The sequence below is a fragment of the Staphylococcus sp. AtDRG32 genome (genome assembly GCF_004365845.1).
Lineage (GTDB): Bacteria > Bacillota > Bacilli > Staphylococcales > Staphylococcaceae > Staphylococcus > Staphylococcus hominis.
This window is the reverse complement of the sequence record NZ_SODE01000001.1, coordinates 749,731-807,401: the sequence shown is the minus strand read 5'-3', so window position 1 is coordinate 807,401 and position 57,671 is coordinate 749,731. Positions and strand designations below refer to the sequence as shown.

The following is a 57,671-nucleotide window of genomic DNA, read 5'->3' as shown; positions in this document are numbered from 1 at the left end:
ATCTGATAAAATTATCTCTAATTATCATAAACTTTGGGGAAAAGAAGCCTCTATTTTTGATCAATATATGGCAAGAGTTTCAAGTGTTTTCTTAGAAACGTTCTTGTTCTATTCTGGTTTCTATTATCCACTTTATCTTGCGGGTCAAGGAAAAATGACAACTTCTGGTGAAATTATTAGAAAAATTTTACTTGATGAATCAATTCATGGAGTTTTTACCGGTTTAGATGCTCAAAGTTTACGTAATGAGCTATCAGAAAATGAAAAACAAAAAGCTGATAAAGAAATGTATAAGTTGTTAGAAGAACTATATAAAAATGAGGTATCGTATACACATATGTTATATGATGATATCGGTTTAACTGAAGATGTTTTAAATTATGTACAATATAATGGGAATAAAGCTTTATCAAACTTAGGATTTGAACCTTATTTTGAAGAAAAAGAGTTTAATCCTATTATTGAAAACGCATTAGATACATCAACAAAAAATCATGACTTTTTCTCAGTAAAAGGAGACGGCTATACATTAGCACTTAACGTGGAAGCTTTACAAGACGAAGATTTTATTTTTGAAGATTAGAATAATAACTAATTTTAGAAAAACTAATTGTAGAATCATCACTGCAATTAGTTTTTTTAATTTCTCTATAAAAAATAAAAGAATATTAGTATTACTATTGAAAAATTTATTATGACAATTTAATATATAGTTAAATGATAATCATTTTCAATGGAAATGGTATATATACTAAGGAGCATTACGAATGAAGTTTCTATTCAAAGGTTATACATTATTAATCATTTTAGTGATATTAAGTATACTTTCTTTATTTATTGGCGTAAGTCAATTATCAATAACTGATCTTTTTCATTTGTCAGATAATCAGAAAAATATTTTATTTTCTAGTCGTATTCCTAGAACTATAAGTATTCTTTTATCTGGAAGTTCTCTTGCTTTAGCAGGACTAGTTATGCAACAGATGATGCAAAATAAATTTGTAAGTCCTACTACAGCTGGAACAATGGAATGGGCAAAATTAGGAATATTACTTTCACTCATATTTTTCCCAAAAGGTCATATATTGATCAAATTGACTTTTGCAGTTGCATTAAGCCTAGGAGGAACATTTTTATTCGTTAAACTAATAAATTTTATAAAAGTGAAAGAAGTTATTTTTGTCCCGCTCTTAGGTATTATGATTGGTGGCATTGTTTCAAGTTTTACCACTTTTATAGCATTAAGAACGAATGCACTACAAAGTATTAATAATTGGTTGAATGGGAATTTTGCTGTTATTACAAGCGGCCGTTATGAAATTTTATATTTAGCTATTCCTTTATTAATTATCGCTTATATATTTGCCAATCACTTTACGATTGCTGGAATGGGCAAAGATTTTAGTCATAATTTAGGTGTTAAATATGAACAAATTATAAATATTGCGCTTTTAATCACTGCAACATTGACAGCATTAGTTGTCGTGACAGTTGGAACATTACCATTTTTAGGTTTAATTGTTCCTAATATTATTTCAATGTATAGAGGCGACCACTTGAAAAATGCATTACCTCATACATTAATGCTAGGTTCTATATTTGTATTGTTTTCCGATATTATTGGTAGATTAATTGTTTACCCTTATGAAATAAATATTGGTTTAACAATAGGAGTATTTGGAACGATTATTTTCTTAGTTTTATTGATGAAAGGTAGAAATAATTATGCAAATTAGTGCTAATAAAAAAATATTAATTCTCTTTCTTTTTACAATTTGCATGGCTGCTTTCTACTTACTAGTAGGTTTGGATTTTGAAATTTTTCAATATCAGTTTGAAAGTCGAATAAGAAAATTAGTTTTAATTTTACTTGTTGGTGGATCTATTAGTACGGCAGTTGTTATTTTCCAATCTATCACTGCGAATAGATTACTTACTCCTTCAATTATGGGATTAGACTCAGTCTATTTATTTATTAAAGTCTTGCCTGTGTTCTTATTAGGTACACAAGCCAGTGTAGTGACAAATACTTATTTGAATTTTCTTCTAACTCTCGTAGTGATGGTTCTTTTTTCTTTAGTATTATTTCAAGGCATGTTTAAATTAGGACATTTTTCGGTTTATTTTATTTTACTTGTTGGGGTAGTATTAGGAACATTTTTCCGTAGTATCACTGGATTTATTCAACTTATTATGAATCCAGATGACTTTTTAACCGTTCAAAGTGCGATGTTTGCAAGTTTTGACGCTTCTAATTCTAAACTTGTTCTTATTTCAAGTATACTTTTAATTATTTTAATTGTAATTGCTTTTATATTAAGACCTTATTTAGATGTGTTATTACTAGGGAAAGATCAGTCTATTAACTTAGGTGTATCATATGAAAAAATGACAAAACTTTTATTAATTTTAGTGGCTTTATTAGTATCAATATCTACTGCTTTAGTAGGTCCTGTTACATTTTTAGGATTATTAACAGTCAATTTAGCGCATGAATTCATGAAAACATATGAACATAAATATATTTTACCCGCAACGATTCTTATAAGTTGGATTAGTTTATTTATAGCTCAGTGGATTATAGAAAATATGTTTAAAGCTACCACTGAATTTAGTCTTATTATAGATTTAGTTGGAGGTATTTACTTCATATACTTACTTATTAAAAGGAGGAATGAAGATTGATTCAGATTAGAAATTTAGATAAAAAAATTCAGAGTAAATCTATTTTGAAAGATATAAATGTTGATATACAAAAGGGTAAGTTAACCTCTTTGATAGGTCCAAACGGTGCAGGAAAAAGTACACTTCTATCAGCAGTAAGTCGGTTATTTGAATATGAGAACGGTACAATTAATATTGAAAATAAATTAATTGATGATTATAAAAGCGATGAATTAGCAAAAAAGTTAAGTATTTTAAAACAAACAAATCATACTGATATGAATATCACTGTAGAACAGCTTGTAAATTTTGGACGTTTTCCTTATTCAAAAGGTCGAATGAAAAAAGAAGATCATGAGAAAGTGGCATATGCCATTGATTTACTACATCTAAGGGAAATCAAAGATAGAAATATAAAAACACTATCTGGAGGACAAAGACAACGTGCGTATATTGCTATGACAATTGCTCAAGATACAGAATACATTTTGTTAGATGAACCGTTAAATAATTTAGATATGAAACATTCAGTTCAAATTATGCAGACACTTCGAACATTGTGTCGCAATTTAAATAAAACGATTGTTATTGTACTCCACGATATTAATTTTGCATCTTGTTATTCAGATTACATTGTTGCACTAAAGAAAGGTGAAATTATTAAATCTGGCCCAAAAGATAGTGTGATTGAAACAAATGTGTTAAGTGATTTATATGAAATGGATGTTCATGTAGAAGAAATTAGAGGCCAACGTATTTGTTTATACTATGATGAGGTTATCTTTTAAAATGAGATAAATATTTTTATATTTAAAGGGGTGATGCTTAGAAAATATAAAAGTAAATACTTGAAAAATTGAGTGCCAAAGTTAACTTATAAAAGGAGAAATACATATGAAGAAAACAGTCTTATTTTTAGTCTTAACTTTAGCTTTAGTATTATCAGCGTGTAGTAATAATTCTGGTAATAAATCAAATAATGAAAATGATTCAAAAGATACAGTTTCAATTAAAAATAGCTTTTCAGCAAGTGGAAATGACGAAAGTAGTAATGAGGGTAAAAAAATTAGTAACACTGTGAAAGTGCCTAAAAATCCTAAGAACGCGGTTGTTCTAGATTATGGAGCACTAGATGTTTTAAAAGAAATGGGTGTAGCTGATAAAGTGAAAGGCTTACCAAAAGGTGAAAATAATGAATCTTTACCAAGTTTTCTAAGTGAATTTAAAAAGGATAAATATATTAATACTGGTAATTTAAAAGAAATAAATTTCAATAAAATAGCTGAAGCTAAACCGGATGTTATTTATATTTCAAGTAGAGCAGCTACTCAGAAAAATCTAGATGAGTTTAAAAAGGCAGCGCCTAAAGCTAAAGTTGTCTATGTAGGTGCAAGTGAAGATCATTATATTAAAGATATGAAAAAGAATACAGAAAATCTAGGTAAAATTTACAACAAAGAAGATAAAGCAAAAGATATGAATAAAAAATTAGATCAAAAAATTTCAGATATGAAAAAACAAACTAAGGATTTAGATAAATCTGTAATGTATCTTTTAGTTAATGAAGGAGAACTTTCTACATTCGGTCCAGGTGGAAGATTTGGTGATTTAGTATTTAATACGCTAGACTTTAAACCAGCGGATAAACACGTTAAAATAAGTCCACATGGTCAAAATATTAATAATGAATATATCAGTAATCATAATCCAGATATCATTTTAGCAATGGATCGTGGATCAGTTGTGGGTGGAAAATCGACAGCTAAACAAGTGTTAAAAAATGATGTTATTAAAGATGTAACAGCAGTTAAAAATAACAATGTTTATGAATTAGACCCTAAACTATGGTACTTTGCTTCAGGTTCAACAACAACAACAGTAAAACAAATTGATGAGTTAGAAAAAGTAATTGATAAAACTAAAAAATAAATCTAGGATACTAAGTTTAGAATGAATAAAAGAGTGGGACATACATCCTAGAAAAATAGCCAGTAAATGAGTTTATTATAAATTCATTTACTGGCTTCTTTATTTACAATACTTCGTATGGTTGGCTCGCTTTGTTAGGGGACAACTTTAGTCTGTAGCCGTTCCTTCAAGAGTCTCGTCAAAATACTTTGTTTTATATGTTATTCTATATATCATTTAAATTAAGTATTAAATTTCAAAATATAAATGATAGTGAAATTTACAACGTGAATTAAAATGTGCTTGGCAACTTGGACAAGTTTCAGTCATCATGTATTCATGAATAGAGAGTTCATTTTGACAAACTCCACAAAGTATCGCCTTTTTATGAAATTCTTCTGCTGACCAACGCTGAATGTTATGAGATTCATGTTCGTTATGGCATTGGTAACAAGGATAATACTTTTCACAACATTTAAATTTAATCGCTATAATGTCAAGCAATGTATGATAGTGAATACAACGTGTTTCATTGTCTACGAGAGAACCATAAACTTTTGGCATTGTTTCACATCTCCTTACATTGAGAATTTACTCTGACTTTGGATATTCGCCAATGATTCGAACTTCACGATGTAATTCAACATCAAATTTTTCTTTCACGACTTTTTGTACGTGATGAATTAAATTCTCGTAATCTGTTGCTGTACCATTATCGACATTTACCATAAATCCAGCATGTTTAGTTGAGACTTCTACGCCACCAATACGATGACCTTGAAGATTTGAATCTTGAATTAATTTTCCAGCAAAATGACCTGGAGGACGTTGGAATACACTACCGCATGACGGGTATTCAAGTGGTTGTTTAGATTCACGACGTTCTGTAAGATCATCCATTTTAGCTTGAATCTCGTTCAAGTTACCTGGTTCTAAAGTAAATGCTGCTTCAAGAACTACTAAATGTTGTTTTTGAACGACACTGTTTCTATAGTCTAAATGTAATTGTTCTTTAGTCAGTTGTATCAAATCGCCGTGTTCATTTACACATAAAGCATAATCGATGCAATCTTTAATTTCTCCTCCATAGGCGCCTGCATTCATATAAACAGCACCACCAACAGAACCAGGAATGCCACAAGCAAATTCTAAGCCGGTAAGAACGTGATCTCTTGCCGCTCTCGATACATCTATAATTGCTGCACCGCTTCCTGCTATAATTGCATCATCTGAGACATTAATATGATTAAGGGATAATAGACTAATCACAATACCTCTGATACCGCCTTCGCGAATAATAATATTTGAACCATTCCCTAAATATGTAACAGGCAATTGATGTTCTTGAGCATAACGTACGATAGTTTGTACTTGTTCATTTTCGATAGGTGAAAGGTAAAAATCTGCATTTCCACCAGTTTTCGTGTATGTATAACGTTTTAACGGTTCATTAACTTTAATAATATTGTCAGGTACTAAAGATTTTAAATCTTTTAAGATGTCTTCTTGTTCTAACATAAGTACATCCTTTCTTCTCTTCTATAATCTAAACTTTATTATAGCAACTTTACATATGTTTTGCTAAAAGAGTTTAAAACAATTTGTATATCATTAAAGTGTATGATACAAATTATCAAAAAATTTCTGTTTTTGGTTTTCGTAGTATCGGATTGTTGAATTTAAATTGATAAATTCATTTTTCTGATTAGAAAACATCTGTGCTACGTGTTTTTGTGTAGACAGTACGTGATCTATAGCTAAATATTGAGTGAATAAGGGCGTATCTATTTGAATAATGTGTAATCGTATTATTTGCTTAAGATTGATCATATTATCAAATTTTGCCATCATCACTTTCTTTTTATAAGGATGGTGTAATCGATAAAAGCCTACATAATTCAATCTCTTTTCATCAAGAGAGGTAATATCATGGAGATTATTGACTCCAACTAAAACATCTAAAATCGGTTCTGTGGGATAAGAAAAATGTTTTGTTCCCCCGATATGTTGTGTGAATTTTACTGGAGAATCTAACAAGTTAAATAACAGAGCTTTAGTGTCTTCATACAACTGATGATAATCATTGACGTTGGGACAATTTATAAATGATTGAACAGATGCATACATATGTAACTCCTTCAATTAAATAATGATACAAATTCTGAAATACTATAACATAATTTATTTTCAATATAAATAACTTTATGTATAATACGGGTGTTAGGAGTGCAAAAATGAAAAAATTAATAATACTTTCATTATGTTCACTATACTGTTTGATACTTTCTGGTTGTGGTCAGAATAATAACGAAGATTTAAATCGCTTCAAACAACACCTATCTAAAGTAGAGACCAAGCAAAAAAGCGTGGAAAAAGTGATGAATCAATTAGAGCTGAACCGTTTAAATGATATAAGTAAAACCGATACAACAGATAAAAATAAAAAGTCATTTGAACGACTACAGAAAAATATAAATCACCGTTTAGTGCCTGAGTTTAAAGAGTATGAAAAAGAAGCTAAACATCTTCCGGCTAAGACAAATAAAACTCGTCAATTAAAGAAAGATTATTTAAATCATGTGAGTAAGCAACATCAATCTATAAATGAAATTAAATCATTTGTAGATTTATATAATCAATCAGTTGTGGAAAATGAAAAAATTCTAAATTATACACATTCATTTGAAATAAATAGAGCACTAGTAGAAAAAGATATACGTAAAACAAATAATCAAGAAAATGCACATCTATTAAAATCTAAAATTGAAAACAATAATCGTAATTTACGAAAAACTGCTCAAAAATATTTAGAAAAGGATAATTATCCTACTTCAAAAGCAATTAATGAGCATATAAAACCACTGATACAAAAACAGATTAAAGATTTAAATCAGACTAATATTACAGATTCACATGTAAACAATGCTCGTAAAAATGCGATAGAAATGTACTATAATTTACTTAATTATTATGAGACACGTGAAACAACTATTAAGATTGAAGATCAACTTTCAAAAATTAATGTTGAGAAACTACCTAAAACGGGTAAAGATTTAAGTAAGGGAAATCACAACTTTAAAACAAAATTAGAAAAAGTATAGCAAAACGAATAAAACCTAAATTTAAATTTTTGGTTAACATTATATGATGAAATGTGTATAATTGTAGCCATTGAGAAGTTTAATTTAAAAAAAGGGACAAAGTTAAAAAATTTAGAGGTGAATAGAATGGCTATAAAGCTGAGTTCGATTGACCAGTTTGAACAAGTATTAGAAGAACATAACGATGTATTTGTATTAAAACATAGTGACACATGTCCAATTTCAGCTGCAGCATTTGATCAATTTAATAAGTTTTTATATGAAAGAGACATAGATGGATATTATCTAGTAGTTCAAGAAGAAAGAAAACTTTCTGATTATATTGCTGAAAAGACAAATGTGAAACATGAATCACCACAAGCTTTTTATTTTGTAGATGGAAAAGCTGTATGGAATGCAAGTCACAGTGATATTAATGTATCTACATTAGCACAAGCTGAAGAGTAAGAAAGATAAATATATCGATTTAAGAGTCTGGTACATTTTTTGTTACCAGCTCTTTATTATATCTACATTTTTATCACTTTAAATGACTTTTATATTTATAAAATGTAAAAAATGAAATATGCGATGAACCTATGTATAATGTGAAAGTGAAGTTATAACGTATGAATTTAAGAAAGATAGAAAGTGGCATGAGGTGAAAATAGAATGAAAATTTTAGTAGCCATGGATGAATTTAACGGTATTATTTCGAGTTATCAAGCGAATCGTTATGTGGAAGAGGCAATAGCAAGTCAAATTGATCATGCAGATATTGTACAGGTACCTTTATTTAACGGACGTCATGAATTATTAAATTCAGTATTTCTTTGGCACTCAGGTACAAAATATAAAGTGAATGTTCATGATGCCGATATGAATGAGATTGAAACGATATATGGACAAACTGAAGAAGGTACTGTAATTATTGAAAGTAATTTATTTTCAAAAGGTCATAAAGCAATTGAACAACGTACTAGTTTTGGGTTAGGAGAAGTTATTTTAGATGCATTAAACAAGGACACAGATCATATTATTATATCTTTAGGTGGTATGGATAGTTTTGATGGTGGCGTAGGGATGCTACAAGCTTTAGGAGCTAAATTTTATGATGATGAAAATAGAGAACTTGACGCACGAGAAGGCGCACAAATGATCAAGTTCATTCGTCATATTGACATTTCTGGACTGCCTAGTACATTGGAAAATGTCAGACTACAAGTGATGACGGATTTTTCTAGTAAGTTGTATGGAAAAAATAGTGAAATTATGAAATTAAGCTATAACCATCAAATTCCACACAAAAAAGCAGTGGAAATTGATAATTTAATTTGGTACTTAAATGAGATTATGAAAAATGAATTACATATTGCTTTAGGACCTATTGAACGTGGCGGAGCCGGTGGCGGTATAGCTGCGGTGTTGAAAGCATTATACAACACAGAAATTTTAACGAGTCATGAACTAGTAAATCAAATTACACATTTAGATGAGTTAGTATCTCAGGCAGATTTAATTATCTTTGGAGAGGGTTTAAAAGAAGAAGATCATATGCTTGAAACAACCACATTGACTATTGCGGAACTTACAGAAAAATATCACAAACCATCTATTGCAATTTGTGCGACTAATGATAAGTTTGATATATTTAATCATCATCGCGTAACAGCCATGTTTAACACATTTATTGAAATGCCGAAAACATACACAGATTTTAAAATGGGTCTTCAAATTAGACATTATACAGTTCAAGCTTTACGATTATTAAAAACTACAGCTAAGGGAATAAAATAAATAAAAAAGTTTAGTTCAAAGAATGAACTAAACTTTTTTTATTTATTATTTTTCATATTGTGTTACTTCTTGAGCAATACCAATAATCACTTGTACTGCTTTTTCCATTACATCGATAGAAGCATATTCAAATGGACCATGGAAGTTTCCACATCCTGTAAAAATATTAGGTGTAGGTAAACCTTTAAATGAAAGCTGAGAACCATCAGTACCACCACGTATAGGCGCAGTATTTGGTTTTATCTCTAAATCTGCAAATACTTTTTTAGGAATATCAATAATATACGGATGTGGCTTAATTTGTTCAGCCATATTGTAGTATTGGTCTTCGATATCTACTTTTACTGGATAACCTTCATAATGAATATTAATATCATCACGAATTTCTAAAAGTTTTTTCTTTTTAAGTTCAAAAGATTTTCTATCGTGATCTCTTATAATATATTGTAAAGAAGCTTTTTCAACTGTTCCTTCTATTTTCATTAAATGATAGAATCCTTCATAACCTTCTGTACGTTCTGGTACTTCATTAGCAGGTAGTAGACTATGGAATTGATGTACTAATCCAATAGCATTAACCATTACGTTTTTTGCAGAACCAGGATGAACGTTTACACCATGGGCAGTGATTGTTGCTTCTGCTGCATTAAAACTTTCGAATTGTAATTCTCCAAACTCACTGCCATCCATAGTATAGGCAAAATCGGCATTAAAGCGTTCCACATTAAACTTGTGAGGACCACGACCTATTTCTTCATCAGGTGTAAAAGCTATACGTATGCGACCATGTTTAATTTCTGGATGGGTCTGCAAGTATTTTACTGCTTCCATAATTTCTACAACACCTGCTTTATCATCGGCACCGAGTAAAGATGTACCATCTGTAATCATTAGAGTGTGACCTTCTAATTTTTTAAGTTCTGGAAATACATCTTGACTTAATACTCGATTTGTTTGACCTAATTTAATAGGTTGACCATTATAATCTTCTATAATCTGAGGATTAACATTTGTCGCATTAAAATCTGGTGAGGTATCTACATGTGCTAAGAAACCGACCGTAGGAACTTCTTTTTCTATGTTACTTTCTAAAGTGGCAAACAGATAACCATTATTATCCAATTCTGTTTCTAATCCAAAGTCTTGCAGTTCTTTTTGTAATAAATGTAATAAATCCCATTGTTTTTCAGTAGAAGGCGTCGATTTCGATTCGGGATTTGATTGTGTATCTATTTTTACATATCTTGATAATCTATCTATAATCTGTACTTTCATAACGAAACATCCCCTTAGACTCTATTGTTCATATTGTAAGATTTTCTATACGTTTTTCCTTTGATTTTACCATAAAATTGCTTAATACGTGTGTAAATATAGTAGAGAATTTCTGCTACCAATATCCCAAAAGCAATTGAACCAGAAATTAATGTGACCTCTAGAAATGTATTCACAGCATGAGTATAGTCATTAGATACTAAAAATCGTGTTGCTTCATATGCTGTACCACCAGGAACAAGAGGGATTATACCTGGCACAATGAAGATAATCACGGGTCTTTTATAGCGTCGACTCATCACATGACTTAATAAACCAAGAATTAAACTACCTAAAAAAGCAGCGCCAACTTTTCCTAAATCCATATCTACGGTATATTGATAAATTGTCCAAGCTAAGGCGCCGACAAATCCACAAGCAAGCAAAAGTCGTTTAGGAGCATTAAATATAATAGAAAAAAGTACCGTCGAAATAAAACTGATAACAAAATGAAATAGATAAAATAACATACATAAACAGCCTTTCTTAAAGAATTAATAAAACAATCGCTACGCCTGCACCAATAGCGAATGATGTTAGTGCAGCTTCTACACCACGAGACATTCCAGCAAGTAGCTCGCCAGCCATTAAATCTCTAATAGCGTTACAAATTAAAATTCCAGGCACTAAGGGCATAACACTAGAAATTGTTATAATATTTTGATTTGTAGCAATGCCTAGTTTAGTAAATGTAACAGCAATTGTAATGACTACTGCTGATGCTACAAATTCAGAAAAGAATTTAATTTGAATGAAACGCTGGACAAAGCTAAAAGTTAAGAACGCAGCGCCGCCAGCTAAAATAGCAATCCAGCAATCAGAAACAACACCGCCAAACATGAGTAAGAAAAAGCCACATGCAATTGCCGCAGCAAAAAAATTCAATAAAAAAGAATATTGTAATGAAGCTTTACTTAAATGAATCAGTTCTGATTTAGCTTCATCAATGGTTAGCTCATTTTTAGCAATCTTTCTAGAAAGACTATTTGTAAGAGCAATTTTTTCTAAATCTGTAGTACGATCTCTAATTCTTATAAGCCTTGTATTTGTTCGATCATTAAGTGAGAAAATAATAGCGGTCGATGTGACAAAGCTATATGTATCATTTAAACCATAACTGTGAGCAATTCGATTCATAGTATCTTCAACACGGTAAGTTTCAGCTCCAGATTCTAAGAGAATGCGACCAGCTATTAATACAACATCAATCACCTTATTTTCATCGATAATAGTGATTGAATTATTCATAAAAGCACCCCCACAATAATTAAAATATATAATGATTTTCGTGTATATCTATAATATTCTTCGCTTGTATTAATACTTTATTACTAAATCAGACATTTTAAAAGTAGAATAACAAATAAATAATATAGATGTTAAAAGAGTATAAAAAAGAGATGCAACAGAATTCATTTCGAATTCCACGTTCCATCTCAAATTAAATCGTAACGTCTATAATTTAATTATAGGATTAAACATTACTTGATTACGACCTTCTTTTTTAGCTACATGGACCATATCATCGGCGTCTTTAAATACTTTACGTTGAGATTTATATTCATCTGGAGATAAATAACCAACGCCAATAGATACAGATAGTTTTATAACTTCCTTATTAGGTAAATGGAACGAAGATTTTTCGACTGCCATCCTAATATTTTCAGCAAGTTTCACACTTTGATCTAAAGAATAATCGAAGATGACAATAGAAAATTCTTCACCGCCATTACGGAAGATTTTAAATTGATGTGGTACATAATTTTTAAGCAATTGAGACATTTGTTTTAGTACAGCGTCTCCTGCTTTATGAGTATATGTATCATTAACATCTTTAAATCCGTCAATGTCAACGAGTAAAAGTGCGAGACTAGTATGTTCTATTTCGGCTTTTTGAGAAATCTTATTTAAATGTCTATCAAATTCTTTTACATTACCTAAACCTGTTAAATAATCATACTTATCCTCATTTTCGTACCGTGTAACAAGCGAAAAGAAATGCCAGATATCAACAAAGGTAACAGCAGAAGTAATCGTTAGTACGAATGAAATAGGTATAAGTATAATTAATTCAGTTAAATCATATAAAGTTGTGAAGATAGATAAAACAAAAATAATAACAATACTGATAGCATTTAAAATAATTAAAGCAATAATATCATTTTTTTTAAGAAACGGCCCAATTAAACTAACAATAATACCTATTATAATAAGAACGACGCTATAAAAAAATGAATTTCCGAATAAAAATATATCCACTAGACTTATGATAAGTGAGGCAATAAAAGTGTAACCGACGTTTGTATAGCGACCAAGGAATAGTAACGGAACAAAAGTTAGACGAATAAGATATTGATGATGAAAAGGAATAGGGTAAGCTGTTATTAGTAATGCCACCAAAGTCATTAAAATTGTGACATAACCTTTAGAAAATATCATGATTTTATTTTCTGAATATTGTAATCGATGGAATAAATAAATTCCAGCTACCATAACGGCAATATTGTAAATAGTTGCTTCAAACATATTGGGATCGACTCCTTTAAATTAACCATTAGTAATTGTAAGTGAAAACTTACTATTTGTCATTAAGTTGTTTGTTATAAAATATATATTATGAATTTCAGATAGACTTTCATGTTCAAATTTATAACAAAATGATATGATATAAAAAATACGTATCTTTACAAAAAATTTACAATTAATTTTAATTAGTTTATGATACATGATTAAAAGTGGTCTGTTTAATGAATAGATTATTACGAAGAAAATAAACAGACTAATAATATATAAAATTGAAAAAGTATATATACTACTATAGTCTAATTTAAAAAATTGATAATAATTGTTTAAATAGTATAGATGAAAAAATAACAGGAATATATTGAAGGTGAACTGATGTATACTTTATTACTTATTGTTGTAACATTGGTAATCAGTTTAATAATAACGCCTATTATAATAAAGGTTTCTTTTAAATTTAATTTAGTAGATCGACCTAACTATAGAAAAGTACATACAAAACCAGTATCAGTCATGGGAGGTACTGTCATACTACTTTCATTTCTTATTGGTTTATGGTTAGGCCATCCCATAGAGAGGGCAGTTAAACCTTTGGTAATTGGTTTAATTATTATGTATTTTGTAGGCATCATTGATGATATTTATGATTTGAAGCCAATTTTAAAGTTAATTGGACAAATTATAGCGGCATCAGTTGTTGTTTTTTACGGGATTACCATAGATTTTATTTCTTTTCCAATTGGTCCAACCATTCATTTTGGTATTTTAAGTATACCGATTACAATTATATGGATTGTAGCAATAACAAATGCAATAAATTTAATAGATGGTTTAGATGGTTTGGCATCAGGTGTGTCAGTTATTGGTTTAACTACCATTGGTTTCATAGCTATATTACAAGGAAATGTATTTATCATTATGATTTGTAGTTTGCTGATTGGCGCGTTACTTGGCTTCTTATTCTTTAATTTCCATCCTGCTACAATCTTTTTAGGCGATAGTGGAGCATTAATGATTGGATTTATTATTGGCTTTTTATCCTTACTAGGTTTTAAAAATATCACATTTATTTCTTTATTCTTCCCAATTGTTATTTTAGCGGTACCATTTATTGATACCTTATTTGCAATGATTAGAAGAGTGAGAAATGGTCAACACATTATGCAAGCAGATAAATCACATTTACATCATAAACTTCTTGCATTAGGATATACACATCGTCAAACAGTATTACTGATATACTCTATTGCGATTATGTTTAGTTTATCGAGTATTATATTGTATTTATCTCAACCATTAGGTGTATTACTAATGTTTATCTTAATCGTCATCACAATTGAACTCATCGTTGAATTTACTGGTTTAATAGATGATAGTTATCGTCCTATTCTTAATTTAATTTCTAAAAAAAATGACGATGCATCTCGCCATAAGACAAACTATAAATAATATTTTTATTCACTTATTTACAAAAGCCAGCAATCTTAAGCGTTTGCTGGCTTTTGTAATTTAATTAATTTGTTTCAATATCAAAAGGTAATTGCTTAGGTGTATCTTTTTCTAAATCATATTGACTTGCTGTATTACGGTTTAAAAATTCGATAAATGAATCGTATTCTGTTTCTAAAACATCAATCTTATAACTCACTTTATCAGTGTAAACTTTGTCTCTTAGAAAAAAAGAAGTTGAAGCAAGTTCATACTCAAATTTACCTGTTAAGTCATAATTAATGGTAACAGTAGTGGGAATAGCATTTCTTAATTCTACACGGCCGATATCGTAAATCACATCTCGTACTGCACCACTATATGCACGAATTAATCCGCCACCGCCAAGTTTAATGCCACCAAAATACCGAGTAACTACCACACAAGCATTGTGAATATCCAGTTTTTTTAATATTTCAAGCATAGGAATACCTGCTGTTCCTGTTGGTTCTCCATCATCGTTGGCTTTTTGTATATTCATTTGATTGCCAACAGTGTATGCAGAACAATTATGTGTTGCTTCTTTATGAGTTTGTTTTACTTCTTCTATAAACATCTTAGCCTCATCTTCTGAGGAAACAGGTTTGATATGAGCAATAAATCGAGATTTATTAATTGTATTTTCAATAATATGTTCTTTTTTTATAGTAATAACACGATCACTCAATTGATAAATACCTCCACGATATGATTAATATGAATTTTATTATACACGTTTGTTTTCTTTTAGATAAATAATTGATTATGAATTTCCTTTTTTATTAAAATAATTTATAATACTGGTGAGTATAATTGAGGAGGACGATTATGAAAATTGCAGTAATGACAGACTCTACTGCGAATCTGCCAAAACATATTATTGAAAAATATCAGATACCAGTTGCACCACTGAGTGTAACATTTGATGATGGGGAAACATTTACTGAACATCCAGATCTTTCAAAAGAATCTTTTTATAAAAAAATGGCCGCATCTAAAACAATTCCTACAACAAGTCAACCAGCTATTGGTGAATGGATAAAGAACTACGAGGAATTGAGAGATAAAGGTTATACAGATGTTATCGTCTTTAATTTATCAAGTGGTATTAGTGGGAGTTATCAATCAGCAACACAAGCAGGTGAAATGGTAGATGGCATTCAAGTCCACACATTTGATACAAGATTAGCTTCTATGGTTGAAGGCAGCTATGTGATTTATACATTAAAATTGATTGAAGACGGAGCAACCCCTAACGAAATTATTGAGGAATTAACGTCTATTCGTAAAGATACAGGTGCATACTTATTTGTTGATGATTTAAAAAATTTACAAAAAAGTGGTCGTATTACTGGTGCCCAAGCATGGATTGGAACACTTTTACAAATGAAGCCAGTGCTTAAGTTTGAAGAAGATGGAAAAATTCATCCTTTAGAAAAAGTACGTACACGTAAGCGAGCTTATAATTCTATAGAACAACATGCACTTGATATTGCGAAAAATATTAATGATGTAACAGTGTTTGTGATTAATGGAGATAAAACAAAAGAGGGTAAAGATTTTTGTGCTAAATTAAAAGAGAAATATTCAAACATTAATATTCAATATTGTGAATATGGACCAGTCATTGCATCTCATTTAGGTTCAGGTGGAATCGGAGTTGGATATTTCCCAAGAAAAATTGTAATCGAATAAGATGAAGGTCTAATCGTTAAAAGTGAGAACATGGAGGGCTAAGGTACCCATCTCCTTTTCGATTAGACTTTTTTTATTTTAATAAGGAAGTGATGAAATATTAAATATTATGGAAGATTAGTATCTTCAGAAATAGAATTAAAAGATGAAATAATCAGTGAGAAAACGTTAGGTATCGTAAAGAGTTCAAAAGGATATCGATGTATTCAATGTGGTAATGAAGATAGTGCTCATTTCTATCAATATTTTTCCTCTATTCTTAATAAAGAAGTAATATATTGTCGACAATGTATACATCTAGGAAGAATGGATAATATTACTGAATATAAAATCATTAAAAGTAAAAATGTTAAATCAGAGGGATTATATACATTATCTTTTAAATTATCTGAACAGCAATGTTATGCATCTGAAAAAATCTTATCTGCTATAGAAAACTGTGAAAACTTACTATTATATGCGGTAACTGGTGCAGGAAAAACAGAGATGATATATGAGGGTATTAGCTTATCACGTAAAAGAGGATTTAATGTAGCAGTCATCTCTCCAAGAGTAGATGTAGTAATAGAGATTAGCCAGCGTATTAAAGAAGTTTTTTTGAAAGAAAATATTGACGTATTGCATCAATCAAGTAAACAACAATATAACGGACATTTTGTAATTTGTACTATCCATCAACTATATCGATTTAAAAATCACTTTGAAGTTATTTTTGTCGATGAAGTTGATGCATTTCCGCTTCCTATGGATCATCATCTACAAAATGCTATTAAACAAGCGGCTAAACCGCTATCTACATTGATTTATATGACTGCAACGCCACCTAGACATTTACTGCATCAAATACCAAAACATCGCATTATACAGTTACCTGCTCGCTTTCATAGACACCCATTACCAGTTCCAAAATTTAAATATTTTAAATTAAATATGAATCGTACTCAAAGTTTTTTAAAGTACATGTTATTAAATCAGATTGAACATAAAAGATTTACGTTAGTATTTTTTAATAATATAGAAAATATGATTAAGATATCCGAATACTATAAAAAAATATTTTCAGATTTGATATGTATTTCAAGTGAAGATGCTTTACGTTTTGAAAAAGTGAAAGCACTTCGTGAAGGAAAACATCGAATTGTTTTTACAACAACAATTTTAGAACGTGGATTTACTATGGCTCAATTAGACGTTATCGTAATTAATGCAGATACATTTGAAAAGGCTGCATTAGTACAAATTGCTGGAAGAGTTGGACGTAAACAAGAAGCTCCCACAGGAAAGGTATTATTTCTTCATGAAGGTGTGAGTATATCAATGTTGATGGCTAAAAAAGATATTACAAAAATGAATAAATTAGGGATTCAAAGAGGGTGGATTGATGAATAAATGTATTCAGTGTGCTACTCCTATTCACGAAGAACTATCTATATTTAATTTTTATAAATCACCACAACAATTTTGTGAAACATGCACAAAACAATGGCAAGCCATTAAACTTGATATCAATGATAAAAAAAGATGTACAAGATGTCTTAATTATAAAATAAAAGTAAGTGATGAATGTTTAGACTGTAAATGTCTCAATCAACAATTTACTCTAATGTCACAACTGTATTGTGAATATAAATATGATGGAATAATGAAAGAAACGATTCATCATTACAAATTTATGAAGGATTACTATTTAGCTGAGGTTTTAGCTTCAAAGTTAACATTGCCTAAAACGTCATATGACTATATTGTCCCTATCCCATCCCCTTATAAAAGAGATGAACATCGAACGTTTAATCCAGTAACCACTGTTTTGGACAAAATGGGGGTAAGCTATATAGAATTATTAGGAACACGTTCACGACCTAAGCAATCAAGACTTGGAAAAAGAGAGCGATTTAAAGCTGACAATCCGTTCTATCTTAAAGAAAATATAGATATTACGAATAAAAATATTTTACTGATTGATGATATCTATACTACCGGTTTGACAGTTCATTATGCGGGGAGTGTATTATGTAATAAAAAAGTCAGAAAATTCAAAGTGTTTGCGTTTTCAAGATGACTTAAACATGATATTATAATAGTAAGAATACCAATATTAGAGGTTAAAGGAGAGATAACTATGATTAGATTTGAAATTCATGGAGATAACCTCACTATTACAGATGCTATCCGCAACTATATTGAGGAAAAAATTGGTAAACTTGAACGTTATTTTAATAATGTGCCAAATGCAGTTGCACATGTAAAAGTTAAAACGTATCAAAATTCAGCTACTAAAATCGAGGTAACAATTCCTTTGAAAAATGTTACATTGAGAGCTGAAGAACGACACGACGATTTATACGCAGGCATTGATTTAGTTACAAGCAAATTAGAACGTCAAGTTCGTAAATATAAAACGCGTGTGAATCGTAAGAATAGAGATAATGGAGAACCAGAACCATTTATTGCTGAGCAACAAACAGTAGTGAATGAGGATGTGGAAGCGACTTCTGAATCATCAAATGAGAATGAAATAGAAATTATTCGTTCTAAACAGTTTAGCTTAAAACCAATGGATTCTGAAGAAGCAGTATTACAAATGGATTTATTAGGGCATGATTTTTACATTTTTACAGATCGTGAAACAGATGGTACAAGTATTGTGTATCGACGTAAAGATGGTAAATATGGTCTGATTGAAACAACTGAATAGTTGAATGTAGACGTTCTTTACGAAAGTTTAAGTATGAGAGGAGCTATGACTAGAATTGAAAATGCATGACATAGGCACGTATTCAATTCAGTCAATGACTACTCCCTTGTTTAAAGGTACCTGAGACAAGTTGATGTCCCAGGTACTTTTATTATTTAGAAGAGAATAATAAATATTATATGTATCGTACAATGTGAAGAATGAGTATGAAGCTACTATCAACTAGCTATTTTACACTTATTCATGGACGGTATAATCATGCTATGCTAATGTAATGAGGTAATTAAAAATTAAAGGATAGTAAGTTTTTTGAAATAGAAAGAAAGTTTAAATATAAAAGTAATTATTGTACACAATTAAGCATATCGTTTATATGAGTATTTAAGTATAAATTTGAACTTATAAATGATATTATAAATTGTTGTAGGCCAAACAGTTTTTTTAGCTAAAGGAGCGAACATAATGGGATTTTTATCAAAAATTGTTGACGGCAATAAGAAAGAAGTGAAACGTTTAAGTAAAAAAGCTGATGAAGTACTTGCTTTAGAGGAAAAAATGGCGATTTTAACTGACGAAGAAATCAGAAATAAAACAAAGCAATTTCAAGAAGAAGCACAAGCAATTGAAGATGTAAAAAAACAAAATGACTATTTAGATAAAATTTTACCACAAGCATTTGCATTAGTACGTGAAGGTGCAAAACGTGTATTTAACATGTCACCTTATAAAGTCCAAGTTATGGGTGGTATTGCTATTCATAAAGGCGATATTGCAGAAATGAGAACTGGTGAAGGTAAAACATTAACTGCGACAATGCCAACGTATTTAAATGCTTTAGCAGGACGAGGCGTTCATGTTATTACAGTCAATGAATACTTATCTAGTGTTCAAAGTGAAGAAATGGCTGAATTATATGAGTTTTTAGGTTTAACAGTTGGTTTAAATCTAAATAGCAAATCTACTGAAGAAAAACGTGAAGCATACGCAAAAGACATTACTTATAGTACAAATAATGAATTAGGCTTTGATTACTTAAGAGATAATATGGTGAATTATGCGGAAGAACGCGTAATGAGACCATTACATTTTGCTATTATTGATGAGGTTGACTCTATTTTAATAGATGAGGCAAGAACACCGCTAATTATTTCAGGTGAAGCTGAAAAGTCAACGTCTCTTTATACTCAAGCGAATGTTTTTGCTAAGATGTTAAAAGCGGATGAAGATTATAAATATGATGAAAAAACAAAAGCTGTTCATTTAACAGAACAAGGTGCAGATAAAGCAGAACGAATGTTTAAAATTGATAATTTATATGATGTTCAAAATGTAGATATTATTAGTCATATTAATACTGCTTTAAGAGCACATGTGACTTTACAACGCGATGTCGATTACATGGTCGTAGATGGAGAAGTATTAATTGTAGATCAATTCACTGGTCGTACAATGCCTGGACGTCGTTTTTCTGAAGGATTGCATCAAGCTATTGAAGCTAAAGAAGGCGTGAAAATTCAAAATGAATCTAAAACAATGGCTTCAATTACTTTCCAAAACTACTTCCGTATGTATAATAAATTAGCTGGAATGACTGGGACTGCTAAAACTGAAGAGGAAGAGTTCCGTAATATCTATAATATGACAGTAACTCAAATTCCAACGAACAAACCTGTTCAACGTCAAGATAAGTCTGATTTAATTTATATTAGTCAAAAAGGAAAGTTTGATGCAGTTGTAGACGATGTGGTTGAAAAACATAAACAAGGACAACCAGTTTTATTAGGTACTGTTGCAGTAGAAACAAGTGAATACATTTCAAATTTATTGAAAAAACGCGGTATACGTCATGATGTATTAAATGCGAAGAATCATGAAAGAGAAGCTGAAATTGTAGCCAATGCAGGACAAAAAGGTGCAGTTACTATTGCTACTAATATGGCTGGACGTGGAACAGACATTAAATTAGGTGAAGGCGTAGAAGAAATAGGTGGCCTTGCAGTAATAGGCACTGAAAGACATGAATCTCGTCGTATTGATGATCAATTACGTGGTCGTTCAGGTCGTCAAGGAGATAAAGGGGATAGTCGTTTCTACTTATCATTACAAGATGAATTAATGGTTCGTTTTGGTTCTGAAAGACTTCAAAAAATGATGAATCGTTTAGGTATGGATGATTCAACGCCAATAGAATCTAAAATGGTTTCACGCGCAGTTGAATCAGCTCAAAAACGTGTTGAAGGAAATAACTTTGATGCACGTAAACGTATTCTCGAGTATGATGAAGTATTACGTAAACAACGTGAAATTATTTATAATGAACGTAATAGCATTATAGATTCAGAAGATAGTTCAGAAATTGTTATTGCGATGATGCGTACTACTTTACAGAGAGCGATTAACTACTATATTAACGATGAAGACGATAATCCTGATTATGGACCATTTATAAATTATGTTAATGATGTGTTTATTCAAGAAGGAGAATTAACTGAAGAAGAAATTAAAGGTAAAGATTCTGAAGACATTTTTGAAGTAGTATGGACTAAAATTGAAAAAGGTTATGAAAGCCAAAAAGAAAAAATTGGAGATCAAATGCCTGAATTTGAACGTATGATTTTATTACGTTCTATTGATACTCATTGGACTGACCATATTGATACAATGGATCAGTTACGCCAAGGTATACACTTACGTTCATATGCACAACAAAATCCACTTCGTGATTACCAAAATGAAGGACACGAGTTATTTGACTTAATGATGCAAGCTATTGAAGAAGATACGTCTAAATATATATTAAAATCTGTTATTCAAGTAGACGAACAAGTTGAACGTGAAAAAACAACAGATTTTGGCAAGGCACAACACGTATCTGCTGAAGATGGCAAAGAAAAAGCAAAAAAACAACCTATTGTAAAAGGTGAAAAAATCGGACGTAATGATCCTTGTCCTTGTGGTAGTGGTAAAAAATATAAAAATTGCCATGGTAAAGAAGATTAATATCAAGTAATTATAATTAGGCGAGATCGAGACGTATATTGCTTATCATTTAAAAGCTTTTGTCGCGATCTCGTATTTTATTTAAAGAATTTATAAATAAAGGAGACATATATAGTGGAATTATCAGAAATCAAACGTAATATTGATGAATATAATAATGATTTAGAACAAATTAGGGGGTCTCTTTGACTTAGAAAATAAAGAAACAAATATTCAAGAATATGAAGAAATGATGACAGAACCAGACTTTTGGGATAACCAAAATAAAGCTCAAGATGTTATTGATAAAAATAATGCATTAAAATCGATAGTTAATGGTTACTATGAGCTCAATCATAAATTAGAAGATATGGATGCAACATGGGAATTACTTCAAGAGGAATATGATGATGAAATCAAAGAAGATTTAGAACAAGATATTGTATCATTCAGAGAACAAATCGATCAGTTTGAATTACAATTATTATTAGATGGTCCACATGATGCAAATAATGCTATTTTAGAGTTGCATCCTGGTGCTGGAGGGACCGAATCTCAAGACTGGGCTAGCATGTTATTAAGAATGTACCAAAGATATGGTGAACAACAAGGCTTTAAAATAGAAACCATCGATTATTTACCAGGTGATGAAGCGGGAGTAAAAAGCGTTACATTATTGATTAAAGGTCATAACGCCTACGGTTACTTAAAAGCAGAAAAAGGAGTACACCGACTTGTAAGAATTTCACCTTTTGATTCATCTGGAAGACGTCATACGTCATTTGCTTCTTGTGATGTTATACCAGAATTTGATAATGATGAGATAGAAATAGAAATTAATCCTGATGATATTACAGTAGATACATTTAGAGCATCAGGTGCAGGTGGACAACATATCAATAAAACAGAGTCTGCAATCCGTATTACCCATCATCCAACCGGAATTGTAGTGAATAACCAAAATGAACGTTCTCAAATCAAGAACCGTGAAGCTGCAATGAAAATGTTGAAATCTAAATTATATCAATTGAAGTTAGAAGAGCAAGAACGTGAAATGGCAGAAATTCGTGGTGAACAAAAAGAAATAGGATGGGGTAGTCAAATTCGTTCGTATGTATTCCATCCATATTCTATGGTAAAAGATCATCGTACAAATGAAGAGACTGCTAAGGTAGATGCAGTAATGGATGGAGATATTGCGCCATTTATAGAAGCTTATTTACGACAAACGATGTCACAAAATGATTGATTGAGTTGTTTATTAATAAAAAATAAAATTTTAAAATCTAAATAAATCTAACTTTAAAATGTAATTCGTGACTTGTAATATTACTAATTTAATCAATTTAAACTAATTTAGGAGTGTTATTTAACCTTTATATTACAAGGTTTTAACATTCCTCTTTTTTAATGTTGTTTATGCTAAAGTATTAATGAACAAGCATACACTACAGCAAAGGAATGACAACATGTTAAAAAAATCAATGACTGTAACATTTGCTTCAATTGCAGCAATTACAGGTTTAAATACGTTAGCACATGCACAACAAACACACATTGTTAAAGAAAAAACAAATGTAGAAGCATTGGCACAACAATTTTCTACAACTGCAGATGAGATAAAAAAATTAAATCATATAGGTAATGAGGAAGTTGAAAAAGATATTTCAATAGTTGTACCTGATAAAGATATTGTTGAAGTTAAATCTGGTGATACATTAAACAACATTGCGAATGCTCATCATTTAACATTAGATGAATTATATGCATTTAATCCAGGAGTAAAACCGTTAATTCATCCTGGTGATTTAATCGCAGTAAGTGACAAAGGTTCAGCAACATTAGAAAGTCAATTGATAAGTGATAGTAGTGTATATGCTACGCCTTATTCAAGTGAAACTGAAACTGCACCATTAAGCTATAATAGCGCTGAAACTGCGTCATATGTAGCGTCTCCATCATATGTTACTAGTAATAATTACAATACTGAAACAGTAAGTGCACCAGTATATTATAATAATAGCGCTTTAAATAACCAAGGTAATCATTATTATTTTGGTAACTGTACATATTATGCATTTGATCGTAGACAACAATTAGGACGTTCAGTAGGGAGCTATTGGGGAAATGCAAATAATTGGGCAAGCTCAGCTAGAAATGCTGGTTTAGTGGTCGATCATCGTCCAGAAGTAGGTGCTGTTTTCCAAACACCAGCGGGTTATTATGGTCACGTGGGCATCGTAGAACGTGTGAACAATGATGGTTCGTTTTATGTTTCAGAGATGAATTGGAATGGTCATTTCAATGATGTTACAAATAGAACAATTTATAATTCGTCTAGTTATAATTTTATACATTAAATTTTCAAAGGATTTATAATGTTAAAGCATCAACAAATCTTATGTTTTGTTGATGTTTTTTTAGTTATTAATAATGCAATGTATTGTTTAAAAAAAGAAATAAAAGTTATGAAATTATCACAATTAAAACTTTTTACTAAACGATTGATTGATATAATAAATACAAGTATAATTTCTATTTAATAATATAAGGAGGTATAACCGCATTATGGGGGTTCATCAATACTTTAAACGTTTATCTGATCTTGAAAAATTAATAAGATTACCAGGAAAATTCAAATATTTTGAGCATAATGTTGCAGCACATTCATTTAAAGTTACTAAAATAGCTCAATACTTAGCAACAGTTGAAGAATATCATGGTAATTCAATTGATTGGAAAAGCTTGTATGAAAAAGCCCTTAACCATGATTTTGCAGAAGTATTTACAGGGGATATTAAGACACCAGTTAAATATGCAAGCAGAGAATTAAAAATGTTATTTTCTCAAGTCGAAGAAGAAATGGTAGATACGTTCATTAATGAAGAAATTCCGAAGCCATACCAAGATATTTATCGTAAAAGACTTCAAGAGGGAAAAGATGATTCTTTAGAAGGCCAAATTTTATCAGTAGCTGATAAAATTGACTTATTATATGAAACGTTTGGTGAAATTCAAAAACGTAATCCGGAAGATCTGTTTTTTGAAATTTATGAACATAGCCTAGAAACAATAATGCAATTTGATCATTTAAGTTCAGTACAAGATTTTATTGATCACGTTATACCGGAAATGCTTACGGAAAACTTTATTCCTCGTGCTGAACTACGTGAAACAACAATGACAATCTTAGAACGACGAAGAAGAAATGAGTGAATATAATGGTATGGTATACTTTAGCTGCTTTCTTTCCTTGTATCTTAGTTATTTTATTTAGTGTCATTACCAGAAGTAAATGGGTAGGCGTTATTGTAACATTGATATTAATTGCCGCTTCAGTGTATAAAGGATTTTTTCATAATGAATGGATTATATTTTTAGATGTAGTATCTATCCTAGCTGGTTATGTGATTATTGATAATTTAGAATTTCACAAACATCAAGATTAAGCCAAAAAAATTGCAGTACTATACCATTTGTTTTATATTATTAATACATATCTAATAAAAATACGTCAACATATTAAGATGAGGCATAAATATAGAAATGAATTTATATTTGTGTCTCATCTTTTATATATGTATAAAAAATGATGGCAAACGTAAGCGAACAAACGTTTGTTTTTTTATTCGCTTTTTTGTTAAAATAAGTATAAATAGTATTATTTTTACTGAAATAAACAATTAATAAAAATAAACTGAGGAGGCGCTTGAAAGAATGGTAGAACATCATCCTTTTAAATTAAATTCTGAATTTGAACCACAAGGGGACCAGCCTCAAGCCATAAAAAAAATCGTTGAAGGTGTTAAAGCTGGTAAACGTCATCAAACATTACTTGGTGCAACGGGTACTGGTAAAACATTTACCATGAGTAATGTTATTAAAGAAGTTGGAAAACCTACATTAATTATAGCGCATAATAAAACGTTAGCAGGTCAATTGTATAGTGAATTTAAAGAGTTCTTTCCTGAAAATAGGGTAGAATATTTCGTGAGTTACTACGATTATTATCAACCTGAAGCATATGTACCATCAACGGATACATTTATCGAAAAAGACGCCTCAATTAACGATGAAATTGATCAGTTACGACATTCAGCTACAAGTGCTTTATTCGAACGTGATGATGTGATTATTATTGCAAGTGTAAGTTGTATTTATGGTTTAGGTAATCCAGAAGAATACAAAGACTTAGTTGTTAGCGTTCGAGTAGGAATGGAAATGGATAGAAGTGAGCTTCTTCGAAAATTAGTCGATGTTCAGTATTCAAGGAACGACATCGATTTTCAACGTGGTACATTTAGAGTAAGAGGAGATGTTGTAGAAATCTTTCCTGCTTCAAGAGAAGAAATGTGTATCCGAGTGGAATTCTTTGGCGATGAAGTTGATAGAATCAGAGAAGTAAATTATCTAACTGGTGAAGTGATACGTGAAAGAGAACATTTTGCCATATTCCCTGCTTCCCACTTTGTTACTAGAGAAGAAAAAATGAAAGTCGCTATTGAACGTATTGAAAAAGAACTTGAAGAGCGATTAAAAGAATTGAAAGCTGAAAATAAATTATTAGAAGCACAACGTCTAGAACAACGTACAAATTATGACTTAGAAATGATGAGAGAGATGGGCTTTTGTTCTGGAATAGAGAATTATTCTGTTCATTTAACATTAAGACCACTTGGTTCCACACCTTATACTTTACTTGATTATTTTGGTGATGATTGGCTTGTAATGATAGATGAGTCGCACGTGACGTTACCACAAATTAGAGGTATGTTTAATGGAGACCAAGCACGTAAAAAAGTACTCGTAGATCATGGTTTCCGTTTACCAAGTGCTATGGATAACCGTCCGCTTAAATTTGAAGAATTTGAACAAAAAACTAAACAGCTCGTTTATGTTTCAGCAACACCTGGTCCATATGAAATTGAACATACTGATAAAATGGTAGAACAAATTATTCGACCAACTGGTTTATTAGATCCTAAAATTGATGTTCGACCTACGAAGAATCAAATTGATGATTTACTCAGTGAAATTCAAGAAAGAATTGATAGGAATGAACGTGTACTTGTCACAACCTTAACTAAAAAAATGAGTGAAGATTTGACAACATATATGAAAGAGGCAGGAATTAAAGTGAATTATCTTCATTCTGAAATCAAAACACTTGAACGTATAGAAATTATACGTGATTTAAGAATGGGCACATATGATGCTGTAGTAGGTATCAATTTGCTTAGAGAGGGTATTGATATACCTGAAGTGTCGTTAGTAGTTATTTTAGATGCAGATAAAGAAGGATTTTTACGTTCAAATCGTTCACTTATTCAAACTATCGGACGTGCTGCACGTAACGATAAAGGAGAAGTTATCATGTATGCCGATAAGATAACAGACTCTATGCAGTACGCAATTGATGAAACACAGCGTCGTCGAGAAATACAAATGACACATAACGAAAAATATGGTATTACTCCTAAAACAATCAATAAAAAAATACATGATGTCATTAGTGCTACAGTGGATAATGATGAAACAAATGAAAAGCAACAAACTGAAGTACCTAAGAAAATGACAAAGAAAGAACGTCAGAAAACAATTGAAAATATTGAAAAAGAAATGAAAAAAGCAGCTAAAGATTTAGACTTTGAAAGAGCAACAGAATTGAGAGATATGTTATTTGAACTAAAAGCAGAAGGGTGATTATTACATGAAAGGTCCAAGTATCGTAGTTAAAGGTGCAAGAGCACATAACTTAAAAGATATCGATATTGAGTTACCAAAGAACAAACTTATAGTGATGACTGGTCTCTCTGGGTCGGGAAAATCATCACTTGCATTTGACACAATATATGCTGAAGGACAACGTCGCTATGTAGAATCGTTAAGTGCCTACGCACGACAATTTTTAGGACAAATGGATAAGCCAGATGTTGATACCATTGAGGGACTATCACCTGCAATTTCAATTGACCAAAAAACGACAAGTAAAAACCCGCGTTCTACAGTAGCTACTGTGACTGAAATATATGATTACATTCGATTATTATATGCACGTGTGGGGAAAGCATTTTGTCCATATCATGGAATCGAAATTGAATCGCAAACCGTGCAGCAAATGGTAGATCGTATATTAGAATTAGAAGAAAGAACTAAAATTCAAATTTTAGCTCCTTTAGTTTCACATAGAAAAGGGAGCCATGAAAAATTAATTGAAGATATTGGCAAAAAGGGATATGTCAGATTACGTGTCGATGGTGAAGTGGTCGATGTAAACGAGGTTCCTGCACTAGATAAAAATAAAAATCATACTATTGAAGTAGTTGTAGATCGTTTAGTTGTAAAATCAGGAATAGAAACAAGATTAGCAGATTCAATAGAAACAAGTTTAGAGCTAGGTGAAGGAAACCTTACTGTTGATGTCATTGGTGGAGAAGAGCTCAAATTCTCTGAAAATCATGCTTGTCCAATTTGTGGATTTTCTATAGGTGAATTAGAACCTAGAATGTTTAGTTTTAATAGCCCATTCGGTGCTTGTCCAACATGTGATGGATTAGGTCAAAGACTTACAGTAGATCTAGATTTGGTTGTTCCTGATACTAATAAAACTTTAAATGAAGGTGCGATTGAACCTTGGGAGCCTACAAGTTCCGACTTTTATCCAACATTATTAAAACGAGTATGTGAAGTTTATAAAATTAATATGGATAAGCCATATAAAAAATTGACTGATAGACAAAAAGATATTCTTATGAATGGGTCAGGCGATAAAGAAATTGAGTTTTCATTTCATAGTCGAAATGGAGGCACACGTCGTAGAAAAATGAAATTTGAAGGCGTAGTCCCTAATATAGATCGACGTTATCACGAATCACCATCAGAATATACACGTGAAATGATGAGTAGATATATGACTGAACTTCCATGTGAAACATGTCACGGTAAACGTTTAAGTAAAGAAGCACTTTCAGTATATGTTGGTGGATACAATATTGGCGAAGTTGTAGAATATTCAATTAAAAATGCACTCAAATTTTATGAGAATATAGAGTTATCAGAGCAAGACAAAGCGATTGCTAAACAAATTTTAATTGAGATTATTTCAAGATTAACATTCTTAAATAATGTAGGGCTTGATTATTTAACACTGAATCGTTCTTCAGGAACACTATCAGGTGGAGAAGCACAACGTATTCGTCTTGCTACTCAAATTGGATCACGATTGACAGGCGTGCTTTATGTATTGGACGAACCTTCTATCGGATTACATCAACGCGATAATGATCGTTTAATCAATACATTAAAAGAGATGAGAGATTTAGGTAACACACTAATTGTAGTTGAACATGATGACGATACGATGAGAGCAGCCGATTACCTTGTTGATGTCGGACCTGGTGCAGGTAATCATGGCGGTGAAATTGTCTCAAGTGGGACTCCTAAAAAGGTAATGAAAGACAAGAAATCCTTAACTGGTCAATATTTGAGCGGTAAAAAACGTATTGACGTCCCGGAACATCGCAGAGAAGTTACGAATCGTAAAATCTCAATTAAAGGTGCAAAAAGTAATAATTTAAAAGATGTTGATGTAGATATTCCATTGTCAGTAATGACGGTTGTAACAGGTGTTTCTGGATCAGGTAAAAGTTCATTAGTTAATGAAGTGTTATATAAATCATTAGCTCAAACAATTAATAATTCTAAAGTTAAACCTGGAGAGTATGATGAGATCAAAGGTATTGATCAATTAGATAAGATTATAGATATTGATCAATCACCTATAGGAAGAACACCACGTTCTAACCCGGCGACATATACAGGTGTATTTGATGACATTAGAGATGTTTTTGCTCAAACGAATGAAGCTAAAATTAGAGGATATCAAAAAGGACGCTTTAGTTTTAATGTTAAAGGTGGTCGTTGTGAAGCTTGTAAAGGCGATGGCATTATTAAAATAGAAATGCACTTCTTACCAGATGTATATGTGCCATGCGAAGTGTGTGATGGCAAACGATACAATAGAGAAACTTTAGAAGTCACATATAAAGGAAAAAATATTGCAGATGTATTAGCAATGACAGTAGAAGAAGCGACTTATTTCTTTGAAAATATTCCTAAAATTCATAGAAAATTACAAACACTTGTAGATGTAGGATTAGGCTATATTACTCTAGGGCAACAAGCAACCACACTTTCTGGTGGGGAAGCACAACGTGTGAAACTGGCTTCAGAATTACACAAACGTTCTACAGGACGATCAATTTATATCTTAGATGAACCTACTACAGGTCTTCATGTTGACGATATCAGTCGATTATTAAAAGTATTAAATCGCCTTGTGGAAAATGGAGATACAGTGGTTATTATTGAACATAATTTAGATGTTATTAAAACATCAGATTATATTATAGATTTAGGACCAGAAGGCGGAGAAGGTGGCGGTACTATCGTTGCAACTGGAACGCCAGAAGACATTGCAAGTGTGGAAGCTTCTTATACAGGTAAGTACTTAAAAACAGTGTTAGAACGTGATAAAGTGCGAGATGAATAAAATAGAATTTAATGTGCGATAGTGCTTTTTTAGAGTATAAATGAAGTAGAATATCATTTTAATGGTTTTGAAAAAAGGAGTAGAAAAATAATTTTCTACTCCTTTTTTATATAACATATTGTTATATTTTTGATATGATAAGAGATGAATTAATTCAAGGGAATTTTGAGGTGAACTCATGTTAACGACAGAGAGATTGGTTAAAGTATTAAAACTGAAGCTATTTACTGGAGAAAAAGGATTAAATAAAACAATTAAAAATATTGATATTTCTAGACCTGGTTTAGAAATGGCAGGTTATTTTTCTCATTATGCAGCAAATCGTATTCAATTATTAGGTACCACTGAATTATCATTTTACAATTTATTACCAGATGAAGAAAGACGAGGACGAATGAGAAAATTATGTCGTCCTGAAACCCCAGCAATTATTGTGACAAGAGGATTAGAACCCCCTCAGGAACTGATTGAAGCGGCTCGAGAAATGGAGACACCTTTGATTGTTTCTAAAGATGCTACGACAAGTTTAATGAGTCGATTAACGACATTTTTAGAACATGAGTTAGCTAAAACGACCTCTCTACACGGCGTTTTAGTAGACGTATATGGTGTAGGCGTATTGATTACAGGAGACTCTGGCATCGGAAAAAGTGAAACAGCATTAGAATTAGTAAAACGAGGTCATCGTTTAGTAGCAGATGATAATGTTGAAATTCGCGAAATTACGAAAGATGAATTGATTGGTACACCACCTAAGTTAATTGAACATTTATTAGAAATACGTGGACTAGGAATTATCAATGTCATGACTTTATTTGGAGCGGGGTCAATTCTAACCCAAAAACAAATACGGTTAAATATAAATCTTGAAAATTGGGATAAGAATAAATTATATGATCGCGTTGGCTTAAATGAAGAAACGTTAAAGATTTTAGATACGGAAATAACTAAAAAAACAATCCCTGTAAGACCAGGAAGAAACGTTGCTGTTATTATAGAAGTAGCTGCAATGAATTATCGTTTAAATATCATGGGTATTAATACAGCTGAAGAATTTAATCAACGTTTAAATGAAGAAATTCTCAAGAATGGGAATCAGAATGAAGGGATATAGTATATGCTTTTTAATTTGAATTATATCAATCCTACTGCTATCGATATAGGTCCTTTATCGATAAAATGGTATGGAATTATTATTGCAGTAGGAATATTGATTGGATATTTTATTGCTCAAGAAAGCTTGAAATCTATAGGACTACATAAAGATACATTAGTAGATATTATTTTTTATTGTGCAATTTTCGGATTTCTAGTTGCAAGAATTTATTTTGTTATATTTCAATGGCCTTATTATATGGAAAATCCATCAGAAATACCTAAAATTTGGCATGGCGGGATAGCTATTCACGGTGGATTAATAGGTGGCTTTATTACTGGAATTATTCTATGTAAATTGAAAAATCTTAATCCTTTTCAAATTGGAGATATTGTTGCACCAAGCATTATATTAGCTCAAGGTATAGGGCGATGGGGCAATTTTATGAATCATGAAGCTCATGGCGGACCAGTATCAAGAACATTTCTAGAAAATATGCATATTCCAGAATTTATTATTCGAAATATGTATATTGAAGGTGTATACTATCATCCTACTTTTTTATATGAATCTATTTGGGATATACTTGGTTTTATTATATTAATTACTCTTAGAAAGTATCTACGCGTTGGAGAAACATTTTCATTATATCTCATTTGGTATTCACTAGGGCGCTTCTTCGTTGAAGGATTACGAACAGACAGTTTAATGTTAACAAGTCATATTCGCGTAGCTCAACTTGTTTCAATTATTTTAATTATTATTGGTATGACTTTGATTATCTATCGTCGAATAAAATATCAACCAGCTATTTATAAAAATGCTGGACCATTAACTTGGAATTCAAGAGGGAAAGTAAAATAATGAGACGATTAACTATTATTAATACACAGTCGATGAATCCCTTATGGCGCATTTACCAATTTGTTCGTTTTTCTAAAGTGTTAAAAAATACAGTAATAATAGAAATAAGTCGATTTATTCCTTTTTTAAATGTGAAACGATATGTTTATATTCATTTCTTGAAGATGTCAATTGGGGAACGAACTGCATTTGCCTATAAGGTAATGCCTGATATTTTTCATCCCCAGTTAATATCTATTGGCAGTAATACTGTTATTGGTTATAATACAACAATATTAACGCATGAAATTTTAGTAAATGAGTATCGTTATGGACGAGTGGACATTGGTTCTCATACTTTAATTGGAGCAAATGTGACCATTTTACCTGGAGTGAAAATCGGTCATAACGTTATGATTAAAGCAGGTACTATCGTCTCTAAAGATGTTCCCAATGATACTATTGCTTTTGGAAACCCCATGCAAATTCATAATAAATAAGAAAGTGGTGACAAAGCATGGCACGAAAGGAACAAAAAATTATTCCAATGACTTTTGATGAGAATTTTTATCGAAAGATGGCAGATCAAAAATATAAACAGAGAAATTATAGAAAAGCAGCTGAATATTATGGAAATGTGCTAGATTTGTCACCTGAAGATTTTGATATAAAACTTAAGTATGCCGATTGTTTAAATGAATTGAATTTGAATAAAAAAGCAGAAAAAATGTTTTATGAAAGCATTATAAATGATCATAATGTATCAGAAAGTTATTATCAATTGAGTCAACTGAATATTAAACTTAATGAGCCAAACAAGGCCTTCTTGTTTGGTATTAATTATGTAGTTTTATCAAATGATGATTCTTTTAGAGAAGAATTAGAAAACATGTTCGAAGTTTCTTATATTGAAGAAAATAAAATTGAAATGGAAGCACAATTATTTGCAGTTCAATTATTATTTCAATATTTATTCGCTCAAGGACGGTTACAAGAAGCACGAACGTATATTTTAAAACAAAACGATGATATTCAGTCGCATCGCGTTATTAGAAATTTACTAGCAATGTGTTATCTTTATTTGAGTGAATATGAGATTGCTAAAGAATTATTCGAAACATTGCTTGCTGAAGATAACTCGGATGTTCATGCACTATGTCATTATACATTGCTATTATATAATACTAATGAAACAGAGAAGTATCACAAATATATAAAAATATTAAATAAAGTGATGCCGATGAATGAAGATGAAAGTTTTAAGTTAGGTATTGTACTAAGTTATCTTAAACAGTACAAAGCGTCTCAACAACTTTTATTACCTTTATATAAAAAGGGTAAGTTTGTTTCAGTTCAAATGTTTAATGCTTTAAGTTATAACTATTATTACTTAGGAAATAAAGAACAAAGTAAACTATTTTGGGATAAATTATTGCAAATTTCTGAAGTAAATGTGGGGTATGCCCCATGGGTATTAGAAGAAAGTAAATACACATTTGAACAAAAAATATTACCTTTATTATTAGATGATGACAGTCATTATCGATTATATGGCGTATTTTTATTAAATCAGTTAAATGGAAAAGAAATACTAATGACTGAAGACATTTGGTCAGTATTGGAAAACATGAATGACTATGAAAAGTTATATTTAACTTACTTAGTTCAAGGATTACATTTAAATAAGCTTGATTTTATTCATAAAGGCTTAAAGAAAATATATGACGTTGAAGAACTATCGTTTGATACAGAATTATTTGTCAGTTGGATTGATAAAGGAGAAGCTTTAATCGTTGAAGGCGTTAATTTTAAAGAGTTAAATAGATATATTGCGGCACATGTTTATTTATATTACCGTTATCATAAAAAGCATATAACTAAAAAGAAAATTATTGAAATTTTTAATACTACAAGATATAAATTAGATAACGCAATTGATAAATTATTGAGCATATAAATTTATGAAAAGCAAATAATACTATATAATGCGCGTATTAATATAAACGTAGGAGGTATAAAAATGAACGAAGTAGATTTTGATGTTGCGATAATTGGGGCTGGACCAGCTGGAATGACTGCTGCAGTTTATGCATCACGTGCAAATCTAAATACAGTGATGATTGAACGCGGTATGCCTGGAGGACAAATGGCAAATACGGAAGAAGTTGAAAATTTTCCAGGCTTTGAAATGATTACAGGTCCAGATTTATCAACAAAAATGTTTGAACATGCGAAAAAATTTGGTGCTTCTTATCAATATGGAGATATCAAATCAATTGAAGATAATGGCGATCACAAAGTGATTAATCTAGGAAATAAAACAATAACAGCTAGAGCAGTGATTATTTCAACAGGTGCAGAATATAAAAAAATTGGTGTCCCTGGTGAACAAGAATTAGGTGGTCGTGGTGTAAGTTATTGTGCAGTATGTGATGGCGCATTCTTTAAAAACAAAAATATATTTGTTATTGGTGGCGGCGACTCAGCGGTAGAAGAGGGTGCATTCCTTACTAAATTCGCTGATAAAGTAACAATTGTTCATCGAAGAGACGAACTAAGAGCCCAAAAAATTCTACAAGATCGTGCATTTAAAAATGAAAAAATTGATTTTATTTGGAGTCACACTTTGAAATCAATTAATGAAAAAGATGGAAAAGTAGGATCTGTAACGTTAGTTTCAACAAAAGATGCGTCTGAGCAAACGTTAGATGCAGACGGTGTTTTTATTTATATTGGTATGAAACCTCTAACAGCACCATTTAATAATTTAGGTATTACAAATGATATGGGCTATATTATTACAAAAGATGATATGACTACTTCTGTACCAGGGATTTTTGCAGCTGGAGACGTGAGAGATAAAGGATTACGTCAAATCGTAACTGCTACAGGTGATGGTAGTATTGCTGCACAAAGTGCAATTGATTATATCGAAGAATTAAATGATAAAGAAGAAGCTTAAGATATTAATTAAAGCTAGAATAATCACTTCTGATAGAAGTATTATTACTAGCTTTTTTCTTAGCAGTAAAGTCGATATAAATTGTTAGCAATGTAAAAATATATGCTATGATGTTATATAAATATATGTATGCTTAAATGGATGGTGCTTAGAATGGTTAATCAAATAAATGATGAAATGAGCAAAAGTGAACTATTAGTTATTACGGGATTGTCTGGCGCTGGTAAATCATTAGTTATTCAATGTTTAGAAGATATTGGCTTTTTCTGTGTAGATAATTTACCGCCTATATTACTACCTAAACTTGTGGAGTTAATGGAGCAAGGTAATCCTTCACTTCAAAAAGTAGCAATTGCAATTGATTTAAGAGGAAAAGAGTTATTTAAATCACTTGTAGATGAAATTGATGCAATTAAAACGCGAAATGATGTTATTGTAGATATTATGTTTTTAGAAGCTACAACTGAAAAATTAATTTCTAGATATAAAGAATCACGTAGAGCGCACCCTTTAAATCAAAATGGTCAAATGTCTTTAATTGATTCAATTCTAGAAGAACAACAATTGCTTTCAAATATTAGGTCAATAGCGAATTACATTATTGATACTACAGAGTTAAAGCCTAAAGAATTAAAAGAAAGAATCAAACGTCGTTTCGCCAATGAAAAAATGAATTCATTTAGTATTAATGTAACTAGTTTTGGATTTAAACATGGTATTCAGAAAGATGCTGATTTAGTATTCGATGTACGCTTTTTACCTAATCCATATTATGTTGAAGACTTGAGACCGATGACTGGAGAAGATGAAGCAGTTTATAATTATGTGATGAAATGGAAAGAAACTAAAACTTTCTTTGAAAAACTAATGGATTTACTTATTTTTATGATTCCAGGTTATAAAAAAGAGGGTAAATCGCAACTGGTTATAGCAATAGGGTGTACCGGCGGACAACATCGCTCTGTAGCCTTAGCTAAGCGTATCGGAGAAGAGTTAAATGATATATTTGATTATAATGTGTATGTTCATCATAGAGATGCACATATTGAAAGTGGCGTGAAGAAATGAAACAGTTGAAAGTAGTACTAATCGGAGGAGGTACGGGACTCTCAGTGCTAGCTAGAGGATTACGAGAATATCCAATAGATATCACTGCTATTGTTACAGTCGCAGATGATGGTGGTAGTACAGGTAAAATTAGGGATGAAATGTCTATTCCTGCTCCAGGAGATATTAGAAATGTCATTGCAGCGCTAAGTGATGCGGAACCTATTCTAGAAGAATTATTTCAGTATCGTTTTGAAGAACATCAAATTGAAGGTCACTCATTAGGTAATTTATTACTTGCAGCACTCACAAATATAAAAAATGACTTTGGTCATGCAGTGAAAGAATTAAGTAAAATTTTAAACATTAAAGGAAAAGTGATTCCATCTACTAATACTAATGTTATGTTAAATGCTGTATTAGAAGATGGTGAGATTGTTGAAGGTGAATCTAAAATACCTAAAAAAAATAAAAAAATTCGACGTGTCTATTTAGAACCATCTAATGTAGAACCCATGCAGGAAGCTGTTGATGCTTTACAAGAAGCGGATTTAATTGTTCTAGGTCCTGGTTCACTGTATACGAGTGTAATTTCAAATTTGTGTATTGAAGGTATTTCTAAAGCAATAATAAGTTCACAAGCACCGAAATTATACATATCTAATATTATGACTCAACCAGGAGAAACAAATGATTATGATGTCTACGATCATATTAAAGCTATTCATCAACATGCTGGAGAACCATTTATTGATTATGTTATTTGTAGTAATGATGCATTTGATGAACAGATTCTTCAACGATATAAAGAACGTAATGCTCATCCTGTTAATATGAATAAAATAAAATTAACAGAAAATCATATTAAAATGATTACTTCTAAAAATCTTGTAGAAGTTTATGACCACGTCCTCGTTCGTCATAATACAAAGGTGCTTGCTAACCTTATATATGATTTAGCACTTGAATTAACAAGTACAATTCAATTTAAACCTAAAAAATAAATTTTAATGAATTTAAAAATAATTTGATATAGAGTGTTATATATTTTGAGATGTTAATTACATATAATAATGATGATGAGAAAAGGAGGGAGCATCAATGAGTTTTGCATCAGATATGAAAAGTGAATTGACCCGTATTGAAGTCGATGAAAGTAATGCTAAAGCTGAACTTAGCGCTTTGATTCGGATGAACGGTGCACTCAGTTTATCTAATCAACAATTTGTAATTAATGTTCAAACTGAAAATGCGACTACGGCTCGAAGAATATATTCATTAATTAAGCGTATTTTTAATGTGGAAGTAGAAATTTTAGTACGAAAAAAAATGAAATTAAAAAAGAATAATATCTATATTTGTCGAACTAAAGTACGTGTTAAAGAAATACTTGATGAATTAGGTATTTTAAAAAATGGTATTTTTGTTCATGATATTGATGCGAGTATGATTAAAGATGATGAAATGCGTAGAAGCTATTTAAGGGGAGCATTTTTAGCGGGTGGATCAGTAAACAACCCAGAAACCTCTTCCTACCATTTAGAAATTTTTTCTCAATATGAAGGGCATGCTGAGGGATTAACTAAACTAATGAACAGTTATGGATTAAATGCTAAGCATTTAGAACGAAAAAAAGGAAGTATCTCTTATTTGAAAGAAGCGGAGAAAATTTCTGAGTTTTTAAGTTTGATAGGGGGGTACCAAGCACTATTAAAATTTGAAGATGTAAGAATAGTGAGAGATATGAGAAACTCTGTCAATAGACTAGTAAATTGTGAAACAGCTAATTTAAATAAAACTGTGAGTGCAGCTATGAAACAAGTACAAAGCATTCAATTAATTGATGAAGAAATAGGTTTAGATAATTTGCCTGATCGTTTAAGAGAGATTGCAAAATTACGAGTAGAACATCAAGAAATTTCTTTGAAAGAATTAGGAGAAATGATATCAAATGGGCCTATTTCTAAATCAGGAGTAAATCATCGCTTACGAAAATTAAATGAACTCGCTGATAAAATTAGAAATGGAGAAAAAGTCGAATTATAAAATAAAATGTGTTTTAAAAAATAGGATGAAACATTAATATAACGTTTCATCCTATTTTTAATAATAGCCCCCTCGAGAGGAATCGAACCTCTATCTTAAGAACCGGAATCTTACGTGCTATCCATTACACTACGAGGAGTATAATATAAAAACTAATTTCTGTACTAAATATATAATTAACAGTACAATTTGAATATATGAATAGTGTATAAAATTATAAAACGCAACGTCAAATAAATGTAAAGGTATTATTTTTGACCATTTTTGACTTTTATTGTAAAATAAATATAACAGTTAATTACAAGGAGGAAATATAATGAATTTAATTCCTACAGTTATTGAAACAACAAATCGTGGTGAACGCGCATATGATATTTATTCTCGTCTATTAAAAGACCGCATTATTATGTTAGGCTCAGCAATTGATGATAATGTTGCAAATTCAATTGTATCACAATTATTATTCTTACAAGCTCAAGATTCTGAAAAAGATATTTATTTATACATCAATTCTCCAGGTGGTAGTGTAACAGCAGGATTTGCTATTTACGATACAATTCAACACATTAAACCAGATGTACAAACAATTTGTATTGGTATGGCTGCGTCAATGGGATCATTCTTATTAGCAGCTGGTACAAAAGGTAAACGTTTTGCCTTACCAAACGCTGAAGTTATGATTCATCAACCATTAGGTGGCGCTCAAGGTCAAGCGACAGAAATTGAAATTGCTGCTAACCATATCTTAAAAACACGTGAAAAATTAAATCGTATTTTAGCTGAACGTACAGGTCAAAATATTGAAACAATTCAAAAAGATACTGATCGTGATAACTTCTTAACTGCTGATGAAGCAAAAGAATATGGTTTAATTGATCATGTAATGCAACCTGAAGATATGTAAATAGAATTGTTTAACATGTAAAAAAGGAAGAGCATTGATGCTCTTCCTTTTTTTATGGTTTTTTAGTTTTTAATAAATAATGTATAGCTACAAACCCTAATAATAATCCTATAATAATAAAGAAGAAAGATAAAAGTACCATAATAATACTCTTTTCGAAAGCAAAGATACCATTTAAAATTAAAAATACACTAGCGATAAGTAGTAAGATATACGTTAACTTGTTGTCATTCATTACTAAATCTCCAAATACTATTCGTTAATTAAGTCTTCAAGTGCAACTTTTAAATTATTATATCTAAAATTAAACCCTAATGCTTCTAATTTATTAGGTAAGACTTTTTGAGTATCGAGAACTACTGTCGACATTTCTCCTAGTACAGCACGCATAATTAATGATGGCACCCACGTTTCATGTGGTTTATGCATCGTACGTCCAAGTGTATAACCAAATAAATTTTGACGTTCAGGAATTGGAGAAGCCATATTAAATGGACCTTTTGCATTTGATTCGTCAATTGTAAATAAAATCGCACGCACTAAGTCATCTATGTGAATCCAAGAATACCATTGACGGCCAGAACCTAATTTGCCGCCTACGTAGAATTTATATGGTAGTTTCATCGTTTGAAGTGCGCCACCTTCAGAAGACAAAATCATACTAAATCTTCCCAATATAACACGTGTACCAAAATTTTCGAAACGACGAGCAAATCGTTCCCATTGATAAACGACATCTGACAGGAAATCAAAAGGAAGTGTTTGATATTGTTCTGTATAAGTTCGATGTAAACTTGGAGGATAATAACCCATAGCACTTGCATTAAAAAGCACTTCAGGTTTATGTTGCCGTTGCTCAAATAAATGAACTAAAGATTCAGTCGATTGAATACGACTTGTCATAATCGTTTGTTTGTAAGAGGATGTCCAACGTTTATTTAATGTAGCTCCTGCTAAATTAATGACTACATCAATATCTGGTACTTGATTTTCCCATCCTTTTTTAGACCAGTTAACATACGTAATCTTAGGCTCATCACTTTGTTTATCACTACGAGTTAAAATTGTAATATGAGCCTCTCTTTTTTTAATTTCATTTACTAAATGACTACCTACCATTCCAGTTCCACCAGTAATTAAAAATTGTTTCATTTACTAACACCTCATTTTTTATAAAGAAAATAAATTTTTTAATGACAATGTAGAGAAAGATGCTCAAAAAGCATTCAAGATTATGTCATTAACTTTAGAAAATACGGTCATTAAATTACCTAAATTTAGCTATAATATAAGTATAGCTTTGCTATAGAGAATAGTAGAATATTTAAAAAGTATGTTTATACCTTTAATATACTAATTTACAAAACAAAAGTCATTTTAATTTCTTTCTATTCTCTTCTCTTTCAAGTTTCTATTATATTACTTTATAAATAAGATTAAGAATAATATGATTATAGGAATTAAAATGCCAATAAATATATCAAATTTTGAGTTTTTACTTTCATCAAAATCATCATTACTTAACATCATAGATTTAATTTTATTGCTTGAATGATGTTTGAATAATGTGTTAAAAGTATCTTTTTTCATTTTGTCACTCCAAAATTTACATCATATTGATAGTGTAGTTATTTATATATGATGTTATCATATATAATTGAATGAGTATTTCATTTATATATGTACTTAAGTATTTTAATATTTTTTTAAAAGGAAATAATGTAAAATAGATTGCTATATTAAAGGATGAATAGATAATTAAGAAGTGAGGGAGTCCATGTCAAAAAAAAATAGAAATCTTAAAGATTATGAAGCACATGAAAAGAAAAAGATGAGTGGTATTTCTAAAATAATTAGTACACTTATTGTGCTTCTATTACTTGGTGGATTGGTGTTTGCAGTTTTTGCTTTTGTGGATAATTCAAACAGAGTCAATGAACGTTTAAATAATCAGTCAACGGAAGAACATAAAGATAAGAAAGATAAAGATACTGAAAGTGATAAAAAGAATGAAGAAAGTACGCGAGAAAATACAACAAGTGAAAACAATACAAATAATAGTAAAGAAAATAAATTAGATAACGTAAAAAATCCAAATGTAACTGATAACTATTCTAATGAGCAAAATAATTCAATAAAAGTACAACCTACTAATCAAGATAAAACAGCTCAAACGCAGCAATCTTCTAAAGAAACATCTACAAAACAACCTAATACAAATCAAATTCAAAGTACTCAACAAAAAGAAAACTCACAAACTCAACAAAAAGAAAACGCACCAACTCAAGAAAAAGCAACGCAAGAAGAAACAGATAAATCAAATGAAAACACTCAGTCAAGTCAATCTTCTCGTTCTAAGGATTCAACTGAAACATCACAACATAAGTCAAGTAACAATGACACAACTACTACACAAGAACGAGCTAATACAAATCAATCATCCCAAACACAAAAATCAACGATGCAACCATCTACTACCGAACTTAAAACACAATCATCTAGTTCAACTACTTCAGAATCAAAAAGTAATACCCAACAATCTCAAAGATCTTCAAACGAAGAATAAAAAAAGACCTAGGTATATACACATTTTACCATGTGTGTATCTCTAGGTTTTTTTAAAATATCCAGTTAAGCAAGAATGTTAAGATAATTGAAAGAACAATCGATATAAAAATAGAAGAGAAACAACCAAAAGGACAACCACAACCATAGTGATATCGTATTGTATTGTGATGTTCAGAAATATCTCGATATTCTTGTTCTCTTTTAAAATAGTCATCATCTTTATATCTATTATCAGAAGGATCTAAAACTTCTACATCCTTATTGTCTTTATATTTCAAAGTGATTCCTCCTATCTAGTTAATGTTTAATTTATAATTCATCATTTTTGAAAAACCTATCTATAAGGTTAACTCTATTGCATTTACTATACCCTATTTTAAATATTTAACAGATTATTTAAAATAATAAAGGTTTTCACTTGCTTTTTTATAACGACAATAGTAGTATTGCAATTGTAAAGAGGTTGAATTTTGTCCCACCTGGGACAAAAAAAGTCAAACCCCCTCTAACTCTCGATTACCTTTTGAGAAAATAGGAGGAAGGTAGTAGTGAAAGACCTGATTAAACTACAACAAAAGTTGGTTCCTGACTTAGTTGATAAAATGTATCGACGTTTCTCTATCTTAACGACAATTTCAAATAATGAACCTGTTGGACGTAGAAGTTTAAGCGAACATATGGATATTACAGAAAGGGTCTTAAGAACAGAAACAGACATATTAAAAAAGCAAAATCTTATACAAGTAAAATCAACTGGTATGGAAATCACTGAAGAAGGTACAAAAGTACTTAATCAATTAAGTGATTACTTTAAAGTGTATAAAGATGATAATCACTACGCTAAACATATTAAGTCCAACTTCGGAATTAAAGAAGTATATGTCATACCTGGAAATGCTGACATGCATGAAGAAGTTAAGTCTGAGATGAGTAGACAAGCAGGTCATTTACTAGAAGATATATTGTATGAAGATGCAATTGTATCAGTGACAGGTGGATCAACAATGGCTAATGTTAGCCGAGCAATGCATTTATTACCATTTAATGTGTTTTTTGTTCCTGCACGTGGTGGTCTTGGTGAAAATATGGTTTATCAAGCAAATACAATTGCAGCAAGTATGGCACAACAAAGTGGTGGTTATTATACCACGCTATATGTACCAGATAATGTTAGCGAATCAACATATAATACATTGCTGATGGAACCATCAGTTGTGCATACATTAGAAAAAATTAAACAAGCAAATATAACAATACACGGTATTGGTGATGCGCTGAAGATGGCGCACCGTAGACAATCATCTGATGAGGTGATTGAAAGACTTCAACATCATCAAGCCGTTGGAGAAGCTTTTGGATATTATTTTGACGCTCAAGGTCATGTAGTTCAAAAAGTAAAAACTATTGGATTACAACTTGAAGATTTAGAAAGCAAAGATTTTATATATGCTGTTGCTGGCGGCATGTCTAAGGGAGAAGCTATCAAAGCATATCTCAGTATTGCCCCCAAAAATACAATATTAATTACTGATGAAGCAGCAGCTAAAGTAATACTAAATAAGGAATAAAAAGTTATTTAACTTTTTAAATATCATTTTAAAGGAGGCCATTATAATGGCAGTAAAAGTAGCAATTAATGGTTTTGGTAGAATTGGTCGTTTAGCATTCAGAAGAATTCAAGACGTAGAAGGTATTGAAGTAGTTGCAGTAAACGACTTAACAGACGACGAAATGTTAGCTCATTTATTAAAATATGACACTATGCAAGGTCGCTTTAACGGAGACGTAGAAGTAGTTGAAGGTGGTTTCCGTGTAAATGGTAAAGAAGTTAAATCTTTTGAAGAACCAGATGCAAGTAAATTACCATGGGGCGATTTAGATATCGACGTAGTATTAGAATGTACTGGTTTCTATACAGAAAAAGAAAAAGCTGAAGCACACATTAATGCAGGAGCTAAAAAAGTATTAATTTCTGCTCCAGCCAAAGGTGATGTTAAAACTATCGTATTTAACACAAACCACAAAGACTTAGATGGATCTGAAACAGTAGTATCAGGTGCTTCATGTACTACAAACTCATTGGCACCAGTTGCTAAAGTTTTAAATGACGAATTTGGTATTGTTGAAGGTTTAATGACAACTATCCATGCTTACACTGGTGACCAAATGACTCAAGATGGTCCACACAGAAAAGGTGACAAACGTCGTGCACGTGCAGCAGCACAAAACATCGTGCCTAACTCAACAGGTGCAGCTAAAGCTATCGGTAAAGTAATTCCTGAAATCGATGGTAAATTAGATGGTGGAGCACAACGTGTACCAGTAGCTACTGGTTCATTAACTGAAGTAACAGTTGTATTAGAAAAAGAAGTAACAGTTGAAGATGTTAACAAAGCAATGAAAAATGCTGCTGACGAATCATTCGGTTACACTGAAGATGAAATCGTATCATCAGATATTGTTGGTATGAACTTTGGTTCATTATTCGATGCAACTCAAACTCGTGTCATCTCAGTTGGCGACAAACAATTAGTTAAAGTAGCTGCTTGGTATGACAACGAAATGTCTTATACTTCTCAATTAGTACGTACTTTAGAATATTTAGCTGAATTAACTAAATAATTTCGTAGCCTAGTTTAATAAAACTTGTGCTCAGTACACTTATATAAAATGTTGAATTAAGTTAGCTTATGAGTAAGCGGGGAGCACTAACGCTTCTCCGCTTATTTTTATATTAATAATTCCTATTTAAAGGAGGAAATTATAATGGCAAAAAAAATTGTTTCTGATTTAGACTTAAAAGGAAAAGTTGTACTTGAACGTGCTGACTTTAACGTACCTTTAAAAAATGGTGAAATTACAAATGATAACCGTATTGTTCAAGCCTTACCAACAATTAAATATATTTTAGAACAAGGCGGTAAATTGGTATTATTCTCTCACTTAGGTAAAGTTAAAGAAGAAAGTGATAAAAAAGAGTTAACTTTAAAACCAGTAGCAGATTCATTAACTGAAAAATTAGGCAAAGAAGTTGTGTTTGTTCCAGAAACACGCGGTGAAAAATTAGAATCTGCAATTAAAAATTTAAATGAAGGCGATGTATTATTAGTTGAAAATACTCGTTTTGAAGATTTAGACGGTAAAAAAGAATCTAAAAATGATTCTGAATTAGGTAAGTATTGGGCATCATTAGGTGATGTGTTTGTAAATGATGCATTTGGTACTGCACACCGTGAACATGCTTCAAATGTTGGTATTTCTACTCATCTAGAAACAGCTGCAGGTTACCTAATGGAAAAAGAAATTAAATTTATTGGTGGTGTGGTAAATGACCCGCATAAACCAGTTGTGGCTATTTTAGGTGGTGCTAAAGTATCTGACAAAATTGGTGTTATTAAAAATTTAGTGAATATCGCTGATAAAATCATTATTGGTGGCGGTATGGCATATACATTTTTAAAAGCACAAGGTAAAGAAATTGGTCTATCTTTATTAGAAGAAGATAAAATTGACTTTGCTAAAGAACTTTTAGAAAAAAATGGCGATCAAATTGTATTACCTGTTGATTGTAAAGTAGCTAAAGAATTTTCAAACGATGCTAAAATCACTGAAGTATCTATTGATGAAATTCCAAGTGATCAAGAAGCAATGGATATTGGACCAAAAACAATAGAGTTATTTACTAAAGAATTACAAGGTGCTCATACAGTAGTATGGAACGGACCTATGGGTGTATTTGAATTTAGTAATTTTGCTAAAGGTACAATTGGTGTATGTAAAGCAATTGCTAACTTAGAAGATGCAATCACAATTATCGGTGGCGGTGATTCAGCAGCGGCTGCAATTTCACTAGGATTTGAAGAGGATTTCACTCATATTTCAACTGGTGGCGGTGCTTCATTAGAATACCTTGAAGGTAAAGAATTACCTGGTATCAAAGCAATTAACGATAAATAATATTTATTTAAATCATAAAAATGTTTCTTTTATGATTTTCATGGGAAAACAATAAAAGAACGTAAATATTTATAATTAATTTTAAATTTATTAATAATAGGAGTGTCAATAATGAGAAAACCAATCATAGCTGGTAACTGGAAAATGAATAAAACAGTTCAAGAAGCTAAAGACTTTGTAAACAATTTACCTACATTACCTGATGAAAAGGAAGTTGAATCAGTAATTTGTGCGCCAACAATTCAATTAGATGCATTAATCTCTCTAGTGAATGATGGCAAAGCAAAAGGATTAAAAATTGGTGCTCAAAACACTTATTTTGAAGATAATGGTGCATATACAGGAGAAACTTCTCCAGTGGCATTAGCTGATTTAGGTGTTAAATATGTCGTTATTGGACATTCAGAACGTCGTGAATTATTCCATGAAACAGATGAAGATGTAAATAAAAAAGCACATGCAGTATTTAATCATGGAATGACACCAATTATTTGTGTTGGTGAAACAGATGAAGAAAGAGAAAATGGCAAAGCTAACCAAGTAGTAAGCAACCAAGTAAAAGAAGCAGTAAAAGGCTTGTCAGAAGATCAACTTAAAGAAGTTGTCATTGCTTACGAACCAATTTGGGCAATCGGTACTGGTAAATCAGCTACTTCAGAAGATGCAAATGAAATGTGTGCACAAGTACGTAAAACAGTAGCAGACGTGTCTAGTCAAGATGTAGCTGATGCGACTCGTATTCAATATGGTGGTAGTGTGAAACCAAATAATGTTAAAGAATATATGGCTCAATCAGATATCGATGGTGCATTAGTTGGTGGCGCATCACTTAAAGTAGATGATTTTGTACAATTGTTAGAAGGTGCTAAATAATTATGGCTAAACAACCAACAGCATTAATTATTTTAGACGGTTTTGCTAACCGTGAAAGTGAACATGGTAATGCAGTAAAACAAGCGCATAAACCCAATTTCGATCGTTATTACAACACATATCCTACGACTCAAATTGAAGCAAGTGGTTTAGATGTTGGCCTTCCCGAAGGTCAAATGGGTAACTCTGAAGTAGGTCATATGAATATAGGTGCAGGTCGTATTGTCTATCAAAGTTTAACTCGTATTAATAAATCCATTGAAGATGGTGATTTCTACGAAAATGAAGTGTTAGGTAAAGCAGCTCAACACGTTAAAGATCACGATTCAGCATTACATGTATTTGGTTTACTTTCAGATGGCGGTGTTCACAGTCATTACAAACATTTATTTGCATTATTAGAACTTGCTAAACAAAAAGGTTTAGATAAAGTGTATGTACATGCATTTTTAGATGGTCGTGATGTAGATCAAAAATCAGCAATTAAATATATTGTAGAAACAGAAGCTAAATTTAAAGAACTTGGTGTAGGTCAATTTGCATCGATTTCAGGTCGTTATTACGCTATGGATCGTGATAAACGTTGGGATCGTGAAGAAAAAGCTTATAATGCTATTCGCAATTTCGAAGGACCTTCTTATGCGAGCGCTAAAGAAGGTGTAGAAGCGAATTATGAAAATGACGTTACAGACGAATTTGTTGAACCTTTCATAGTTGAAGGACAAAATGAAGGTGTTCAAGATGGTGATGCTGTTATCTTCTTCAATTTCCGTCCTGATAGAGCAGCACAATTATCTGAAATATTTACAAATAAAGCATTTGACGGCTTTAAAGTTGAGCGTGTAAATGATTTATTCTATGCAACATTTACTAAATATAATGATAATGTTGATGCAGAAGTCGTATTTGAAAAAGTTGATTTAACTAATACAATTGGTGAAGTTGCTCAAAATAATAATTTAAAACAATTACGTATTGCAGAAACTGAAAAATACCCACATGTTACTTATTTCATGAGTGGTGGACGTAATGAAGAATTTGAAGGTGAACGTCGTCGCTTAATCGATTCACCTAAAGTTGCTACGTATGATTTAAAACCTGAAATGAGTGCATACGAAGTTAAAGATACATTGTTAGAAGAGTTAGACAAAGGTGATTTAGATTTAATTATTTTAAACTTTGCTAACCCTGATATGGTAGGTCATAGTGGTATGCTTGAACCAACAATCAAAGCAATTGAAGCAGTAGATGAATGTTTAGGTGAAGTGGTTGATAAAATTTTAGATATGAATGGCTATGCAATAATTACAGCTGACCATGGTAACTCAGATCAAGTTTTAACTGATGATGATCAACCTATGACTACTCATACTACAAACCCAGTTCCAGTAATTGTTACTAAAGAAGATGTAACATTACGTGAAACTGGTCGTTTAGGTGACTTAGCACCTACATTACTAGACTTATTAAATGTTGAACAACCGTCAGACATGACAGGTGAATCTTTAATTAAGCATTAGTAAAGTTGTAAATACTAAGATGATTTAATATTATTCTTTAATATTAAGTCATCTTAGTATAAATATTTTATTAAATAACAAAAAATAGTTATAATAATTAAGGAATCTAAATTTAAAGGAGATTATTTATTATGCCAATTATTACAGATGTTTATGCTCGCGAAGTATTAGACTCACGTGGTAACCCAACAGTTGAAGTTGAAGTATTAACTGAAAGTGGTGCTTTTGGTCGTGCTTTAGTACCTTCAGGTGCTTCTACTGGTGAACACGAAGCAGTTGAATTACGTGATGGAGATAAATCACGTTATAGCGGTAAAGGTGTTACAAAAGCTGTTGAAAATGTAAACGAAATTATCGCTCCAGAAATCGTTGAAGGTGAATTTTCAGTTTTAGATCAAGTATCAATTGATAAAATGATGATTCAATTAGACGGAACACCTAACAAAGGTAAATTAGGTGCAAACGCTATTTTAGGTGTGTCTATTGCCGTTGCACGTGCAGCTGCTGACTTATTAGGTCAACCATTATACAAATATTTCGGTGGATTTAACGGTAAACAATTACCAGTGCCAATGATGAATATTGTTAACGGTGGTTCTCACTCAGATGCACCAATTGCATTCCAAGAATTCATGATTTTACCAACTGGGGCTGAATCATTTAAAGAAGCATTACGTTGGGGTGCTGAAATTTTCCATAACTTAAAATCAATTTTAAGTGAACGCGGATTAGAAACTGCTGTAGGTGACGAAGGTGGTTTTGCTCCAAGATTTGACGGTACTGAAGATGCAGTTGAAACAATCATTAAAGCGATTGAAAAAGCTGGTTACAAACCAGGCGAAGATGTATTCTTAGGATTTGACTGTGCGTCATCTGAATTCTATGAAAATGGTGTATATGACTACACTAAATTCGAAGGTGAACATGGTGCGAAACGTAGTGCAGCTGAACAAGTTGACTACTTAGAAGAATTAATTAGTAAATATCCAATCATTACAATTGAAGATGGTATGGATGAAAATGACTGGGACGGTTGGAAACAATTAACTGATCGTATCGGTGACAAAGTTCAATTAGTAGGTGACGATTTATTCGTAACTAATACTGAAATTCTTTCTAGAGGTATTGAACAAGGTATTGGTAACTCAATCTTAATCAAAGTAAACCAAATTGGTACATTAACTGAAACATTTGATGCTATTGAAATGGCTCAAAAAGCTGGTTACACTGCGGTAGTATCTCACCGTTCTGGTGAAACTGAAGATACAACAATTGCTGATATCGCAGTAGCAACAAATGCTGGTCAAATTAAAACTGGTTCATTATCAAGAACAGATCGTATTGCGAAATATAATCAATTACTACGTATTGAAGATGAATTATTTGAAACAGCAAAATTTGACGGAATTAAATCTTTCTACAATTTAGATAAATAATTTTAGTAACATACTAAAATTAATAGAGTTCACGCGTTTGCCTGTCATAGAGTTGAGACTATGACAGGCTTTTTTTAATATAAAATTTTAAATAATAGCCTCGAAGTGTAAGATTTAACTTCATTGATGAAACTGATATAATAATCCTGTAATTGAAAGAAGGAGAATTGAAGATGGATCAACAACTTAATCAGTCAAATAAAAGAGAACGTATTGCCGGTCAATGGATTGGATATAGTTCGCTTGTATTTTGTATATTATTAATTATCCATAATTTTATTGCTTTAGATGCTCACACTGCTAAAACACTGTTAACACTAGCACATCAAGAAGCATCAAGCAGTGCAGTAGATAACATTTTAAATAGTTTTAGATATACAGGTATTATGTATATTCTCGCATATTTAGCTGGAGTAATTGCTTTATGGAATCGACATAAATATCTTTGGTGGTTTATGTTTGCCGTATATGTATCAAATGTATTATTTACACTTGTCAACTTAACGATGGTGTTAAATGCTATTATTGAAACAAAATCTATTTTATTTATTTTACCTATTTTAATCGTCGTGATTGGTTCAACAATATTAGCAATATATATGTTAATTATTTCAATTGTACGTAAAAGTACATTTAATCGATAGTATTTGATAACTATATTAAGAATATGTTATAATTCGGAACGTATATAATGAACGGAGGACAATTTTCATGCATACATTATTTATGGTCTTATTAATTATTGATTGTATTGCATTAATTACTGTTGTATTACTCCAAGAAAGTAAAAGTAATGGACTTTCGGGTGCGATTAGTGGGGGCGCTGAACAGTTATTTGGTAAGCAAAAACAACGTGGCGTCGATTTATTCTTGCATAGATTGACAATTGTGTTAGCCATCATTTTCTTTTTAATAATGATTGGAATAAGTTATTTTGGTTTATAAGGTCCGACGATATCAATGTCGGGCTTTTTTATTTATAATAGAGTTAACACATTTTATAATGAAATCATTATTTTAATATGATCATCAATGCATATTTTTAAGCTATTAAGGGAATAAAATAGATTGATTATATAATGAATACAATCTATTAGTACAAAATAAAAAAGTAATCATATTATAATTTTTGTTAGAGAGGGATAAAAAATGCAAATTAAGTTACCTCAACCTTTCTTTTTCCAAGAAGGTAAAAGAGCAGTCTTACTCTTACATGGATTCACCGGTAATTCATCTGATGTAAGACAACTTGGTAGATTTTTACAAAAAAAGGGTTATACTTCCTATGCACCACAGTATGAAGGGCATGCTGCGCCACCAGAAGAGATATTAAAATCTAGTCCATATGTATGGTTTAAAGATGTACTTGATGGCTATGATTATCTTGTAGAACAAGGTTATGAAGATATAGCGGTAGCTGGATTGTCATTAGGCGGTGTATTTGCATTGAAGTTAAGTTTAAACCGTCCTGTAAAAGGTATCATAACAATGTGTGCACCTGCCGAAGTAAAAACAGAAGGTACAATCTATGAAGGTTTTTTAGAATATGCACGTAATTTTAAAAAATATGAAGGTAAAGACCAAGCAACGATTGATAAAGAAATGGAAGATTTTCATCCTACTGAAACACTCAAAGAACTTAGTGATACGTTAAGTCGTGTGCGTAATGATGTAGATGAAGTTTTAGATCCTATTTTAGTAGTTCAAGCTGAAAAAGATGAAATGATTGATCCTCAGTCAGCAAATTATATATATGAAAATGTAGATTCAGATGAAAAACAAATTAAATGGTATGCAAATTCAGGACATGTCATTACAATTGATAAAGAAAAAGAACAAGTGTTTGAAGATGTATATGAGTTTTTAGAAGGATTAGACTGGTCTGAATAAATCATAAAAATAATTGATTAAAGAAAGGAGGGGCATGATGAATTTAAAGCAATCCATTGAAGAAATTGTAAAACAACCTGATTATGAACCGATGTCTGTATCAGACTTTCAAGATGCTTTAGGTCTTAGTAGTGCCGACTCATTTAGAGAATTAATAAAGGTGCTCGTTGAACTTGAACAAGTAGGATTGGTAGAGCGAACAAAGACAGATCGCTATCAACGTAAAGCATCAAATAAGAACTTAAGTTCAAAATTAATAAGAGGTACTTTAAGTCAAAATAAAAAAGGCTTTGCTTTTTTACGCCCAGAAAACGAAGAATTTGAAGATATTTTTATTCCACCAACAAAGATTAACCGTGCTTTAGATGGAGATACAGTAATAGTTGAATTACAAAAATCCAGAGGAGAGCATCGTGGAAAAGTTGAAGGTGAAGTAAAATCTATAGAAAAACATTCTGTCACACAAGTGGTAGGTACGTATAGTGAAGCAAAACATTTTGGTTTTGTCATTCCTGATGATAAACGTATTATGCAAGATATATTTATACCTAAAGGACAGAGTCTTGGAGCCGTAGATGGTCATAAAGTACTTGTCCAAATCACAAAATATGCTGATGGCACAGATAATCCAGAAGGACATGTTTCTGCTATTCTAGGTCATAAAAATGATCCAGGAGTAGATATTCTTTCAATTATATATCAGCATGGAATTGAGATTGAATTTCCTGATGAGGTATTAAAAGAAGCGGAATCAGTCCCTGAAGAAATAAAACCCGAAGAAATTAAAGGACGAAGAGATTTAAGAAACGATCTTACAATTACAATAGATGGTGCAGATGCTAAAGATTTAGACGATGCAATTAGCGTTAAACGTCTAGATAATGGACATACGGAATTGACAGTAAGTATTGCAGACGTAAGTTATTACGTAAAAGAAGGCTCTGCGCTAGATAAAGAAGCTTATGATAGAGCAACGAGTGTATATTTAGTAGACCGTGTTATTCCAATGATTCCACACCGTTTAAGTAATGGTATCTGTTCATTAAATCCTGAAGTAGATCGTTTAACATTAAGTTGTCGTATGGAAATAAATGAGCGTGGCGAAGTGGTGAATCATGACATATTTGATAGTGTTATTCATTCAAACTATCGTATGACGTATGATGCAGTGAATCAAATTATTACCGAAAAAAATACAGAAGTGCGTCAACAATACAGTGAAATTGTTCCAATGTTAGATTTGGCACAAGATTTATCTAATCGACTTGTCCGTATGCGTAAACGTCGTGGTGAAATTGATTTTGATATTAATGAAGCTAAAGTATTGGTCAATCAAGAAGGCCTACCTACAGATGTAATATTGCGAGAACGTGGTGAAGGAGAGCGTTTAATTGAATCATTTATGTTAGCAGCCAATGAAACAGTTGCTGAACATTTTAACAAATTAGAAGTGCCATTTATTTATCGTGTTCATGAACAACCAAAATCAGATCGATTACGCCAGTTCTTCGACTTTATTACTAATTTTGGTATTATGGTTAAAGGCACAGGCGAAGATATTCATCCTTCAACATTACAATCTATCCAAGAAGAAGTTGAAGGTCGTTCTGAGCAAATGGTTATTTCAACAATGATGTTACGTTCAATGCAACAAGCACATTATGATGATACGAATTTAGGTCATTTTGGCTTGTCAGCAGAATATTATACACATTTTACTTCTCCGATTCGTCGTTATCCAGATTTAACTGTCCATCGCTTAATTCGTAAGTATCTTGTCGATCACTCTATGAATCATAAAGAGATGCATCAATGGGAAGAAACATTACCAGAATTAGCAGAACATACATCTCAACGTGAACGTCGTGCAATTGAAGCAGAAAGAGATACAGATGAGTTGAAGAAAGCAGAGTATATGATTCAACATATTGGCGATGAATTTGAAGGTATTGTAAGCTCTGTTGCCAATTTTGGTATGTTCATTGAATTACCAAATACGATAGAAGGTATGGTTCATATTTCTAATATGACAGATGATTATTATCAATTTGATGAACGACAAATGGCATTGATAGGTGAACGACATGCTAAAGTGTTTAGAATTGGTGATGAGGTAACAGTTAAAGTTACTCATGTAGACGTAGATGAACGCATGATAGATTTCCAAATTGTTGGCATGCCATTACCTAAAAAGGATAAATCACAGCGTCCTGCTCGTGGAAAAACGATTCAAGCTAAAACACGTGGTAAATCTTTAGATAAATCTAAAGATAATCATCAAAAAAACAAAAAGAAAAAGCGTAAACAACGTAAGGGTAAAAATCAACGTCAACGTGATAAACAAAGCTCAACTAAGCATAAACCTTTTTATAAAGATAAACATATTAAGAAAAAAGCGCGTCGTAAGAAAAAATAATCAGCAAAGAGGTGACATACATTAATGGCCAAGAAAAAAACAAAATCACCAGGTACGTTGGCTGAAAACCGTAAAGCAAGACATGATTATAATATTGAAGATACCATTGAAGCAGGCATTGTGCTTCAAGGTACAGAAATTAAATCGATTCGACGTGGTAGTGCGAACTTAAAAGATAGTTATGCACAAGTGAAGCGTGGAGAAATGTACATTAATAATATGCATATTGCTCCATACGAAGAAGGAAATCGTTTTAATCATGATCCATTACGGTCAAGAAAGTTGTTATTGCATAAAAAAGAGATTATCAAACTAGGCGAACGTACAAGAGAAATTGGATATTCGATTATTCCTTTAAAATTGTATTTAAAACATGGACAATGTAAAGTTTTATTAGGCATAGCTCGTGGTAAAAAACTGCATGATAAACGTCAAGCATTGAAAGATAAAGCAATGAAACGAGACGTTGATCGTGCAATGAAAGCCCGTTATTAAGCATAATTGTTGCTTAATCGGGCTCTATTTGTTATGATAAGTAAAGTTGTTTAAATTAAACTGTATCTTATATTTTATGATATTGCGGGGGCGTTTTTGGATTCGACAGGGGTCCCCCGAGCTTATTAAGCGTGTCGGAGGGTTGTCTCCGTCATCAACACATTCGGTTAAATATAACTGACAAATCAAACAATAATTTAGCAGTAGCTGCGTAATAGCACTCTGCATCGCCTAACAGCATTTCCTATGTGCTGTTAACGCGATTCAACCCTAATAGGATATGCTAAACACTGCCGTTTGAAGTCTGTTTAGATGAAATTTAATCAAACTAGCATATTGTTGGTTGTCTGTTGCTTACCAATATGCGAAATGAATCAATAGACTACACACGTAGAAAGATTTGTATCAGGACCTCTGGACGCGGGTTCGAATCCCGCCGCCTCCATCTTATAGCTTGTAACCTTATTGGTTGCAGGTTTTTTTAATATATATTAGGGTAGTTTTAAAGAAAATAGTTTATAATTTAATTGTTTGGAGAGAAGTAATGAACAATCAATCAAAATATTTTCATCATGTAGAACATAGGAAATTTCAAAGTAGTTCAAAAGCAACGCTTTGGTCTTCTTTGATTATTACGCTGATTTTTACAATTGTAGAGTTTGTAGGTGGATTATATGCTAATTCACTTGCTTTATTATCAGATTCATTCCATATGTTAAGTGATGTTTTGGCACTAGGATTGTCTATGCTTGCTATTTATTTTGCAAGTAAGCCTCCAACGAAACATTATACGTATGGATTTTTAAGATTAGAAATTATTGTAGCTTTCTTAAATGGTTTAGCATTAATTGTTATTTCGTTAGGTATTATGTACGAAGGCATTTTGAGAATCATACATCCTGAACCGGTAGCAAGTGGTATTATGATATTTGTAGCTGTATTAGGTCTTATTATAAATATCATTTTAACACTTATTTTATTTAGATCTTTAAGAAAAGAAGATAATGTCAATATTCAAAGTGCATTATGGCATTTTTTCGGAGATTTATTAAATTCAATTGGCGTTATCGTAGCAGTAGTACTTATTCATTTTACTGGGTGGGCAATTATTGATCCAATCATTAGTATCATCATTTCTCTTATCATTTTAAATGGTGGTTATAAAATAATTAAAAATGCTTGGAAAGTATTAATGGAGCGTATTCCAGATGGATATGATTCAGATGAAATTATTAATGCAATGAAAAGCGTTGAAGGCGTTATAGATGTGCATGAGTTTCATTTATGGAGCATCACTACAAACCATAGTTCATTGAGTGCTCATGTTGTTTTAAGTGATGAATATACTAAATGGCCGTATTCAACGGTTAATAAAGTTTCTGAATTGTTGAAAGAAAAATATAATTTAGAACATGTTACACTACAAATTGAAAATATTCATCTTAACCATTTAGACGAAGATTACTTTAAACAATACGAAGAATGATAATTAAATAGGAGTGGAAGCGATGGATAGTAAGAGCGCTTCTACTCCTTATTTTTAGTTTTTATTTATTTTTTTACTATCTATGCGTTCAGAATTGCCTTTGGATTTGTGTGCTTTTGGATTATTCTTTTTATGTGCACTTTCGTTTACATCTTTGACTGTATCATTACTATGACTACATGCACCTAATATTAGAAAGCTTGAAAGCGTTAGTAAGGCTAATTTTTTCATTGTCTCATCCCTTTGTTTTAAGTCGTATCATATTTTAGTATGGCATATTAAATGTAATATTCAATAAATATTTATAAATTTTAAAATGATGTCAAAAATAAAAGATAGAGCCTCAAAGCTCTACCTTTTTTATTATTAATTGTTTATTTGGTTTATATTATTATTCGTATTATTACTTTGTGTATTTTGAGTTGTATTTAATGTGCTATTTTGATTTACATTATTAGTGTTGTCTTTTGTTGTATTAGATTCATTTGTATGATTATATTGAGTACTATTTTGACTATTCTGGTTGTGAGTAGAATGTGTTTGTTTTGAATCATTATTTGCTGAATTCGTCTGATATTGAGATGTGTCTTGTTGTTGTGTTGAAGGTTCTTGCTGTCGTTGTGTAGAATTTTGATTATTTGTAGTCGCATTATTTTGTTCAGTAGTTGGGTTTTCTTGTTGTATTGATTGTTGTGTAGTTGGTGATTCTGATGACTGAATTGAATTTTCTTCTGTGGCGGGTGTGTTTTCTTGAGTGGAAGGAGTATCCTGAATAGACTCATGTGATGTATCCTTATTATTTTTCTTAGAATTATTTTCTTTTTTATTGTTATTTTCTTTATTTGTTTTATTATCTTTAGGCTTTTCTTTTTTTATAGGAGTGATGCCACTTTTAGAGGGATTATTACTCTCAATGACTTTATGAATACCCAGTGCAAGCATACTTAATAAGATAATAATAATAGCCATAGCAAGCATTTTTAAGTAATTTTTATTTTTAAAAATAGCAATAATACCAAAAATAATGACTATACAAGCGATTAAAAATAAAGTAATGCCTAGATAGAATATAATTTTATCCATAACTGACCTCCATCATTACAATATGTCAATCAAATTTCACTATAAATATTACATAATAAATATTAATATTTATTTAACATTTTATTATTTTTTTAAAACAATTTAGTTGATAAAATTATTAATATAATAGTGTTATTCATTCGATTTATTGTAAATATTAATTTCTTCATTTTTAAAATTGATTGAAACATATAAATGTTCATCATATGTATTAATAGGAAGAGAGGATGTATTCAGTTTAAACTCTGATAGAATTTTAAATGAACTGTTATTTAAAGGTTCAACTATAGATACATCATTTTCGTTTTGTTGTATAAGTAGATTTCTATTCGTCATATTATTAATTTTCCAATGATTCATGTAAACTCACCTCTAT

At 31.2% G+C, this 57,671-nt stretch carries 57 protein-coding genes, 1 tRNA gene and 1 other RNA gene (1 of these 59 running past the window's edge); 43 read left to right on the top strand and 16 right to left on the bottom strand.

What is annotated here, in order from left to right; genetic code table 11:
• The 5 genes from nrdF to BDW25_RS03890 all read left to right on the top strand — a co-directional run.
• Positions 1 to 583 carry the 3' portion of a class 1b ribonucleoside-diphosphate reductase subunit beta gene (gene nrdF / locus BDW25_RS03910; RefSeq protein WP_002455627.1) on the top strand. 386 nt of this gene lie to the left of the window's left edge, so 583 of the gene's 969 nt are visible here — the last part of the coding sequence; its start codon lies beyond the left edge, outside the window; it ends in the stop codon at positions 581 to 583.
• Between the two features lie 184 nt (positions 584 to 767).
• On the top strand, positions 768 to 1,736 hold the full coding sequence (locus BDW25_RS03905) for an ABC transporter permease (RefSeq protein WP_002449086.1): 969 nt from the start codon (positions 768 to 770) through the stop codon (positions 1,734 to 1,736).
• A complete protein-coding gene (locus BDW25_RS03900; RefSeq protein ID WP_002449066.1) occupies positions 1,726 to 2,685 on the top strand; it encodes an iron chelate uptake ABC transporter family permease subunit in 960 nt (319 codons plus the stop codon). Before BDW25_RS03905 ends, BDW25_RS03900 begins: the two co-directional genes overlap by 11 nt.
• The gene (locus BDW25_RS03895) at positions 2,682 to 3,452 is read left to right on the top strand and encodes an iron ABC transporter ATP-binding protein (protein ID WP_002455626.1); all 771 of its coding nucleotides are present in this window, start codon (positions 2,682 to 2,684) and stop codon (positions 3,450 to 3,452) included. Before BDW25_RS03900 ends, BDW25_RS03895 begins: the two co-directional genes overlap by 4 nt.
• Positions 3,453 to 3,558: 106 nt before the next feature.
• On the top strand, positions 3,559 to 4,593 hold the full coding sequence (locus BDW25_RS03890; RefSeq protein WP_133944845.1) for a ferrated catecholamine ABC transporter substrate-binding lipoprotein SstD: 1,035 nt from the start codon (positions 3,559 to 3,561) through the stop codon (positions 4,591 to 4,593).
• Between the two features lie 228 nt (positions 4,594 to 4,821).
• Here BDW25_RS03890 and BDW25_RS03885 read toward each other — a convergent pair whose 3' ends face one another.
• The 3 genes from BDW25_RS03885 to BDW25_RS03875 form a co-directional block, all read right to left on the bottom strand.
• A complete protein-coding gene (locus BDW25_RS03885; protein WP_002455624.1) occupies positions 4,822 to 5,136 on the bottom strand; it encodes a CHY zinc finger protein in 315 nt (104 codons plus the stop codon).
• A 27-nt stretch (positions 5,137 to 5,163) separates the two neighbouring features.
• On the bottom strand, positions 5,164 to 6,090 hold the full coding sequence (murB, locus tag BDW25_RS03880; protein ID WP_002455623.1) for a UDP-N-acetylmuramate dehydrogenase: 927 nt from the start codon (positions 6,088 to 6,090) through the stop codon (positions 5,164 to 5,166).
• Positions 6,091 to 6,183: 93 nt separating this feature from the next.
• The gene (locus tag BDW25_RS03875) at positions 6,184 to 6,699 is read right to left on the bottom strand and encodes a GrpB family protein (RefSeq protein WP_049335058.1); all 516 of its coding nucleotides are present in this window, start codon (positions 6,697 to 6,699) and stop codon (positions 6,184 to 6,186) included.
• A gap of 107 nt (positions 6,700 to 6,806) precedes the next feature.
• Here BDW25_RS03875 and BDW25_RS03870 point away from each other — a divergent pair, with 107 nt between their 5' ends.
• The 3 genes from BDW25_RS03870 to BDW25_RS03860 all read left to right on the top strand — a co-directional run bounded on the left by BDW25_RS03870 (position 6,807) and on the right by BDW25_RS03860 (position 9,449).
• Entirely contained in the window at positions 6,807 to 7,673 is an 867-nt protein-coding gene (locus tag BDW25_RS03870) for an EMYY motif lipoprotein (protein ID WP_049335059.1), read from the top strand.
• Between the two features lie 126 nt (positions 7,674 to 7,799).
• Positions 7,800 to 8,120, top strand: coding sequence for a bacillithiol system redox-active protein YtxJ (gene ytxJ / locus BDW25_RS03865; RefSeq protein ID WP_002449093.1), 321 nt, complete (start codon positions 7,800 to 7,802; stop codon positions 8,118 to 8,120).
• A gap of 204 nt (positions 8,121 to 8,324) precedes the next feature.
• Positions 8,325 to 9,449, top strand: a complete 1,125-nt coding sequence (locus BDW25_RS03860) for a glycerate kinase (RefSeq protein WP_002449068.1) — start codon at positions 8,325 to 8,327, stop codon at positions 9,447 to 9,449.
• Positions 9,450 to 9,494: 45 nt separating this feature from the next.
• Here BDW25_RS03860 and pepT read toward each other — a convergent pair whose 3' ends face one another.
• From pepT to gdpS, 4 genes are all read right to left on the bottom strand, one after another.
• Positions 9,495 to 10,724: a peptidase T gene (gene pepT / locus BDW25_RS03855; RefSeq protein WP_002448057.1), complete on the bottom strand. Its 1,230-nt coding sequence runs from the start codon at positions 10,722 to 10,724 to the stop codon at positions 9,495 to 9,497.
• Positions 10,725 to 10,738: 14 nt separating this feature from the next.
• Positions 10,739 to 11,233, bottom strand: a complete 495-nt coding sequence (locus BDW25_RS03850; RefSeq protein ID WP_002448047.1) for a threonine/serine exporter family protein — start codon at positions 11,231 to 11,233, stop codon at positions 10,739 to 10,741.
• A 16-nt stretch (positions 11,234 to 11,249) separates the two neighbouring features.
• On the bottom strand, positions 11,250 to 12,011 hold the full coding sequence (locus tag BDW25_RS03845) for a threonine/serine exporter family protein (protein ID WP_002448186.1): 762 nt from the start codon (positions 12,009 to 12,011) through the stop codon (positions 11,250 to 11,252).
• 207 nt (positions 12,012 to 12,218) lie between these two features.
• Positions 12,219 to 13,289 carry a GGDEF domain-containing protein GdpS gene (gene gdpS / locus BDW25_RS03840; RefSeq protein WP_002448119.1) on the bottom strand — a complete coding sequence of 357 codons (1,071 nt, stop codon included), beginning with the start codon at positions 13,287 to 13,289 and terminating at the stop codon, positions 12,219 to 12,221.
• A gap of 372 nt (positions 13,290 to 13,661) precedes the next feature.
• On the opposite strand from gdpS, the gene BDW25_RS03835 reads away from it, so the two are divergent.
• Positions 13,662 to 14,735 carry a glycosyltransferase family 4 protein gene (locus BDW25_RS03835; RefSeq protein ID WP_133944843.1) on the top strand — a complete coding sequence of 358 codons (1,074 nt, stop codon included), beginning with the start codon at positions 13,662 to 13,664 and terminating at the stop codon, positions 14,733 to 14,735.
• A gap of 64 nt (positions 14,736 to 14,799) precedes the next feature.
• Here BDW25_RS03835 and BDW25_RS03830 read toward each other — a convergent pair whose 3' ends face one another.
• Positions 14,800 to 15,441, bottom strand: a complete 642-nt coding sequence (locus BDW25_RS03830) for a YigZ family protein (RefSeq protein WP_002448090.1) — start codon at positions 15,439 to 15,441, stop codon at positions 14,800 to 14,802.
• 140 nt (positions 15,442 to 15,581) lie between these two features.
• On the opposite strand from BDW25_RS03830, the gene fakB1 reads away from it, so the two are divergent.
• From fakB1 to whiA, 19 genes are all read left to right on the top strand, one after another.
• Entirely contained in the window at positions 15,582 to 16,448 is an 867-nt protein-coding gene (gene fakB1, locus BDW25_RS03825; RefSeq protein ID WP_002448078.1) for a fatty acid kinase binding subunit FakB1, read from the top strand.
• A gap of 306 nt (positions 16,449 to 16,754) precedes the next feature.
• Entirely contained in the window at positions 16,755 to 17,837 is a 1,083-nt protein-coding gene (locus tag BDW25_RS03820) for a DNA/RNA helicase (protein WP_002448127.1), read from the top strand.
• Positions 17,830 to 18,507: a ComF family protein gene (locus BDW25_RS03815; RefSeq protein ID WP_002448152.1), complete on the top strand. Its 678-nt coding sequence runs from the start codon at positions 17,830 to 17,832 to the stop codon at positions 18,505 to 18,507. Before BDW25_RS03820 ends, BDW25_RS03815 begins: the two co-directional genes overlap by 8 nt.
• A gap of 60 nt (positions 18,508 to 18,567) precedes the next feature.
• The gene (gene hpf / locus BDW25_RS03810; RefSeq protein ID WP_002448103.1) at positions 18,568 to 19,143 is read left to right on the top strand and encodes a ribosome hibernation-promoting factor, HPF/YfiA family; all 576 of its coding nucleotides are present in this window, start codon (positions 18,568 to 18,570) and stop codon (positions 19,141 to 19,143) included.
• Between the two features lie 462 nt (positions 19,144 to 19,605).
• Positions 19,606 to 22,143 (top strand): preprotein translocase subunit SecA, encoded by a 2,538-nt coding sequence (secA, locus tag BDW25_RS03805; protein ID WP_002448236.1) that lies wholly within the window; start codon positions 19,606 to 19,608, stop codon positions 22,141 to 22,143.
• Between the two features lie 114 nt (positions 22,144 to 22,257).
• Positions 22,258 to 23,371, top strand: a protein-coding gene (gene prfB, locus BDW25_RS03800; protein WP_100066499.1) for a peptide chain release factor 2 whose coding sequence is annotated in 2 segments (ribosomal slippage) — positions 22,258 to 22,329 and positions 22,331 to 23,371 — 1,113 coding nt in all. Because the reading frame shifts where the segments join, the coding sequence is not laid out codon by codon here.
• A gap of 220 nt (positions 23,372 to 23,591) precedes the next feature.
• Positions 23,592 to 24,482: a CHAP domain-containing protein gene (locus tag BDW25_RS03795; RefSeq protein WP_002448211.1), complete on the top strand. Its 891-nt coding sequence runs from the start codon at positions 23,592 to 23,594 to the stop codon at positions 24,480 to 24,482.
• A 208-nt stretch (positions 24,483 to 24,690) separates the two neighbouring features.
• Positions 24,691 to 25,338 carry a YfbR-like 5'-deoxynucleotidase gene (locus tag BDW25_RS03790; protein ID WP_002448191.1) on the top strand — a complete coding sequence of 216 codons (648 nt, stop codon included), beginning with the start codon at positions 24,691 to 24,693 and terminating at the stop codon, positions 25,336 to 25,338.
• Between the two features lie 5 nt (positions 25,339 to 25,343).
• The gene (locus BDW25_RS03785; protein WP_002448072.1) at positions 25,344 to 25,571 is read left to right on the top strand and encodes a CsbA family protein; all 228 of its coding nucleotides are present in this window, start codon (positions 25,344 to 25,346) and stop codon (positions 25,569 to 25,571) included.
• 268 nt (positions 25,572 to 25,839) lie between these two features.
• Positions 25,840 to 27,825 (top strand): excinuclease ABC subunit UvrB, encoded by a 1,986-nt coding sequence (gene uvrB, locus BDW25_RS03780; protein WP_002448241.1) that lies wholly within the window; start codon positions 25,840 to 25,842, stop codon positions 27,823 to 27,825.
• Between the two features lie 7 nt (positions 27,826 to 27,832).
• Complete coding sequence (gene uvrA / locus BDW25_RS03775; RefSeq protein WP_002448112.1) at positions 27,833 to 30,673, top strand: excinuclease ABC subunit UvrA; 2,841 nt, start codon at positions 27,833 to 27,835, stop codon at positions 30,671 to 30,673.
• 178 nt (positions 30,674 to 30,851) lie between these two features.
• A complete protein-coding gene (gene hprK / locus BDW25_RS03770; RefSeq protein ID WP_049335074.1) occupies positions 30,852 to 31,787 on the top strand; it encodes an HPr(Ser) kinase/phosphatase in 936 nt (311 codons plus the stop codon).
• Between the two features lie 3 nt (positions 31,788 to 31,790).
• The gene (gene lgt / locus BDW25_RS03765) at positions 31,791 to 32,633 is read left to right on the top strand and encodes a prolipoprotein diacylglyceryl transferase (RefSeq protein WP_049418653.1); all 843 of its coding nucleotides are present in this window, start codon (positions 31,791 to 31,793) and stop codon (positions 32,631 to 32,633) included.
• The gene (locus tag BDW25_RS03760) at positions 32,633 to 33,112 is read left to right on the top strand and encodes an acyltransferase (RefSeq protein WP_002455611.1); all 480 of its coding nucleotides are present in this window, start codon (positions 32,633 to 32,635) and stop codon (positions 33,110 to 33,112) included. The genes lgt and BDW25_RS03760 overlap by 1 nt, the downstream gene beginning before the upstream one ends.
• Positions 33,113 to 33,129: 17 nt before the next feature.
• Positions 33,130 to 34,569 carry a tetratricopeptide repeat protein gene (locus BDW25_RS03755; protein WP_002448040.1) on the top strand — a complete coding sequence of 480 codons (1,440 nt, stop codon included), beginning with the start codon at positions 33,130 to 33,132 and terminating at the stop codon, positions 34,567 to 34,569.
• Positions 34,570 to 34,632: 63 nt separating this feature from the next.
• Positions 34,633 to 35,574 (top strand): thioredoxin-disulfide reductase, encoded by a 942-nt coding sequence (gene trxB, locus BDW25_RS03750; protein WP_002448085.1) that lies wholly within the window; start codon positions 34,633 to 34,635, stop codon positions 35,572 to 35,574.
• 153 nt (positions 35,575 to 35,727) lie between these two features.
• The gene (rapZ, locus tag BDW25_RS03745) at positions 35,728 to 36,642 is read left to right on the top strand and encodes an RNase adapter RapZ (protein WP_002448066.1); all 915 of its coding nucleotides are present in this window, start codon (positions 35,728 to 35,730) and stop codon (positions 36,640 to 36,642) included.
• Positions 36,639 to 37,625: a gluconeogenesis factor YvcK family protein gene (locus tag BDW25_RS03740; RefSeq protein WP_002455608.1), complete on the top strand. Its 987-nt coding sequence runs from the start codon at positions 36,639 to 36,641 to the stop codon at positions 37,623 to 37,625. Before rapZ ends, BDW25_RS03740 begins: the two co-directional genes overlap by 4 nt.
• A 97-nt stretch (positions 37,626 to 37,722) precedes the next feature.
• Entirely contained in the window at positions 37,723 to 38,667 is a 945-nt protein-coding gene (gene whiA, locus BDW25_RS03735; protein ID WP_002448139.1) for a DNA-binding protein WhiA, read from the top strand.
• Positions 38,668 to 38,734: 67 nt separating this feature from the next.
• On the opposite strand, the gene BDW25_RS03730 is transcribed toward whiA, so the two are convergent.
• Positions 38,735 to 38,806, bottom strand: a tRNA-Arg gene (locus BDW25_RS03730).
• A gap of 177 nt (positions 38,807 to 38,983) precedes the next feature.
• Between BDW25_RS03730 and clpP the strand changes: the two genes are divergently transcribed.
• The gene (clpP, locus tag BDW25_RS03725; protein ID WP_002448228.1) at positions 38,984 to 39,571 is read left to right on the top strand and encodes an ATP-dependent Clp endopeptidase proteolytic subunit ClpP; all 588 of its coding nucleotides are present in this window, start codon (positions 38,984 to 38,986) and stop codon (positions 39,569 to 39,571) included.
• Between the two features lie 52 nt (positions 39,572 to 39,623).
• Here the strand turns inward: clpP and BDW25_RS03720 are convergent, their stop codons facing one another.
• The 3 genes from BDW25_RS03720 to BDW25_RS10865 all read right to left on the bottom strand — a co-directional run bounded on the left by BDW25_RS03720 (position 39,624) and on the right by BDW25_RS10865 (position 41,161).
• On the bottom strand, positions 39,624 to 39,806 hold the full coding sequence (locus BDW25_RS03720; RefSeq protein ID WP_002448125.1) for a hypothetical protein: 183 nt from the start codon (positions 39,804 to 39,806) through the stop codon (positions 39,624 to 39,626).
• Between the two features lie 17 nt (positions 39,807 to 39,823).
• Positions 39,824 to 40,723 carry a TIGR01777 family oxidoreductase gene (locus BDW25_RS03715; RefSeq protein WP_002455607.1) on the bottom strand — a complete coding sequence of 300 codons (900 nt, stop codon included), beginning with the start codon at positions 40,721 to 40,723 and terminating at the stop codon, positions 39,824 to 39,826.
• Between the two features lie 267 nt (positions 40,724 to 40,990).
• Positions 40,991 to 41,161, bottom strand: coding sequence for a hypothetical protein (locus tag BDW25_RS10865; RefSeq protein WP_002448117.1), 171 nt, complete (start codon positions 41,159 to 41,161; stop codon positions 40,991 to 40,993).
• A 187-nt stretch (positions 41,162 to 41,348) separates the two neighbouring features.
• Here BDW25_RS10865 and BDW25_RS03710 point away from each other — a divergent pair, with 187 nt between their 5' ends.
• A complete protein-coding gene (locus BDW25_RS03710) occupies positions 41,349 to 42,137 on the top strand; it encodes a hypothetical protein (protein WP_133944841.1) in 789 nt (262 codons plus the stop codon).
• 52 nt (positions 42,138 to 42,189) lie between these two features.
• Here BDW25_RS03710 and BDW25_RS03705 read toward each other — a convergent pair whose 3' ends face one another.
• Complete coding sequence (locus BDW25_RS03705; RefSeq protein ID WP_002448224.1) at positions 42,190 to 42,417, bottom strand: hypothetical protein; 228 nt, start codon at positions 42,415 to 42,417, stop codon at positions 42,190 to 42,192.
• 270 nt (positions 42,418 to 42,687) lie between these two features.
• Here BDW25_RS03705 and BDW25_RS03700 point away from each other — a divergent pair, with 270 nt between their 5' ends.
• From BDW25_RS03700 to BDW25_RS03640, 13 genes are all read left to right on the top strand, one after another.
• Entirely contained in the window at positions 42,688 to 43,707 is a 1,020-nt protein-coding gene (locus tag BDW25_RS03700) for a sugar-binding transcriptional regulator (RefSeq protein WP_002455605.1), read from the top strand.
• A gap of 46 nt (positions 43,708 to 43,753) precedes the next feature.
• Positions 43,754 to 44,761: a type I glyceraldehyde-3-phosphate dehydrogenase gene (gap, locus tag BDW25_RS03695; protein WP_002448134.1), complete on the top strand. Its 1,008-nt coding sequence runs from the start codon at positions 43,754 to 43,756 to the stop codon at positions 44,759 to 44,761.
• A gap of 144 nt (positions 44,762 to 44,905) precedes the next feature.
• Positions 44,906 to 46,096, top strand: a complete 1,191-nt coding sequence (locus tag BDW25_RS03690) for a phosphoglycerate kinase (RefSeq protein WP_002448058.1) — start codon at positions 44,906 to 44,908, stop codon at positions 46,094 to 46,096.
• Positions 46,097 to 46,207: 111 nt separating this feature from the next.
• Entirely contained in the window at positions 46,208 to 46,969 is a 762-nt protein-coding gene (gene tpiA, locus BDW25_RS03685) for a triose-phosphate isomerase (RefSeq protein ID WP_049432213.1), read from the top strand.
• A gap of 2 nt (positions 46,970 to 46,971) precedes the next feature.
• Entirely contained in the window at positions 46,972 to 48,489 is a 1,518-nt protein-coding gene (gpmI, locus tag BDW25_RS03680; RefSeq protein ID WP_133944839.1) for a 2,3-bisphosphoglycerate-independent phosphoglycerate mutase, read from the top strand.
• A 131-nt stretch (positions 48,490 to 48,620) separates the two neighbouring features.
• Positions 48,621 to 49,925 (top strand): surface-displayed alpha-enolase, encoded by a 1,305-nt coding sequence (eno, locus tag BDW25_RS03675; protein ID WP_002448208.1) that lies wholly within the window; start codon positions 48,621 to 48,623, stop codon positions 49,923 to 49,925.
• Positions 49,926 to 50,098: 173 nt separating this feature from the next.
• A complete protein-coding gene (locus BDW25_RS03670) occupies positions 50,099 to 50,569 on the top strand; it encodes a hypothetical protein (RefSeq protein ID WP_049418665.1) in 471 nt (156 codons plus the stop codon).
• Positions 50,570 to 50,636: 67 nt separating this feature from the next.
• Complete coding sequence (secG, locus tag BDW25_RS03665) at positions 50,637 to 50,870, top strand: preprotein translocase subunit SecG (protein WP_002448159.1); 234 nt, start codon at positions 50,637 to 50,639, stop codon at positions 50,868 to 50,870.
• A gap of 204 nt (positions 50,871 to 51,074) precedes the next feature.
• Positions 51,075 to 51,815, top strand: coding sequence for an alpha/beta hydrolase (locus tag BDW25_RS03660; protein WP_002448246.1), 741 nt, complete (start codon positions 51,075 to 51,077; stop codon positions 51,813 to 51,815).
• Positions 51,816 to 51,852: 37 nt separating this feature from the next.
• Entirely contained in the window at positions 51,853 to 54,231 is a 2,379-nt protein-coding gene (gene rnr / locus BDW25_RS03655; RefSeq protein ID WP_070671699.1) for a ribonuclease R, read from the top strand.
• Between the two features lie 24 nt (positions 54,232 to 54,255).
• Positions 54,256 to 54,726, top strand: coding sequence for an SsrA-binding protein SmpB (gene smpB, locus BDW25_RS03650; protein ID WP_002448235.1), 471 nt, complete (start codon positions 54,256 to 54,258; stop codon positions 54,724 to 54,726).
• Between the two features lie 86 nt (positions 54,727 to 54,812).
• Positions 54,813 to 55,174, top strand: a transfer-messenger RNA (tmRNA) gene (ssrA, locus tag BDW25_RS03645).
• 96 nt (positions 55,175 to 55,270) lie between these two features.
• Positions 55,271 to 56,212 (top strand): cation diffusion facilitator family transporter, encoded by a 942-nt coding sequence (locus BDW25_RS03640; protein WP_002448097.1) that lies wholly within the window; start codon positions 55,271 to 55,273, stop codon positions 56,210 to 56,212.
• A 54-nt stretch (positions 56,213 to 56,266) separates the two neighbouring features.
• Here BDW25_RS03640 and BDW25_RS10860 read toward each other — a convergent pair whose 3' ends face one another.
• From BDW25_RS10860 to BDW25_RS03630, 3 genes are all read right to left on the bottom strand, one after another.
• The gene (locus tag BDW25_RS10860; RefSeq protein WP_002455572.1) at positions 56,267 to 56,443 is read right to left on the bottom strand and encodes a hypothetical protein; all 177 of its coding nucleotides are present in this window, start codon (positions 56,441 to 56,443) and stop codon (positions 56,267 to 56,269) included.
• Positions 56,444 to 56,578: 135 nt separating this feature from the next.
• Positions 56,579 to 57,295: a hypothetical protein gene (locus BDW25_RS03635; RefSeq protein WP_133944837.1), complete on the bottom strand. Its 717-nt coding sequence runs from the start codon at positions 57,293 to 57,295 to the stop codon at positions 56,579 to 56,581.
• Between the two features lie 132 nt (positions 57,296 to 57,427).
• Positions 57,428 to 57,655 carry a hypothetical protein gene (locus tag BDW25_RS03630; protein WP_133944835.1) on the bottom strand — a complete coding sequence of 76 codons (228 nt, stop codon included), beginning with the start codon at positions 57,653 to 57,655 and terminating at the stop codon, positions 57,428 to 57,430.
• Positions 57,656 to 57,671 lie beyond the last annotated feature (16 nt).

Bases quoted from the DNA above. Each gene is read 5' to 3' on its own strand.
- lgt (WP_049418653.1), top strand. From the start codon at position 31,791: ATGCTTTTTAATTTGAATTATATCAATCCTACTGCTATCGATATAGGT.
- smpB (WP_002448235.1), top strand. From the start codon at position 54,256: ATGGCCAAGAAAAAAACAAAATCACCAGGTACGTTGGCTGAAAACCGT.
- eno (WP_002448208.1), top strand. From the start codon at position 48,621: ATGCCAATTATTACAGATGTTTATGCTCGCGAAGTATTAGACTCACGT.
- BDW25_RS03710 (WP_133944841.1), top strand. From the start codon at position 41,349: ATGTCAAAAAAAAATAGAAATCTTAAAGATTATGAAGCACATGAAAAG.
- BDW25_RS03635 (WP_133944837.1), bottom strand. From the start codon at position 57,295: ATGGATAAAATTATATTCTATCTAGGCATTACTTTATTTTTAATCGCT.
- BDW25_RS03755 (WP_002448040.1), top strand. From the start codon at position 33,130: ATGGCACGAAAGGAACAAAAAATTATTCCAATGACTTTTGATGAGAAT.
- BDW25_RS03860 (WP_002449068.1), top strand. From the start codon at position 8,325: ATGAAAATTTTAGTAGCCATGGATGAATTTAACGGTATTATTTCGAGT.
- BDW25_RS03760 (WP_002455611.1), top strand. From the start codon at position 32,633: ATGAGACGATTAACTATTATTAATACACAGTCGATGAATCCCTTATGG.
- BDW25_RS03890 (WP_133944845.1), top strand. From the start codon at position 3,559: ATGAAGAAAACAGTCTTATTTTTAGTCTTAACTTTAGCTTTAGTATTA.
- fakB1 (WP_002448078.1), top strand. From the start codon at position 15,582: ATGAAAATTGCAGTAATGACAGACTCTACTGCGAATCTGCCAAAACAT.
- rnr (WP_070671699.1), top strand. From the start codon at position 51,853: ATGAATTTAAAGCAATCCATTGAAGAAATTGTAAAACAACCTGATTAT.
- BDW25_RS03670 (WP_049418665.1), top strand. From the start codon at position 50,099: ATGGATCAACAACTTAATCAGTCAAATAAAAGAGAACGTATTGCCGGT.
- BDW25_RS03815 (WP_002448152.1), top strand. From the start codon at position 17,830: ATGAATAAATGTATTCAGTGTGCTACTCCTATTCACGAAGAACTATCT.
- BDW25_RS03850 (WP_002448047.1), bottom strand. From the start codon at position 11,233: ATGTTATTTTATCTATTTCATTTTGTTATCAGTTTTATTTCGACGGTA.
- hpf (WP_002448103.1), top strand. From the start codon at position 18,568: ATGATTAGATTTGAAATTCATGGAGATAACCTCACTATTACAGATGCT.
- rapZ (WP_002448066.1), top strand. From the start codon at position 35,728: ATGGTTAATCAAATAAATGATGAAATGAGCAAAAGTGAACTATTAGTT.
- secG (WP_002448159.1), top strand. From the start codon at position 50,637: ATGCATACATTATTTATGGTCTTATTAATTATTGATTGTATTGCATTA.
- BDW25_RS03835 (WP_133944843.1), top strand. From the start codon at position 13,662: ATGTATACTTTATTACTTATTGTTGTAACATTGGTAATCAGTTTAATA.
- BDW25_RS03630 (WP_133944835.1), bottom strand. From the start codon at position 57,655: ATGAATCATTGGAAAATTAATAATATGACGAATAGAAATCTACTTATA.
- BDW25_RS03795 (WP_002448211.1), top strand. From the start codon at position 23,592: ATGTTAAAAAAATCAATGACTGTAACATTTGCTTCAATTGCAGCAATT.
- BDW25_RS03900 (WP_002449066.1), top strand. From the start codon at position 1,726: ATGCAAATTAGTGCTAATAAAAAAATATTAATTCTCTTTCTTTTTACA.
- BDW25_RS03845 (WP_002448186.1), bottom strand. From the start codon at position 12,011: ATGAATAATTCAATCACTATTATCGATGAAAATAAGGTGATTGATGTT.
- whiA (WP_002448139.1), top strand. From the start codon at position 37,723: ATGAGTTTTGCATCAGATATGAAAAGTGAATTGACCCGTATTGAAGTC.
- clpP (WP_002448228.1), top strand. From the start codon at position 38,984: ATGAATTTAATTCCTACAGTTATTGAAACAACAAATCGTGGTGAACGC.
- BDW25_RS03885 (WP_002455624.1), bottom strand. From the start codon at position 5,136: ATGCCAAAAGTTTATGGTTCTCTCGTAGACAATGAAACACGTTGTATT.
- murB (WP_002455623.1), bottom strand. From the start codon at position 6,090: ATGTTAGAACAAGAAGACATCTTAAAAGATTTAAAATCTTTAGTACCT.
- secA (WP_002448236.1), top strand. From the start codon at position 19,606: ATGGGATTTTTATCAAAAATTGTTGACGGCAATAAGAAAGAAGTGAAA.
- BDW25_RS03875 (WP_049335058.1), bottom strand. From the start codon at position 6,699: ATGTATGCATCTGTTCAATCATTTATAAATTGTCCCAACGTCAATGAT.
- gap (WP_002448134.1), top strand. From the start codon at position 43,754: ATGGCAGTAAAAGTAGCAATTAATGGTTTTGGTAGAATTGGTCGTTTA.
- BDW25_RS03870 (WP_049335059.1), top strand. From the start codon at position 6,807: ATGAAAAAATTAATAATACTTTCATTATGTTCACTATACTGTTTGATA.
- uvrB (WP_002448241.1), top strand. From the start codon at position 25,840: ATGGTAGAACATCATCCTTTTAAATTAAATTCTGAATTTGAACCACAA.
- BDW25_RS03790 (WP_002448191.1), top strand. From the start codon at position 24,691: ATGGGGGTTCATCAATACTTTAAACGTTTATCTGATCTTGAAAAATTA.
- gdpS (WP_002448119.1), bottom strand. From the start codon at position 13,289: ATGTTTGAAGCAACTATTTACAATATTGCCGTTATGGTAGCTGGAATT.
- ytxJ (WP_002449093.1), top strand. From the start codon at position 7,800: ATGGCTATAAAGCTGAGTTCGATTGACCAGTTTGAACAAGTATTAGAA.
- uvrA (WP_002448112.1), top strand. From the start codon at position 27,833: ATGAAAGGTCCAAGTATCGTAGTTAAAGGTGCAAGAGCACATAACTTA.
- BDW25_RS10860 (WP_002455572.1), bottom strand. From the start codon at position 56,443: ATGAAAAAATTAGCCTTACTAACGCTTTCAAGCTTTCTAATATTAGGT.
- gpmI (WP_133944839.1), top strand. From the start codon at position 46,972: ATGGCTAAACAACCAACAGCATTAATTATTTTAGACGGTTTTGCTAAC.
- BDW25_RS10865 (WP_002448117.1), bottom strand. From the start codon at position 41,161: ATGAAAAAAGATACTTTTAACACATTATTCAAACATCATTCAAGCAAT.
- BDW25_RS03740 (WP_002455608.1), top strand. From the start codon at position 36,639: ATGAAACAGTTGAAAGTAGTACTAATCGGAGGAGGTACGGGACTCTCA.
- BDW25_RS03715 (WP_002455607.1), bottom strand. From the start codon at position 40,723: ATGAAACAATTTTTAATTACTGGTGGAACTGGAATGGTAGGTAGTCAT.
- hprK (WP_049335074.1), top strand. From the start codon at position 30,852: ATGTTAACGACAGAGAGATTGGTTAAAGTATTAAAACTGAAGCTATTT.
- BDW25_RS03785 (WP_002448072.1), top strand. From the start codon at position 25,344: ATGGTATGGTATACTTTAGCTGCTTTCTTTCCTTGTATCTTAGTTATT.
- BDW25_RS03820 (WP_002448127.1), top strand. From the start codon at position 16,755: ATGGATAATATTACTGAATATAAAATCATTAAAAGTAAAAATGTTAAA.
- BDW25_RS03690 (WP_002448058.1), top strand. From the start codon at position 44,906: ATGGCAAAAAAAATTGTTTCTGATTTAGACTTAAAAGGAAAAGTTGTA.
- BDW25_RS03640 (WP_002448097.1), top strand. From the start codon at position 55,271: ATGAACAATCAATCAAAATATTTTCATCATGTAGAACATAGGAAATTT.
- BDW25_RS03720 (WP_002448125.1), bottom strand. From the start codon at position 39,806: ATGAATGACAACAAGTTAACGTATATCTTACTACTTATCGCTAGTGTA.
- trxB (WP_002448085.1), top strand. From the start codon at position 34,633: ATGAACGAAGTAGATTTTGATGTTGCGATAATTGGGGCTGGACCAGCT.
- pepT (WP_002448057.1), bottom strand. From the start codon at position 10,724: ATGAAAGTACAGATTATAGATAGATTATCAAGATATGTAAAAATAGAT.
- tpiA (WP_049432213.1), top strand. From the start codon at position 46,208: ATGAGAAAACCAATCATAGCTGGTAACTGGAAAATGAATAAAACAGTT.
- BDW25_RS03905 (WP_002449086.1), top strand. From the start codon at position 768: ATGAAGTTTCTATTCAAAGGTTATACATTATTAATCATTTTAGTGATA.
- BDW25_RS03660 (WP_002448246.1), top strand. From the start codon at position 51,075: ATGCAAATTAAGTTACCTCAACCTTTCTTTTTCCAAGAAGGTAAAAGA.